This window comes from Pseudoalteromonas sp. P1-11 (assembly GCF_001399995.1).
In the GTDB taxonomy this organism is placed as follows: Bacteria; Pseudomonadota; Gammaproteobacteria; order Enterobacterales; family Alteromonadaceae; genus Pseudoalteromonas; species Pseudoalteromonas atlantica.
The window spans coordinates 495,772-553,442 of record NZ_LJSP01000001.1 but is presented as its reverse complement, the minus strand read 5'-3'; the positions used below and the strand labels follow the sequence as shown (position 1 = coordinate 553,442).

The window sequence follows — 57,671 nt, the reverse complement described above, 5'->3', positions numbered from 1 at the left end:
CATTAAGTTTACTGAAAAAGGCTCTATAAAAGTTGATATAAGCTACCGCTTATTAGATGAAGACCGCGCCTCTATTTTAGTATCAGTAACCGATACCGGTGTGGGTATTCCAATGGATAAGCAAGATGCGTTATTTACTGCATTTGGCCAAGCAGATTCATCCATCACCCGTAAATTTGGCGGCACTGGTTTAGGTCTCATTATTACCAAACACATTGTAGAGGCTATGAATGGCCGAATAACGCTAAATTCAGCCCCGGGAAGCGGCACCTGTTTTACCTTTAATGGTGTGTTTAGGTTGCCTGATCATACCTTTAGTAACGACTTACCTTCTAAATCACTTATTGGTAAACGCATATTATACCTAGAGCCACACGAGCATACGCACCACTCTGTGCTTTCTGTATTAAACGAGTGGGAAGCGGTTGTAACCGCCTGTTTTAATGAAGCAGCGTTTTTAGACGCCATCAAACATAAAATGTTTAAGTACGATATTTGTATTATTGGTGATATGGCATCGGTAGATGATATGCAGCGACTTAAGAGCTATGTGAATATGGTTCGCGAGTCGTGCGATTATTTATACCTTATGCTCAATACTGTTTCGCATAATATGCGCGAAGCGTTTATTGGCAGCGGCGCCGATGCGTGCTTAAGTAAGCCGCTTAATCATCGTAAATTATGTGAAGTACTGGCTGCGCCTTATCGCCTTGATCATCCAACCTTAAATATTGAGCCAAGCGAACAAACATTATTGCCATTAAAAGTACTGGTGGTAGATGACAATGATGCAAACTTAAAACTTATTTGCACCTTGTTAAAAGAGCAAGTTGAATTTATAGACACCGCTTATAATGGCTCGCAAGCCTACAGCTTAAGTAAAAGCCATAAGTACGATGTTATATTTATGGACATACAAATGCCGATTATGGATGGCATTACCGCGTGTAAACTTATTAAGGAGTCTTCTTTAAACGAAGACACACCTATTATTGCGGTAACCGCGCATGCTCTGCACAGTGAAAAAGAGCAGCTATTAAAAGATGGCTTTAAAGGCTATTTAACTAAGCCTATTGATGAGGACATGCTGAGCCAAATTATTTGCGATCATAGTCCGCAATCGCCCGTAAGCCGCGACAAAATTAAAAGTGTAACGTCACAAAGCCCTGCTCCATTTGAAAGTAACTGCTTAGATTGGTCGCTTGCGCTACAACGTGCAGGGGGTAAAGGTGAGCTGGCGCTGGAAATGCTCAATATGCTATTACAAAGTGTGCCAGAGACACTCTCGCAGCTCAACGAGGCTATTGAGCAAAACGATTGCCAAACGGTATTAAGTGTTATCCACAAATTCCATGGCGCGTGCTGTTATACCGGTGTGCCTAAGCTTAAATCACTGGCAGAAACCATAGAAACCTCACTTAAAAGTGATTGCGTGCTAGATAACGTTGAGCCTGAACTATTTGAGCTTCAGGATGAGCTGGAAAACCTCATGGCAGATGCAAGTGCTACCGAGCATCAACGCTAAAAAACACGTAATAAAAAAGCGCAGACAATGCGCTTTTAACAGGTTTTAATACCATTTTACTTAATTAAGTATTTCTATGAAATGGTGCCACCATGGGGTTAAATTTATAACCTTGCCTCAATCATGAGGCGTTTCATGTCGCGTACTGCTTTTTCAAGGCCATCAATAGCTGCGCGCGCAATAATAGCGTGGCCAATGTTAAGCTCATAAATTTCAGGCATTGCAGCAATTGGTTTTACGTTATGATAATGAAGACCATGCCCTGCATTTACAATTAAGCCTAAGCTCGCCGCGTATTTTACACCCTCTCGTATGTGCTCAAGCTCTTTGTGTAAATCTTCATCATTAGTGGCATCTGCATACGCGCCGGTATGAATTTCTACATACGGTGCACCACACGCTTTAGCTGCATCTAACTGTGCTTTATCGGCATCAATAAATAATGATACTTTAATACCCGCATCAGTTAGTGTTTTAGTGGCCGCTTTAATTTTATCTACGTTACCAGCCACATCTAGGCCGCCTTCGGTCGTAAGCTCTTCACGTTTTTCAGGTACTAAACATACGTACTCAGGCTGTACTTCAAGTGCAATGTTAATCATTTCATCTGTAACCGCTGTTTCAAGATTCATACGCGTTTGAATCGTTTTAGCCATTACGTATACATCGCGGTCTTGAATATGGCGGCGGTCTTCACGCAAATGAATAGTAATACCATCTGCACCGGCCTGCTCTGCCACACTGGCCGCATGTGCTGGGTCTGGGTATGATGTACCACGCGCTTGGCGAAGCGTTGCAATATGATCAACGTTTACGCCTAAAAGAATGTCTTTCATTTTGTTACCTGTAAAATATGTTTATTGAGAGGCCATAAATAATTCACGGCTTTTTAATGGTTTATTACCCAGTAAAGGTTTTAGTAAATAACGGCTTAATTGTTTTGCCATATAGAGTACATCGCTTTGGCTAAAATCATGATTAGCAATCGCTTTGAGCTGCGCGCCGCTAAACCCTGAGCGCGTATCTTGTTGCATCAAAAAACCCAACTCAGGAAAGTAACTATACGTTTGTCTTTCATCAATTGGCTCACCACTGGCATCAAAGCTAAAGTCGACGCCATAGCCCAACAACTCTAATAGTTGAAATTCGTATGAGCGCAGCACCGATTGTAAATCGACATCGCTATTTAAGTTCTCTAGGTGAGTTTTGTAGAGCTCAAACACTTGTTCAAGTGGCTCGTTTACCGGCACAATGCGGTTAGTCAGCTCATTTAAATAAAAGCCACAGTAAAGCTTATCCTTTGTTAAATATAAAGGATTACCATGTAGCTCAAATTTATTAATGTATTTTAAATCGTACTTGCCACTGTAATGAACAAGCAGTGCCTGAAAAGGCTGTAATTGTGCTTTGTGTTTAGTGGCCTGGCGACCACTCACTCTGGCTAGCATTCTAAGCTGGCCTACGCCTTCTACCAGCATATCGAGCATTACTTGGGAGTCGCTATAAGGACGCCGATGTAATAGGTACGCTGTGTAGAAGTCGCTATCCATATTAGTTGGTTAAATGCAGGTTAATCTTCGCCATAGCCTAAACTTCTTAAGGCACGTTCATCATCTGCCCAACCCGATTTAACTTTAACCCAAAGCTCTAAAAACACTTTGTTATCGAGCATTTCTTCAAGGTCTTTACGGGCTTCACGGCCAATCACTTTAAGCTTTTCGCCTTTGTTACCTATTACCATGCGTTTTTGGGTTTCACGCTCAACAAGAATTAACCCGTTGATATGCCAAACACCGTTTTCTTGCCATTTAAACTGCTCAATTTCTACAGTAACAGAATACGGCAGCTCTTCGCCCATAAAGCGCATTAGCTTTTCACGAATAACTTCTGCCGCCATAAAACGCATTGAGCGGTCGGTTACATAGTCATCAGGAAAGTAAAATTCGCACGGTGGTAAGCGTTTAGTCACTTCGGCTTTAATTAAATCAACGTTTTTACCTTGCGTTGCCGATACCGGCATAATGCCCACAAAATCAAATTTGTCGCCAAGCATCTTCATATGCGGTAATACTAAATCGCGGTCTTTTACTTGGTCTATTTTATTAATAACAAGTAAAACGGGCTTACCACTTTGCGATACTTTATTAAGTACCATTTCGTCATCGGCATTCCAGTGAGTGCCCTCAACAACAAAAATAATAAGCTCTACATCACCAATTGAACTCGATGCAGCACGGTTCATTAAGCGGTTAATAGCGCGCTTTTCTTCAACGTGTAAGCCCGGCGTATCAATATAAACAGCTTGGTGTTGCCCTTCTGTATGAATACCCATAATACGGTGGCGAGTTGTTTGTGGCTTGCGCGAGGTAATACTTACTTTTTGCTCAATGATTTCATTAAGCAATGTTGATTTACCTACATTAGGGCGGCCAACAATGGCAACCATGCCACAAAACGTATCAATATCACCTTCATGAGGCTGTATTAAGGTATCAAGATTCATTTTTTAGTATCTTCAATGCTTTTTCAGCAGCTTTTTGTTCGGCTTTACGGCGCGAGCTACCAACAGAAATAATGCTATCCATACCTTCAACTATACATTCAACCGTGAACGTTTGATTGTGCGCTTGACCTTTGGTATCAACAACGGTGTAGCCCGGTAAAGATAACTTACGCGCTTGTAGATACTCTTGCAGCAAGGTCTTAGGATCTTTTTGATTAAGCCCTGGTGAAATAGCATCAAGTCGAGATTCGTACCACGCTAAAATCAGCTCGCCACAGCGGTCTATGTTTGAGTCTAAAAACACAGCCCCTATAATGGCTTCTACAGCATCAGCTAATGTTGATTCACGACGAAAACCACCGCTTTTTAATTCACCCGGCCCAAGGCGCAAGTAGTCACCTAAACCAAACTCTAGCCCAAATTCAGCAAGTGTTTGGCCACGCACAAGCGTAGAGCGCATACGGCTTAAATCGCCTTCACGCGCTTTTGGAAATTTGTCGTACAAAGCATTGGCAATAACAAAGCTCAAAATTGAATCGCCTAAAAACTCTAAGCGTTCGTTGTGTTGACCTTTATGACTGCGGTGCGTCATTGCCTGCTCAAGTAAACCTTGATCAGCAAATTCGTAGCCAATTCGTTTATATAATTCTGTTACATTTTTTTTCATTGTTACTGAATATTACCTAGGCGTTCAAAACGAACACCAGTTGGAACCCATCCTGGTAAAACATCATCTGGGCCATTCTCAAATTCAAAACTCATCCATATAAAGACAGCTTTACCCACCAAGTTTTCTTTTGGTACAAAGCCCCAAAAGCGACTATCTTGGCTGTTGTCGCGGTTATCACCCATCATAAAATAATGATCAGCTGGTACAGTCCATTCATCCGAAGGAGTCCCTGGTTGCTGATAGTAACGCCCTTTACGTTCAGGAGCGCGTGGGTTGATTAAAATGTCGTGCTTGAGTGTCGTTAAATCTTCATTTACTCGGGCAAGCGACATTTGGCCTTGTTTAAACTCATTATCGTTAATTAATTTAAAATCAATTTTATTAAACTCATTACAAAGTAGGTCACCCTGCTGGGTCTCGCCTTCTTTACAATTAGGTTGAATATATAAACGCTTATCACGATAAACAATTTTATCGCCTGGTAAACCAATAGCACGTTTTATATAATCTACTCGCTCATCTAACGGGTATTTAAAAACAACAATATCGCCGCGTTCAGGCTCGCCTACATCTACAAGCTGGCTACGCCATACTGGGTCTTTAATCCCGTACGAGTACTTTTGTACTAAAATAAAGTCGCCCACCAACAGGGTTGGCATCATTGAACCTGACGGTATTTGAAAAGGCTCAAAAATAAACGACCTAAAAATAGTAATAGCTGCAATCATCGGAAAAATCGACTTTGCAGTTTCTGTAATTGCCGGCTCAGGTGCTATTAACGCCGCTGTTTCTTCATCAAGCTGGCCACCGGCAGATGTTTGGGCAAGCGCCAAACGCTCTTGCCTTTTTGGCGCATACATTAGGTGGTCAATTAACCATATTAAACCTGAGCCTAACGTTAATAACACCAATAAAACTGAGAAATAACCAGCCATCTATAATCCTTTGTTTTTATTTACCAACTTTCAAAATAGCTAGAAACGCTTCTTGCGGTACTTCTACGTTACCCAATTGCTTCATTCGTTTTTTACCATCTTTTTGCTTTTGCAGTAGCTTTTTCTTACGACTCACATCACCACCGTAACACTTAGCGATTACATTTTTACGTAATTGCTTAACCGTGGTACGCGCAATAACATGTTGTCCTATTGCAGCTTGAATCGCAATATCAAACATTTGACGCGGAATAAGCTCTTTTAACGCATCAGCAAGTTGGCGGCCACGTGATTGTGCACTGTCGCGGTGAACAATTATAGCGAGCGCATCAACACGTTCACCATTAATAAGTATATCAACACGTACCATGTCTGATGTTTGAAAGTGCTTAAAGTTGTAATCAAGCGATGCAAAACCACGACTGGTTGACTTTAATTTATCAAAAAAGTCCATAACCACTTCAGCCATAGGTAGTTCATAAGTTACAGCGACTTGCTTGCCGTGATAACTCATTTTAGTTTGCATACCACGCTTTTCTACACACAGAGTAATAACGCTACCTAAAAACTCTTGCGGTACAAGTATGTTTGCCTCTACTACTGGTTCGCGGATTTCAACAATATCATTAACCGCTGGTAGGTCAGACGGGTTATCAATTTGACTCGTACCTTCTTTGGTTACTACTTCGTAGATTACAGTAGGTGCCGTGGTAATTAAATCAATATCGTATTCACGCTCTAAACGCTCTTGAATAATTTCCATGTGTAGCATACCTAAAAAGCCACAGCGGAAGCCAAAACCCAGTGCTGTTGAATTTTCAGGTTCAAAAAATAACGACGCATCATTTAAGCTTAGTTTATTAAGCGCATCGCGGAACGATTCATAATCATCAGAGGCAATTGGGAACATACCTGCATATACTTGCGGCTTAATTTTTTGAAAGCCTGGTAAACGCACTGGTGCCGCATTTTTTTGATGCGTAATCGTATCGCCCACTGGGGCGCCGTGTATTTCTTTAATACCGGCAATAACAAACCCTACTTCGCCGGTACGTAAAATACCCGTGTTGGTTTGTTTAGGGGTAAAAATACCCACGTGATCAGCTGTATGTACTTGCTCGTTCGACATTATTTTTATTTTGTCGCCGGCACGTAGTTCACCGTGCTTAATACGCACTAGTGATACAACACCTTGGTATGGGTCAAACCACGAGTCAATAATAAGCGCCTGTAAAGGTTGATCTTTTTCACCTACCGGTGGTGGGATATCCTTTACAATCATTTCAAGTACTTCAGCAATACCGACACCTGTTTTTGCACTGCATTGCACAGCGTCTAGGGCATCAATACCAATAATGTCTTCAATTTCTTCTGCTACACGAAGCGGCTCGGCTTGCGGTAAATCTATTTTATTTAAAACAGGGATTACTTCTAAATCCATCTCAATGGCGGTATAACAGTTTGCCAGCGTTTGTGCTTCAACACCTTGTCCGGCATCAACAACTAAAAGCGCACCTTCACATGCCGCTAAAGAGCGAGAAACTTCATAAGTAAAGTCAACGTGCCCTGGTGTATCGATAAAGTTAAGTTGGTAGGTTTCACCATCGTTAGCTGTGTAGTTAAGCGTTACACTTTGCGCTTTAATGGTAATACCACGCTCACGCTCGATGTCCATTGAATCTAACACTTGCTTTTGCATTTCGCGGTCTGTTAAGCCACCACAAACCTGGATCAAACGATCTGAAAGGGTCGATTTACCATGGTCAATATGGGCGATGATCGAAAAATTACGGATATGCTTCATAAACTGGATTCTAAACTTCTATTTTAATAGGCTAAGTACGAACACCTGAGTGACTTGAAAATACTTATTGGGTATAAGTGCTATATAAGTGGCTAAATGCGCTTTAGATAATCAAATTTTGATTGCCTTTTTACCCTGTATTTCCAAGTTACTCTGGTATAAAACAGCAATTTTACATTTAATTGGTCTTAATCACCATCTATTTGCGTTAAAGGAAGGCTAATTGGATGAATTTTTATCACTTTTACATCATGCCTGAGTGTTTTCACTTTGCTTTTAGCTAAAAAGTAACCGCCTACACCGCCCAAAGCGGCGAATAATATTTGCCATCCCTGCGCTAAAAGTAGTAATTCGGCACTAATAAATGCAAGCGTTAATCCTAAAAATAAAGGCAGCATGTATACAGCAAAAGCATGTTTGACTAAATGCGAATCATCTAATGAAAGCGTTACTTTTTGGCCCACTTCTACAGGAGTATCAAATTGATATGGAAAGGTTTTTTTATCGCTACCAAAGAGTTTGGCAAAGACTTGCGAGCCACAGCGGCCATTACACCCTTCGCAGGCTTTTTTTTGCTGGGCTTCTAAGTGGGCAGTGGTGCCATCTAGGGCAACCACTGTAAGTGTTTGTTCAATCATAACAACCCTTACGAATTGTTTATAATGCGCGAGTCACTGACTCAGCAATTGCCTTTGCGGTTTGGCTTGGCACATTACCAACAACGGATACATCAAAGTTTCCGCCATTATGCACATAAATTGTCGTTGCGCCAGAAGTTAATGATCCGCTTAAGCGGCGACCTGGTAAGGGGCGCTGTACAAAAACTGAAATTTCAACAAACCCATCAGAATATAAATAATAGTCAGTAAGTTCGTTATTTAAATCAAGTTTATGGCGGTCTGATTTTAGTAATTTAAAGCCATTAGGTAACCAACCAATGCGCCAGTTTGTGGCATTACTTTTTTCACCTTCCAGTGCGTTACCTGGTAACGGCGTTGGAAAATTACGGTTGAGCACTTCTAAAATCATCGGTGCTGGTTGCTCTGTTACGCTAATATGGGTTAACTGTAGCTGCTCTAATGCTTCACCTTGGTGGTTAACATAAGCGGCTTTTAATAACAGCGATGACTCTGTATCAAGCCATATCCAATAGTTATATTTGTATTCATCTTTTGATTCTATTCTCACCAGTTGCGCCGCTCGCCCTGCAATACGGCCTTTACCACCTAGCACAAAATCATATTGGCTGCTTAGCGCTTCAATATCTTTAAATAATACTTCAGGTATTGGCCCAGCAATGGAGTCTGTATTTATAGAATATGGCTGCGATTGCGGTTCAAAGTAGGTTACTTGGTCGTTAATTCTCACCATTTCTAAGCCCGCGCCATTAAGTAAACTTAAATGCTCAAGCTCTGTTTCACCTTGCTTTGCATGCACCCAACGGTAAGGTTCCATGGCTTTACCCTTTACCACCACAAAAGAGGCGTCAAAATTACGGGTATGCACTGCATTCGCCATGTTTAGTAATAAATCTTTGGCGGGATTTGTGTCGTTAGCAAAAACATTAAAACTTAATACTAACGACAGAACAAAAGTGATTACTTTCATTTAATTAGTTTTTTTCCTCTTGCGCTTTGTCACTATTTTGCGCTGTTTGCAAAGAGTGTGCAACACGTGCTTGACGTTGATGCTCTAAAACTAACGCGCCAATGCGTTGTTGCTGTAATTCGCGTAAACCTTGCTCAGCGTTTTCAAGAGCAGGTTCTGATGAATAACTCACCGGCGACGCCATACCTGTTAATGGGGTAGTTTGTAAAAGCGGAATTTCGCTTTCTTGCTCGCCCGCACCTTGCGGCAAGGTATTTACGCCAACAATGGCAAACATAGCTACGCTTGCAGCAATAGCAAGTTGTGCAACCGGCTTGCGCCAATTAAACGCCACTACTTTGTTATCTTGCTGCGCTTCACTGTGCTCGGTATCAGGCGCTTTGTTTGCTGTCGATTGGGTGAAATCGGCATACACAGGCTCACTTTCAAGTGCTAAGGCGATGTTATCGCTTATATCGATGTGTATGTCGTTGTTATTTTTTTGAGCACGCATCGCATCACCAATTAGCGCATATCGACCAAACGTAGCAACATCCTGATCAGAAATTTTACCCTCTGCAAGGTGTTGTTCGCCGTCAAGTAATGCTGATAACGTTTCGCTATCCAACTTGTTAACGTGTGCTTTTGTCATACTAAGACTCGCCTATTAATGGGTTTAATTTATTATCTATTGCTTCTCGGGCTCTAAAAATACGCGAACGTACTGTCCCAACAGGGCAATCCATTACCACGGCTATTTCTTCATAGCTCATCCCTTCGATTTCTCTTAGGGTAATCGCGGTTTTAAGGTCTTCAGGCAAACTATCAATCGTATTAAAAATAACAGCGCGTACTTCGTCGCTTAACAGTAAGTTTTCAGGCGATGCGTTTGAACGCATCGAATCCGCACCGTCATAAAACTCGGCATCTTCAGCGTCTATATCGTTTGCTGGCGGTTTACGGCCCTGAGCTACTAAATAATTTTTAGCACAATTAACGGCAATACGGTATAACCACGTATAAAAGGCACTATCACCTCTAAAGTTTGGAAGTGCACGGTAGGCCTTAATAAATGCCTCTTGTGCTACATCTGCAATATCGCCTTGGTTAGACACATAACGTGAAATTAACCCTGCAATTTTGTTCTGATACTTCTTTACTAATAGGTTGAAGGCGTTTTTATCTCCTTGCTGGACCCTTTTTACAAGCGCTAAATCTAATTCCTGCTCGCTCATTCGAGCCGGTACTCCTCTGTTTGATTCTTGCTGGTTATTCATAGTGTCGCCATTGTTCACAAATACTCTGACCTCTTTATGAATAAAAAGTTCTGCTTAATATTATTTTTTTATAAAATAGTCGTAAATAACGGCGCTAAGCCATTAAAATCACTACGTAGTAATATGACAAATATGATACAACTACATTATTAAAAACAAATATTGCTCTAATTTGAGCATTGTAACCGCAAAGTACCTCTGACATGAACCAAAATAAACATCATATTGCTGATGTCGCTATTATCGGTAGCGGCGCGGCGGGCTTATCTCTTGCATTGTCTTTAGCTAACTACTGTAATGTTACTGTGATCAGTAAAGGTGCCCTCACCGAAGGCTCTACACTGTATGCACAAGGCGGGATTGCCGCAGTATTTGATAAAAAAAACGACAGCATAGAATCACATGTTGAAGATACCCTTGATGCCGGCGGTGGTTTATGTGACCGAGAAGCTGTGCATTATACTGCAAGTAATGCGCATCAGTGTTTACAATGGCTCATTGAGCAAGGCGTTCCTTTTGATATGGAGTTTGATAGCAAAGGAAAAGAGCGCTTTCATTTAACCCGCGAAGGCGGACACAGCCATCGCCGTATTTTACATGCAGCTGATGCCACTGGTAAGGCCGTACAAACCACGTTAATTAGCCAAGTTAAAGCGCATAAAAACATTACCTTGCTCGAGCAATACAATGCCATCGACTTGATTAGTGATAAAAGCTTAGGTAAGCCGGGTTCGCATATTCATGGCATGTACGTGTGGAATAAAAAAGCAAAAAAAGTAGAAACTATTTCCGCTAAATTTGTAGCGCTCGCAACAGGGGGGGCAAGCAAGGTGTATTTGTACACTTCAAACCCTGATGTATCTAGCGGTGACGGTATTGCCATGGCGTGGCGTGCAGGCTGTAGGGTAGCCAATATGGAATTTAACCAATTTCACCCCACTAGCCTTTATCATCCTGAGCTACAAAACTTCTTAATTACCGAAGCTATGCGCGGTGAAGGAGCGTATTTAAAGCGCCCCGACGGCACTCGCTTTATGAAAGACTTTGATGATAGAGAAGAGCTGGCACCGCGCGACATAGTAGCCCGTGCTATCGATTTTGAAATGAAGCGTTTAGGTGCAAATTGTGTATACCTAGATATTAGCCACAAAGATAAAGACTTTATTATTGAGCACTTCCCTACTATTTACGCAAAGTGTTTAAGTGTAGGGCTTGATATAACCAAAGAAGCCATCCCGGTTGTTCCTGCCGCGCATTATACGTGTGGCGGTGTAATGAGCGACTTTAACGGTAAAACCGATTTAGATAACTTATACGCTGTAGGCGAAGTCGCCTACACAGGTTTGCACGGCGCTAACCGTATGGCGAGCAATTCATTATTAGAGTGCATTGTATTTGCTCACGCTGCCGCAAAAGATATTTTAAGTAAACTTGAGCATGCGCCAGCACCACTTGCGCTGCCAAGTTGGGATGAAAGCCGAGTCAGTAATTCTGATGAAGAAATTGTTATTACCCATAACTGGCACGAACTGCGGTTATTTATGTGGGATTATGTAGGCATTGTGCGCTCAACTAAACGCCTAGAACGAGCACTGCACCGTGTTGAGTTATTACAACAAGAAATACATGATTATTACGCAAACTTTAGAGTAAGTAATAACTTATTGGAGCTTCGTAATTTAGTACAAGTAGCCGAGCTAATAATTAGAAGTGCAATGCAGCGTAAAGAAAGCCGTGGCCTTCACTATACAATTGACTACCCTGAGCAAAATGAAAACCCAACACCCACTATTTTGATTCCACCTCGCCATTAATGGCAATCAATGCTGCGCGCTTTAAACGTGCGTAGCTTTGCTTATTTACGCCATTAGCTGAAATAATAAGCCATTGGCGTTTATTAAAACCTTTAATGTGTAACCACACACTGGTATTTAATATTTTTGTTTTAGGGGTTATTTGCCCCTGAACTTTTAAACTTTCGTTTTCGAAGCGTATTTGCTTAGGCTCTAAAATAATAACGCCACTTTCAGGGTGAATAGCCACTACTTTTTGCCATATCCAGCAAAGCGCAATTGCATTTACAGTTATACAAACAACAATGCTAAAAAAAGAGCTTAAATAAAGCCCTAATATTACACTTAATAAGCAGAAAAACAGCACCACAGGCCGCTGTTCTGCTTTATTATTTACTACCGTAAACCTATACACGAACTCGGTCTAAAATTAGCGATACCATGGTATTAAGCTCAGCATCTTTACATTCTTCATGGCCCATAAACCATGCAAATAAATCAGGGTCTTCTTGGGTTAGCAAACGCTGAAATACAGCCTGCTGCTGTGCATTTAACGAATCATACGCCTGCTCTACAAATGGCATAAACAAAACATCTAACTCTAACATGCCGCGGCGACAAGCCCAGCGTATACGTGCTTTACTATGAATTTCAGTCATTTTAAACCTCATACTTAATTGTCCCGAGTTTAACAAATACCCGCCTAATTAGCAGCTATTAATCTGTGTTCAAATAATAAAAAACTGCCCGCCTTCGTTGCTGTACCCTAGGTTATAACTGCGTTATTATGTCTACTCATTTGTATTGCACAGAAGGTTTTTATGTCGAGCGTTTATGCATGTCCGTTATCTCACCAACTTATTAGCCTAACCGGTGCGGATAAATTGTCTTATCTTCACGGACAAATCACTCAAGATCTCAATAAACTATCTAACAGCAATTATTTATGGGCTGGTCACTGCAGTGCCAAAGGCAAGTTGTGGGGTGTGTTTAAATTATTTTCTCACCAAGATAGCTACTACTTAGCAGGTTCACAGCCTGAGGTAGAGAAGTCGCTCAGTGAGCTAAAAAAATACGCTGTGTTTGCCAAAGTCGATATTGATGTTTCTACGAACAGATTAATCGGGTTGATCAGTGACGATTTAACCCCAGTACTAGAAAAACTTGATATTCGTTTTTCTGATGACCAAACGGCCTGTGATTTCCCAAGTGGTAAAGCCCTTAAGTTAGCGCCAAATCGCGTTTTACTAATGGTTGATAGCCAATTTAGTATGCCAGATGATGTGTCTACATTAGATAACTGCGCACTATGGCAAGAAGCCGCAATAAAAGCGGGCGAGCCACAATTAAATAGTGACGCCATTGGCGAATACGTACCACAAATGGTAAACCTTCAAGCGATTAACGGCATTAGTTTTAAAAAAGGCTGTTACACCGGCCAAGAAACGGTTGCCCGTATGAAGTACCTAGGTAAAAACAAACGCGCTATGTATATTGTTACAGGTAAAAGCGATGGCCTACTTGAAGAGCCAGAGCTTGAAACCCAAGTGGGCGAAAACTGGCGCCGCGCTGGTAAATTAATTGCCCAAAGCTATAACGAAAATAGCCAAACCTTATTTGGCCTTGTTGTGCTGCCAAACGATACACCAAGTACACACGTACTTCGTGCAAAGCACACCCCTCAGGTAGAGCTAAGCATTCTGCCTCTACCTTACTCTCTTGAAGATGAATAAATAGGAATGACTATGATCGTTGCACCAAACACAGTAGTAAAAATGCATTATTCAGTACTGGATAACGATGGCAATACCATTGATAACTCTTTTGATGGCGAGCCACTGGTTTTTATTATTGGCACAGGCTACTTAATCCCAGGGCTTGAAAATGCACTCCAAGGCAAGCAAGCCGGTGATACATTAAATGTAAAAGTAGAACCTGAAGAAGGCTACGGCGAACGTCACGATAACCTAATGCAAGCGGTGCCTAAGTCGATGTTTGATGGCATGGAGATTGAAGTGGGTATGCAATTTAGAGCGTCAACTGATGATGGTGATCAATCTGTGATGATTATCGAGATTCAAGATGAAGACGTTATAGTTGATGGCAACCACCCGCTTTCGGGTATTACCCTTAATTTTGATGTAGAAATTTTAGAGGTGCGCGAAGCAACCGAAGAAGAGCTTGCGCACGGCCACGTGCACGGTGAAGGCGGTTGTGGTCACGATCACTAATCATACCGCCGTTTATAAAAAAAGCGCCTAAGGCGCTTTTTTTATAACATATTGTTGTAGGTCGCGGTTTTTATTGGCGCCGGTTCCTCTAAAGGGGTTTCACTGGGTGTTATTTTACCCTCAAGCGCACGTAATAAGCCTTGCTGATCATTTGTTCCCACTCGGTACTTAGTACCGTCTTTTAAGGTTAACTGTAGCGCACTAAACCCGGATACAGAATACACCCACCCATCATGCGTAATACGAATACCAATACCATGGCGGTAAGAGTTTTGCACCGCTTTAGCCTCCACTATGTCCGCAAGTGCTAATCGTTGCCCCGCAACGCCAGGGCCAAAAGCCCAACTAATTGTTTGCTCGTCAACTTTTACAGTTAAACCATGAAACAAAAAGCCGACTAAAACCAATACACCGGCAAATACCATTAATGGCACATCGGCGCCCATTAAGTTCCAGGCTAAGGCTACAAAGCCGCCTATCCATGCTAAAACAAAAAATATAAACACCGCATATTGTTTATGCTGATACATAACGCTCTCTTTATTATTAAAAACTGTACACCAACGTGGCGCTTAATTCTGAGTCGTATTTAAGGTTATCGTCTTCAGGTTTTGAATTATAACGATACATATAGGCAAACTTTAACGATACCGCACCTATAACTTGGCTAATCAAAGCGGTTTCTGACTTCAAACGCGAATTTAACCCCGACAAAGACTGCTCAATACTCACATCTTGATTAAAGCGCGTGCGCTTTGATACCAAACGCTCCCACTGCATTGCAATACGTACTAAATAACCAGTTTTGTTTTCATCTTCTTCGCTTACCTCTGATTCATCATCAGCGACAGAGCGATATAAGCCTGGGCCAATATCAATATCTACTTTATTTTTTACACCTTGGTAAACTCTGGCACCATAGCCTGTAGCCACCGTACTTTTGTAATCTAGGCCGCTAAATTTATCTTCTTCGTAGTCACCGTAAATAAAAAATGAAGAGTTTTTAACGCCCACTTTGTAGTTACCCTGTGCAGAGACAAAAATACGGTCTGCCGTTACATCGGTTTGCCCTGTATCTTCGTTTTGATCTCGTTTATACAAGGTGTCTAATTTAAATTGGTTACGCCAATTTTCGAAGTCTTGGTATAAATTCCCTCTAAACTTAAAGCTGGTAGAGTTAGTATTACCCTTACTTAAAATCAAGCCAAATTCAGTATCGCCATAGAGCATTTCGCCTTTATGTAGCTCGTGAATTTCTTCATCAGAGAGTTGTCCATATTCATGAAAGTCTTCAAATGGATCAACAGCCCAACACCGGCTGCTCATTATTAAAAACACGAATAGTAAATACTTATGCACGGTAAACTCTCTTGCACATACAAACAAAACTGCTTACTCAGCGTGCTCTGTTTCTTTCCACAAAATATGACAAAACGGCGCGTCTTTATCACGGCTAATTAAAATTTTTGCAAATAACACATCTTCGTTTTCAAACTCTAACCCCACTAGCACTTGCACAAATAACTCCGGCTCTATTTCAAGTGCAACAAAGTTTTGCCATTGCTCATCAGGCTCGCCCTCTTCAATAAACCCAAGCTCTTCTCGGTATTCGTTAAAGTCTTCAACATCTTGTTCGCTAAGATTATTTGGCGCCAGCTCTAAAAAAATATCGTACGCTTGATGGGTAACTTCTTCTTCGCTATATAAACGTGGGCCTGACATGGGTAAAACCTCAATGCATTTTAAGTGCGCACATAATATCAAAACTCATCTGTGTTTTGAGAAAAAACAGCTAAAAATAATGACTTTTTTGTTACCAGCTCATGCGCGGTTAAGCTTAAATAAGATTCAAAGTGCTTTGACTAAAAAAGTTAAAAATAATTCAATTTATTTTTTATTATAAAACAAACCGTTACTTTACTTAGTACGGCGTACATCATAAGCTCAAACACATAATAATAGGAGAGCGCAATGATAAAACTAGAAATACAACAAGGCATTGCTAACGTTATTTTAAGCCGCGCAGAAAAACAAAATGCACTTAGCTTTGGTATGTTCTTGCAATTAAACAGTACTATTAAACGTATAAAAAAAGATAAAAGTGTTCGCGCCGTAGTGATAAAAGGTGATGGTGAGCATTTTTGCTCTGGGCTTGATGTGGCTGCAGTGATGGCTTCACCATTAAACATTGTTAGGCTGTTGCTAAAATGGCTACCTGGCAATCAAAACCTAGCGCAAAAAGTGGTACTGGGCTGGCAATCGTTAAGCGTACCTGTGATTGCGCAAATAAACGGAAATTGTTTAGGGGGTGGGCTACAAATAGCATTGGGCGCCGACTATAGAATTGTTGATACCCACGCAAAACTAGCCATTATGGAAGCGCGTTGGGGGCTATGCCCCGATATGGGCGCTAATGTAGTGCTTGCTGGTTTATTAAAGCGCGACCAAGCGCTGTGGCTGGCAAGCCACGCCAACCCTATTAGTGCTCACACGGCCTACAAGCTGGGGTTAGTCACAGAGCTTACAGACAATACCGAACAGGCCACACAGCGCATGTTAAATATATTACGTGAACGCTCCCCCGATACACTGGCAGCGATAAAGCGCGTTACTCAACAAAGCTACACAACAAACCAACGACAAATTTTAGCTAAAGAAACGTTTAGCCAAATTCGCTTGTTACTCAATCCTAATACTAAAAAAGCAATTGCCAAAGCAAAAGGGAAAACAGATATAAGCTATGCAAATTCAAAGCGCTGGTAAGACTAAATTAGCATTTAATAATAGTGCGTATTTGCTAACGTTAATTTCTTTCTATATTAATGAGCCATTATCATGAAGTACTTGCTTAGCAGTGCAATTATTTTACTGTGCTTAGGGTGTGCTAAATTAATAATGCACTTAATTGGTGGCAGCTTCCCTGCACCGCTCCTTGGCATGGTTATTTTACTGAGTTTATTACTGTTAGGTGTAGTGAAAGAGCACCATATTAAACCCTCGGCCTCCCCTATTTTAAATATTATGCCGATATTTTTTATACCCGCGGGGGTAGGATTTATCGAGCACATTGCACTTATTAAGCTGCATTGGCCCTATTTGGTTTTGGTTATTTTGCTCGTCCCTGCCAGTACGCTTTTACTGGTAAGCAGCGTTGTTGGCTATGTTAAAGGTAAAAATAACAATGACTGAGCTGCACCTTACGCTATGGTACTTAACAACTCCCGCTATTATTTTGCTGTTTTTATTATTAAGAGCGTTTAATAAACACTGGCAGCACAGCATAGTAAAGTCGCTCACCAACCCAGTGTTTTTAAGTATTGCGATTATTGCCTTAGTACTTGTTAATTTAAAATTACCTTATGCTGATTTTTCTAGGCATAGCCAACTACTTAGTTGGCTATTAGAGCCTGCTATAGTGGCACTGGCCTTACCTTTGTATCAGCAGTTTATACATGTCAGAAAAAATCTACTGTTAATAGTAAGCACCTGTAGCTTAGGCATTATTAACGCCACAGTGGTGGCTTTTATTTTAAGTATTTTATTTGATGTACCCGCCAATTTAAGCGCCTCCGTAGCAGCATTAAGTGTAACTACGCCTATTTCGTTAATAGTTACTGAGTCTTTAGGGGGGATTAGCTCCCTTGCCGCAGCATTAGTTATATTTATTGGCTTACTAGGTGCGCTCTTTGGGTTAATGCTCATTAAGTGGATAGGTGTTAAAAACCACCAAGCTCAAGGAATAGCAATGGGAACTGCGTGCCATGCTATAGGCACCGCAGCAGCACTGGACGAGCACCCAAAAATAGGCGCGTTTTCCTCGGTTGCTATGGCTTTAAGCGCATTATTAACCGCCATAATAGTCCCCGTGCTATATCCTTTTTTAGTCAACACTTTGCTATAGTTAGCAAAAAATAATTACGCAATATAAAGAGCCCACTATGATCAGTTCTGAAATAGAACAATTTGAAAAATACTACACCATGCTCACTGAGTATTTAGTTACCTACAGCATGCAAATTGTGGGTGCCGTTTTTATTCTTATACTGGGTTTGTGGGTTGCTAAAAAACTCTCAAATTTAGTCGCTAAATTGATGGCTCGTCATAATGTCGATATCACGCTTACCAGCTTTGTCAGTAACGTGGTAAAAGTATTGCTTATTGTGATGGCTGTAGTGATAGCGCTTGGCAAAATAGGCATTAGTGTTACCCCCTTTGTAGCGGCTATAGGTGCAGCCTCTTTAGGTGCGGGTTTGGCCTTACAAGGGATGCTTTCAAACTATGGCGCTGGCCTTGCTATTATTGCCACGCGCCCTTTTGTGGTAGGCGATACCATTGAAGTAAAAGGGGTCAGCGGCCAAGTAAAAACAATTGAGCTGGGTTACACCATTTTAATTGATGAAGAAAAAGTAGAAATCACTATTCCTAACAAGCACATAGTGGGTGAAATTATTCACAACTCGTTTAGCTACTCGTTAGTTAAAGGAGAAATAGACATAGCCTATACTGCCTGCGCTGATACCGCTGTTAGCCTTATTGAAGAAGTATTAAAGGCTCATGATCAGGTGGCTCAAAACCCTATTTTTCAAGTAGGCATAGAGCGCTTTGCCGATAGCGGCGTAACCATTAGTTATCGCTATTGGGTGCCTACAACCAAAATAATAGAAACCAAACTTGTTATTAACGCAGGCGTTTATAAAGCCATTAATAGCGCTGAGATAGAAATACCCTTTCCGCAGCGGGTGGTTACTATTAAAGAACGCGACCTTTCTTAATAAAAAACAAAGCCGCTTAATGCGGCTTTGTTGTTTTATAGCTTAAAGCAGTAATAAACTGCCTAACCCTAAAAAGGTCACAAACCCAACTATATCGGTAACCGTGGTTAATATTACCGAGCCAGAAAGCGCAGGGTCTATTTTCATTTTGTCTAAAATAGACGGTATAACAACCCCAGCTAACGACGCAGCCACTAAGTTAAGCAATATAGCAACGGTAATTGTAATGCTTAGCATTATGTCGCTAAACCAAACAAAGGTGAGCGCGCCAATCACTAATGCCCACACTAAGCCGTTCACCGCCCCTACCCGTAGCTCCTTTTTTAAAAGTGCATTGCGGTTAGAGTCGGTTACCTGGCCAAGCGCTAAACCGCGCACTATTACCGTTAAAGTTTGACTCCCGGCGATTCCGCCCATAGAGGCCACCACAGGCATAAGTACCGCCAGTGCCACAACCTGCTCTATTGTTGCGCCAAATAAGCCAATAAACCAAGATGCTAAAAACGCAGTGGCTAAATTTATACCCAGCCAAATTCCCCGGTTTTTAGCACTTTTTCTTACACTGGCAAACAGGTCTTCGTCTTCGCGTAAACCACCAGCTTTGGCCGCAGCTTCGTCGGCAATTTCTTGGCGTAGTTCGTATGCCGAGCTAATGGTTAAACGCCCGACTAATTTGTTATCGGTATTAACCACCGGCATGGCCATTTTTTCACTGTGAATAACCACTTCTGCCGCTTCGTATAAATCATCATCAGCATGTAATGATGAAAAATCATAGTTTGCCAGCGCCAATAGGTTATCGCCTTCATCGGCTTTTATTAAATCATTTACTGCAAGTTCACCTATTAGGCTGCCTTGGCGGCTAACTAAATACACAACTTCGCTGTATTGCGGCAAACCTTTGTGCAGTAATTTTTTAACGCCTGCAATTGTTGCTTTTTCAGTTATTTTTAGAAAGTCGAAACCAACCCAGTGACCTAATTGCTCAGGCGGATACTGCTGAGCAAGATCGTATTGTTTCGTTTGTGCTTCATCGAGTTGCTTTTTAGCATAATCAACAAAGCGCTCAGGAATAACCTCTTCAAGCTCAAGTAATTCTTCAACATTCACTTCATCTAATAGCGCGTATGCCTCGCTATCATCTAAGGTTTGTAGTAACCATAAGCAGCTGTCATCGCTCAGGGTGACAAATATTTCATGCTGCGTGTCTTTATCTAATAGCTGCCAAATTTCTAGACGCTGTTCTTTTGGGATGGCTTCAAAAAGTAGCGATAGGTGCTCAGTAGATAAATTAAGCTGTGCATCGGCTAAAAGCTGGCTTTTTTGCGTGTGTGTTTCGCATTGTAATAAATCGTTTATTAGCTGCGGTAGTTGGTCGACTGGATACTCAATCATCTTGAAACCTTAAATTTAAAAATGCACATTGCTTATAGTTTACTTGAACAATAAAAAATTGCAGAAAAAACCTAAACTTATTAAGACGCTTTAAGCTTTGATGGTTGAAACTGCGCTCATTATTTTTGCGCATTGTAGGGGTAAAAACACCAGCGATACTACTGTTTATTTTAAAAATTAAAAAAGAAATTTTTGGCCTTATTTTTAGCCAAAAAAAAGCCCATAACGCTAAGCTGTTATGGGCAAAGTCACACAATGAAAAAAGGGGAATTAAAATCTATCGGTTAAGTTACGTATTAGGTCAGAGTCTACAAACTGCGTGACCATTGCAGCACCCCATGCATATGCACGTTGTATTGGGTAGCCTTTAAATATCCAGCGTTTACGAACATGGTTAAAACGCTGTAAATACTGCTGCTTAGCACGCGGCAAAGGTGTACTACTTAGCTTATCCCACGCTTTATATACGCCCGACATGTCAGAGCCGCGCATAAAACGTTGCAACCAACGCGCAAAGCGCGAAAAGCTAATGGTTGACTGAAAATCAATGATATAAGGCTTGCCATCGCTACCACATAATATATTGCCCATATTACGTAAATCTAAATGCACAATGCCTAGGCGGTGCATTTTTGCAACTTGGCGTTCAAGCTCAATAAAAAATTCAACAGGCAACGTCTCACCCTGGTGTATTAAGCTCCTAAGCGGCGTGCCTTCTATGTAGTCATACGCCACCGCTATCGGCGATAAACGGCTAAACCGATTAGCAACTGCATCAAGCTGTGCTAAGCGGCTCAACCCTTTAAATTCTTGATTTACAGAAAGCTTGGCAAAGGTTTTACGAATAAACCACGGGCTTTGGCTAAAGTCTTTTACTATTAAGTCAAACGTATCATCTTTGTACCTGTATACAATTGCGTTCGCAAAACGCCCTTTATGAACAACACTTAAATACTGTTGCATAAATACATGTTCAGGAAACTGCTGCTGTAATTGTGATAACAACTTATTTTCAATCATAACAAACCTAACAAGATGATAACTTTAATTGCCTAGGCAACTATATTAGCAAAGTTGGATTTGCCGCACAATTAGATCTAGTACTTAGCAGGCTAAGTTTTTATTGAAACAGTATCGCTAAAATGTTGATAATCTTTTTTAGAGATTTAAGAAGGTGTATCTAGGTTGTTTATTGCTCGGTTTAGTAAGTCCATAACGCTGTGTTTTTCATTTTCAGAAAAACCGCTAAGTGCTTTTTCGTACACTTGATTTACTAAGGGCATTATTTGCGGATAAAGCGCTTTGCCTTTATCACTTAAACTTAAAAGTGTAGAGCGTTTATCAAACTCACATTGTGTTTTTTCAATTAAGTCTTTTTCTTCTAAACGCTTTAACAAACGGCTCATCGCCCCTTTATCGTACACCATATGATCGCTCAGTCCGGCTAATGTGTTTACTGAGCCACGCGCTAATAGCACTACCACAATATATTGCGCAGAGGTTAAGTCCATACAATCGAGTTGGGCATCGATGTGTGTGGCAATTTTTGAACGTAAAAACGATATCAACCGGCCTAGGTCTTGCTCTGCTACGAGCGTTTCGGGGTCAGCGTTTTGTACTGAAGGCATACTTTGTTGCATATTAGGGTTACTCTGTTTATTCAAAATGCGTGTAATAGACTACACATAATTAATAAAATTCCCTAGGGTTAGCGAACTTTCAAAAATAAAAATTTGTTCTAGCTAGGGTCTGACATGTTTGGCGTTAATACGCCTATGCCTTTGCAGCAACCTTAAAATATCAGCACAGCTTTACCAAATAAAAGTACGTTGCTAAAAATTCAACTTCAAAAAGTAAACTCCCCCTAAACCATTTTGTATTTAAAATAAAAAGCCGCAACATAAGTTGCGGCTAGTAGTGGTTTATGCAATGCCGTTTTAAATTTTAAACCTTAAACTGCCCTATTAACTGTCCTAAGTTTTCACCGCGCCCTGCTAAATGCTGGCTAACCTCAGAGGTGGCCTTACTTGCTTGGGTTAGTTCATTAACAATTTCTTGAATGGCAAACACATTACGGTTTATCTCTTCTGTCACTGAGCTTTGCTCTGTTGCAGCGGTTGCAATTTGCGTACTCATGTCGTTAATGGTGGTAACCGACGTAGTCACAGCACCTAAACTTTGCGATATATCGCGCGATGACTCAACTGAGCGATTACAACTTGCTTGGCTCGCCTGCATGGCATTTACCGCGGCGCCCACTAAGTTATGTAATTCACTTAGCATTTCACTAATTTCATGGGTACTAAGTTGTGTACGACTCGCTAAGCTCCTTACTTCATCAGCCACCACGGCAAAACCCCTACCCTGCTCGCCGGCACGTGCGGCTTCTATGGCGGCGTTAAGTGCAAGCAAGTTAGTTTGCTCGGCAATGCCACCTATTACACTAAGTACACTGTCTATTTTTTTAGATTGCTCACTTAAAGAATTTACCTGATCAGCAGCTAGGTTAATTTCGCCCATAAGGTTGGAAACTTCACTTAGTGAAATATCTACGCACTCTTGCGCTTTTGCCACTTCTAGCGTTGCCGTATGAGTAGACTCAGCAACTTGCGTGGTATTTTTAGCCACTTCGTGAGAAGTAGCCGACATTTCGGTAATCGCTGTGGCAACTAAATCTGTTTCGTGGTTATGATTAAGCAGTTTATTTTCAAACAGTTTTGTTTGCGAATTAATATCGCTTGAGGCATTTTTTACATCATTAGTAACATCAGCCACATTACTTATAATGCTTTGCAGCTTGCTAACAAACACATTAAACGATTCGCCCAACTGCCCTATTTCATCGTGCGTATGTATAGCTAGGCGTTTTGTTAAGTCGCCTTCACCTTTAGCAATATCATCTAAGCTTTGGCCCATTATTTGGATAGGTTTAACCATAGCGTTAGAAGCTAAAAGTGCGCCCACTACGCTAACCACAACCCAAAATAAGGCAATTAATAACAAGGTGGTTATTTTTTCGCGAGTATGCGATTGCATAGTTTGTTTATAATTTGCAAGCTCTGTTTGTATATCATCCATATAGGCACCCGTACCAATCATCCAATCGGTACCTGGTATCATTACGGCATAGCCTATTTTCTCTACTAACCCGTTGGTATTTGGCTTTTGAAAATGGTAATTAAATGCCCCGCCACCTTTACGTGCTTGCTCTAATAATCCAACAATTATTTTTTTACCATTTGGGTCTGTCATCCCTATTTTATTTTGCCCCTCAATAGCACTTCCTAACAAGGCATGGAACACACTAACGCCGCGTGTGTCGTAAATAAAAAAGTAACCGTCGTCACCAAAAGTAAGCTCCCTAAGGACATTTTTAACACTTTGTGTTGATCCGTTATCCAACTGATGGCGTACCAACTTGCTTGCTATTTCCACTTCAGTGGCAAGTAACGTGTGTTTGTCTTTAATGAGTTTAGATTTAATTGTTTCAAAATTTTGTTGCTGGTTTTGTGATTCTAAATAGTACGAGCTGGCCATTAAGCTAATTAATAACAAGCTCAACGGTAAAATAGCCAGTAATAAAAGTTTATTTCTCAAGCTTAAGTTACTCATTAAATCTCCACAAATAGGTATGCACGTTATCACTGTCTGCTTTGCAGTAATTAACGCAATAAAGTAAGCATTTAATATGTCACTATTTATATCAATTTATAAATAGCGCAGGGGGTTGCCAAGGGCTGGCAAGGTGGGCGCATTATAATTAGATTACAGCGCTTTAGATATACATTATTACTCGACATTAGTCGCAATTTTTTATCGAAAACACTGTGCAGTAAGGCGTTTTCATTACCTTTTACTTAGTTAACACTCAAGCAATTCCACCACTATTCACCTCACATTAAGGTAGCCAGGCATTTTTATTTAACATATAATCATCACAATTCTAATAATAAATACTTATACAAAAAGCGGGACAATGTTCAACGTTAACTTAGGCTGTGGTTTTTAAAAATAATAATGAAGTACTTCTTATGTCTAACGTTGTTGATTTGTTTAAACGTGTGCGCTCAACCTGCTAACAAGAGCATTGCCTTTTATTACTCATCCCCCATGCCGCTGGCTGAAATGACCTTTTATTCACGGGTTGTTGTGCAGCCGCAAAGCATCACTCCACACGAACTTAATTGGCTTAAAGAGCGCAACATTAGCGTATTCGCTTATTTAAGTGTGGGAGAATCGTTTACTGAAAATGAATCCTCAGTAGCAAAAAATCCACACTGGAATAGCCATATTGCTGATTTAACCGCTGAGCATTGGCAACAACACCTGCAAAAACAAGCACGTGAATTACAAAAACGAGGCTTTAACGGTTTATTTTTAGATACGCTCGACAGCTACCAATTATTAAAACCCGATTACGATAAAGCGGCTCAACAAGTGGGGCTTGTGAATATAATTAAAGGTTTGTCGAGCACATTTAACAAACATTTAATTTTAAACAGAGGGTTTGAGCTACTGCCACAGCTTAATGATTACGCCTCTGATTTAGTTGCAGAGGGGCTATTTAGCCACTTTAATCCAGTAAATAACAGCTACAAACTTACCACTGAGAACGATCAAGCTTGGTTAAATGAAAAGCTCCATAAAGCACAATCACTGGGCTTTAACGTACAGGTAATTGATTACGCTAAACCACAGCAGCGCCTTGCGATGGCTAAGCAGATTATTGCCCAAGGTTATGCTCCTTGGGTTACTGATGGGCACCTTCAAACTTGGGGGACATCAAATATACAGCCTGTGCCTAGGCGCATACTTATTCCATACAACAGTAATGTAAAGCCACTTATATACACCACGGTTCACTTAAAGCTTGCCACAATGATTGAGTATTTAGGCTACATACCTGATTACATAGACATGGCTAACACGCCTTTACCTAAAGTAGATACCAGCCTTCATGCTGGCATTATCTCTTGGACGACGAGCGATCAATTTTATAATGCACAGGTTATTGAGTGGCTCGAAAGTAACTTAGGCGTGGTACCGCAACTGGTACTTGGCGAGCTCCCTCCTTCTAATAAGTTACTTAAAAGCTTAGGAGTAGAGCCTTTTAATTTGCCTTCAAATGGGCCTTATAAACTCGCGGCTATGGCATCTTGGCTCAAAGGTGAGTCAACCACTGCGCCCGCTATTGTAAAGCCCTATTTATTAACACTTGCAGAGAATGCGCAATCATTAATATCAATACACGCTGAAGATGGCACCACCCTAACCCAAGGAAGTAAAACTAAGTACGGCGCACTTATCGCTGCACCTTGGCTTATAGATACATTGCCTATGGAGGGCAGTAACTGGGTTGTAGACCCCAAAGCCGTGTTAACTAAGGCAATGGGGCTTGCGCCTATACTTGCCCCAGATACAACTACATTAAGCGGTCGGCGTATGCTAACCCTTCATATTGATGGCGACGGCTTTACGAGCATTGCGCACTTTGCAGGTAAACCTTACGCAGCAGAAGTTGTGCGCGATGAAGTTATAAAAAAATACAAGCTACCACTGACCTCCTCAATTATCCAAGCCGATATTGAGCCTAACGGATTGCATGGCGCTGACAGCCCAAAACTTGAAAAAATAGCCAAAGAAATTTTTGCGCTTCCTTATGTCGAAGTGGCATCACACACGTACAGCCACCCCTATTTTTGGACAGCCTTATCAGGTAGAAAAGAAATAAATAAAGACGACACCGACTACGGGTTTCATTTAGATGTACCCGGATATGACGCCATCGATTTAAATAAAGAAATAACGGGGTCAATAAATTACATTAATGAGCGACTCGCACCAAAAAATAAAAAAACCGTGATGATGCTATGGTCAGGTGATGCAACCCCAGGCCCAAAAGCCCTCGAACTTGCGCGAGATGCCGGTGTAATTAACGTTAATGGAGGAAATACCAATGTAAATGCCGACAATCCAAGCTTGTCGCATATATCACCTATTGGCCGTCCTGAGCGAGATTTGCTGTATCAAATATACGCGCCCATTTTAAACGAAAATGTTTACACCAATTTATGGCACGGCCCTTACTATGGTTTTAAACGCTTAGTAGAAACATTTGAAATAACCGAAAAACCATACAGGTTAAAGCCTTACACAATTTACTTTCATTTTTACTCTGGCGAAGTGCCAGCAGGGCTTGATGCGCTGCATTACAATATTGATTACGTATTAGCCAAAGAAAATACCCCGGTGCATTTAAGTCAATATGCACGCATTGCCAAAGACTTTTATTTTTCTGCGCTTGCTAAAAATACGCGTGGCGAATGGCTATTTAGTTCTAAATATATAAAAACGCTGCGCTTGCCTGCTATTTTTGATGTGCCCAATATGACTAACAGCCAGGGTATTTTAGGGGTAACCGCGCAAGGAAACTATATTCACGTAGGCGATGAAATAGCCACAATTAACTTTGATCATACAACGCCAGATAACCAACCTTATTTGCTCTCTGCTAATGTCGCGTTTAGTAATTGGCAGGTAAACGGCCCTGTCAGCTTTAAAGCGTGGATTGAGGCTAAAATTGAGCTTAAAAATGCTCGCAATTGTCAATTCATTTCGCATATGGGAAAGCGCTTTAGCGGAAAAACCTTTGGCAATACAGCGCAGTTTACATTACCTGCTGGCGAATTTTATGGCTATTTAAACTGCGCAACAAGGGCTCAATAATGAATAACAAAAAGCGCCCTCACTTAGTATCAGTTAAAACCATTTTAATTATATTAGCGGTTAGTTGTTTTTCACTTTACGCGCTGTTTCCGCACACCTTATTTTTTGAAGACGACTCGCTATCGCAAGATTATACCTTTGAAAAAACCTACTTAAATGCCGCATTAAGTAGCGACCCTAATAATGAAAAACTACGCGCCAAAAAAATAGCCATTCACCTGGGCTTAAATGAGTATTCGCAAGCGACTAACGAGCTTGAAAAACTCCCTAAGAGCGATACAAAAACTGAATTAGAAATAAAACTTTTATACGCATTGTGGGTTGATAGTGGCGCAAATAAAGATGACCGTTTTGAAGAACTAACACTTAAACTTGCGGCATTTAAACACTGGGATAACCAGTTATTAAATATAGCTAAAGCCACGGGGCTCAATGCAAACGTAGCGCAATATTATGAGCAACACGCACAGCCATTATTAGCCGCTGATTTTTGGTTAGGCGCAGGTGAGCCTGGCAAAGCGCTCGCTATTTATAAAACCCACATTAATGCCGATGTAGCCCAAAAAGCCATTGAAACCGCACTGGGTGCTAACAATCCAAAACAAGCTTACACATGGTGGAAAAAATACGGTGATACCGCTAATACCGAGCGTACATTATATTTTGCAAGCTTAGCGGGTGATAATAAAGAAGCCTTAAAAGCAGTAGAAACATTATTAAAAACTCAGCCTAATAACAGCGAATATTTAACCAAAGCCATGCATTTAAACTTAGCCAATGGCAATGCAAACGCAGCTGAACAATTAATCGCAAAGTTATTACTTAAAACACCCAATGATAAAGCGCTGAGGCTTTTAAATTGGAAAATTATGCGCTGGCAAAATAAGCCTAAACAGGCGCTTAAAGAATTTAAATGGTTAATGGCCCATAAAGCCGTTGATGTAGCTATGCTGACCGACAGCATTAATGATGCGAATGCCTTGTACTTATATCAAGATGCCAACGACATTTACGAATATAAAGCGCAAAACCGACAGCTTAAAGGCAACGGATTTGCAAATTGGATGCAAACCAACGAATTTATTGGTAACGCAAAACAAGAGCTTAATCATATTGAGCGCTATGAGCGAATAAATGGAAAAACACCTCTTTCACAATATTGGAAAGCCAAGGTGTTACACGATACCGGTAATTTAGCTGGACTGAGAGCTTTGTGGCCTCACTACGCAGGGCCAAAAAACGAAGAAGACTTACTTTGGCTTGCAAGAGCGCATTGGTTAAACGATGACTTTACAACCGCTTTGGCCATTTTAAAGCAAAAAGCACATAGTAACGATGATGAGTTTTGGGGTGCCCGCGTTGATATGGCTTTGCGTGTAAATGATAAAAAAGAAGAGCTGTACGCTTTAGAGCAATTAAAAAACATTAGCCCACTGAGTGTAGGTGATATGCTGCATTATCAGCAGCTAAAATTTGCCGACAACCCACAAGGGTTATTAAATTACCTATGGCAACAAACCGCACTCACTGATAGACAGTTAATCCAAATTACCTTATTAAGCACGCAAATTGGCGATGAAGAACACGTTACTCGTGCTCATCAGGCTCTTGAAAAACAACGTTATAATAAAGCGCTTTACCCTGCATGGTTAATATTATCAAACTGGTACCAAAATCAAAGTGACTTAAATTACGCATACACAACACTTAACCGCGCAGCAAAACTAAGTGAATACAATCCCGATGTGGTACTAGCGCAAGGCTGGCTTGCATTGCAAATGCACGACACCATTATGATTAAGCGTATTTTAGCCAACTACTCAAGCAATGAACCCAGCCGAGAGTGGGCACAATTACTGGCGAGTTTATCTATTCATCAAAAAGCCTTTAATAGTGCTTATTTTTATCTGCGCCAATTAGCCATTAGTAACCCTCGAGATTTAACTACTTTAGTAAATTTAGCCGATGTTATGAACCAGTTAGGCTACTACGCTAATGCCAGCGAACTTAAACATTATTTATTAAACCATTTACCAAAAGACAAATACGCATACCGAGGTTTAATGATCCAATGGGCCGGCGCAATGGCCGTGCCCCACTTACGCCAATTTAGCAGCTTAGATGACATAGCGCCTGAGGCTATAAACAACGCAACCGCCAACTGGTGGTTAGCCAGACGCGCAGCACAAAAGCTTGAGCCATGGCAAAAGCTACAATTGGCTATGGGCAACGGCGAGTTTAATAAAGTAAAGGCACTGGTAAATACGCAAACGTTAGGCAAAATAGATGAGCTAAGTGCTTTGCTCTATTTAAGGCAGCCTTATGCAACTATGCAGCGTTGGTATGAGGAATTAATACAAGAGCCAACACAAGCCGAAACGTCTTTATTACGTAATGCCCGCACCAGCTACTTTAGAGCATTAGAGATTAACCTATCTCCCGAGGCCGGTTTAAACACTAGCCAGTACGATGTAAATGTTTATTTTCCGTATGCTAAAGGGCAATGGAAACTTAGCATTAGCAATCAACAAAACTTAAATAACAACGGGTTACTGTTTGCCATAGAAGATAAAATGACATGGGGTCGTTGGTACTTTGATGCAAAAGTAGACTCTCATCAGGGCAATTTAATGAGCCGCCAAGGCTTGAGCCTAGATGCGCGTTACCAGTGGGACTCGCGCACGCAGGTAGGTGTAAAACTTGAGCACAACGTTGAAAACCGCCAATCAGAAACCTTACTTAGCTTTGCCAAATTAAATAAAACCACGGCTTATATAAATTACGCTATTGATGGGCGTCAAAACGTGCAGTTCTCGGCAGCCGCCATGGCATTTAAGCGCCGCAGTGATAGCTCAACGCTTGTCAGCGGGCAAGAATATAACGCCCGTTATCAATACACTATTTTAAAAGACCGCCCTATTTGGAGTACTTATTTTAGTGCTCAATGGCAAGACTTTGAACGCACATTAGCCCCTTTAGGCATAGATCAAAGAGCGCGACCGCTGCTTATTGATATACAACCTTTTAGGCGCTTTGCTCTGGGCACTTCGCTTTCGTCAAACTCAAACTTAGCCCCCCCATATTTAGGCGAAAGCCCCTCGTGGTTATTCGACATAAGTACGGGTTATCAAACGTTAAACGATACCCTCGACATTTCAGTATCAAGTGGTGCGGGCTGGTCAGTGCTAGGGGATGATTTATTTAAATTACAGCTGGGTTATCAAAGTAGTAATAAAGTGGGTAACTCAGATACACAATTACAATTAGGCTATTACGTACATTTTTAATGTTAGGAGAGAATATGTTTCGTTTAATCATACCGTGTTTGGTATTAGTGCTCAGTGCATGTACCACCAGCCGTGTGGCTGATGATGTAGAGCTAGGTCCATCAACTACCGTGGCCTTAATGCCTTTGGTAAATCATGCGCAAACCCCCTTAGCTGGTGAACGTGCAGAAGATATACTGGCAAGTATTTGGCAGCAAAATAAGCTTCCTACGTTATTACGTGCACCGCGCAGTAACACTAAAGACCTTCCGCCACTTGACGATCAATACCGTCTTGATAACGCCATGCAGTGGTTAAGCACACAGCAAACAGACTATGTGTTATCAGGTAGCATAGAAGAATGGCGTTATAAAGCGGGCCTAGATGGCGAGCCGGTAGTCGCACTTACACTTAGCTTAACGGCTAAAGGTCAAACAACCCCACTTTGGACGGGCACTATCGCAAAAAGTGGCTGGGGGCGCGACAGTATTGCCGCGACTGCACAAGATGTCATCGCCGATTTAATTTCGTACATTGAGGTTAGTGAGTGAAAACACATTTTTTTCGACCAAGAGAGGTCCCTGAGCTACAAATTTGGGCTGAGGTAATTGTATTTACCGCGCTTGCAATTGTGCTGCCGGTTATATTTAACGCCGAAGACCCCTTTTGGACGGAAAATGGGTTTTCGTGGCCGGTACTTGGGCCGCTGTTAGTGGCTTTGCGCTATGGTTTTTCAAAAGGCTTTATAAGCATATTATGTTTATTAGCCGGGCAATTACTGTTAAGCAAAAGCGAAGTATTAGCGCAACCTAACGAATTTAATATTAACACCATGATTGGTTATTTAATTGTAATTATGATTGCTGGCGAATTCAGAGATGTATGGGAGCGCACTAATCAACAGCAAAGTATTGAGCTTGAATATGTAACTAACCGATTAGAAACCTTTACCCGCCAATACCATTTAATAAACTCATCCCACGACCGGATTGAGCAAATGTTAGCAGGTCATACTCTTAGCCTGCGCGAATCGCTCCAAGCGGTACGGGCCGTTATAGGGCAACTAACACAAAGACGCTTAGACAGTGCGGCAAATAGCATTTTAAACTTATTTGTTGAATATGGTTCCCTTGAAAAAGCAGCGCTTTATAAAGTAGAAAACAACACCATAATAGAGCAACCATTAGCAAGCATAGGTGCTATGGGCGAGCTAAATAGGGAAGATCCCCTTATTAAAGCCATGTTTGAAGAGCGCGAGCTGGTTTCTATAAAAGAGGTTAAAAATAAATTTAGCCAATACCATATTGCTATCCCACTGGTTGATATTAATAACACTATTTACGGGGTAATTTTAGTACAAAGCATTCAATTTTTTGCCCTTAAAAACACCACGCTTACTTTGCTAGCCGTTATGGCCGGTAACATTGGCGATTTGCTGCGTCATGAAATTACCAACCCGGTAATGACCCCACAAGAAACCCCTTATTTTGTAAGGCAACTACGCAGGGCGAATAAAGAAGCTAAACGCTATAATATTCCCTCGCAGCTGCTTAAACTCAAAGCAATGCAAACAAGTGAAGAGTCGCGCCAATTATTAGAGTATTTAAGTGAAGCTCGCAGAGGTTTAGATATTTATCTTTACGATAGTCAAAACCACACACTTTTACTGCTTATGCCAATGGCAAGTGAACTGGACAAAAGTGGCTTTATATCGCGAATTAATACTTGGTGTATCGAGCACTTTGGTAAAACCGTTGAGCAACTGCAAATTAAAATAGAAGAACAAATGGCATTGCCTATAAGCAGCGAACACATCGCTAAGTTAGTTGCATCCCATGATTAAAATTATCGTTGCCGCTTTTATTGGCTGTTTATGTGAATACTTTGCTTTTGCGCATATTTTAGATGCGCCTAACTGGCTGTTAATTGTTTTATTACATGGCATTGCTAGCCTGTGCTTTACCTTTGTAAGCCATGCGTTTATTCCTAACAAATACAAAACCACCTTAAAAAGTGGCTCAGCGCTGTTATTTTTACTGCTATTTACCTTGCCTGTATTTGGTATTTTAGGGGTGGTATTTGCCATTACTTTTGCCCTTAGTAAACCGCTTAAAAACAACGATATTGATATTGTAGAGCACAAGGTTCCTGCCCTGCCCTTTGAAGCAAGAAGTGTCTCAGCAACGCCTATTTACTCAATGGGTGGACTAAAGGCTATTTTAAAACACGCCAGTGAGCCAAATAAACGCCTAAGTGCAGTAATGGCTGCACGGCACATGAGCGATGCCCAAGCTATTCCTATACTCAAACTGGCATTAAAAGACTTAGAAGATGATATTCGCTTACTTGCCTATTCAACTCTTGATAGCAAAGAAACTAAACTGAACGAAAAAATAAGCCAATGCCAGCACACTATAGCCAATACCACGCAACAACCTAAATTGAGCAATCTGCAACGCCAACAAGCCGAGCTTTATTGGGAGCTGAGTTACTTAGGCTTAGCACAAGGCGCACTAAAAAAGTACGTACTAGAAAAAGCAGAAGCACTAACCTTAACAAGTATAAAGTTTAACCCGCAGCCAGCTAGCTATGTGTTTTTAGGGCGAATTCAACTTGCGCTCGGTAAATTAAATGAGGCGCAGCAAAGCTTAAATTTAGCCACGCAATTAGGCATGGCTAGGCGCCACGTATTACCTTATAAAGCCGAAGTCGCCTTTGGATTACACAATTACACAGACTGTCAGCGCTATCTTGAAGAGCTAGCACTACAGCCTAAAGGCTCTGAGTTACGCCATTTACAGGAGTATTGGCATGAGTGAAAAAAAAGCCGACATTTTACTCTTACTTGAAGGCACTTACCCTTATGTACGGGGCGGCGTATCGAGCTGGGTACACCAAATTATAGAAGGCCTGCCTCACTATAACTTTGAATTAGTGTTTGTCGGTGGCGCACCCGAACACTATGGCGACATTCAGTACACGTTACCGAGTAATGTAACTAAGCTGCATGTGCATTATTTAGTTACGCAACACAGTACAAAAATAAAAGCGAAACATGGCGTTAAATATAAAAAAGAACTGTTTGATTTTTGGCAGCAATTGCAAGGGTATTTCCGTGACTGTAAAGACCCAATACCGACGGAGCTTTTAAAGTTTGCCTTTGAAAATCTAGCTAAAAAAAACGGTATCAACGAAGCCGATTTTTTATACAGCGAGTCGTCGTGGCAGGTGCTGGCAAACTATTATTTAACCTATTGCGATGAATCGTCATTTATCGACTTTTTTTGGTCGTACAGAAATTTGTATAAACCACTGTTTAAAATAGCCGAAATAGCCCGTTCACTCCCCGATGTTAAACTTATTCATTCTATTTCGACAGGCTATGCTGGCATATTGGGCGCAGGTGCAAGCGTTATACACAACACGCCATTTTTGCTTACCGAGCACGGTATTTATACTAAAGAGCGTAAAATAGATTTAATACAGGCCAGCTGGATAAAAGAGTCTGAACAAAGCCTAGGTAAAAACCTAAATACTGAAATGGGCTTTATTCGCCGAATGTGGATCAGCTTTTTTGAGCAAATTGGCCGCACTACTTATCATCAAGCCGACAAAATCATCTCGCTTTATGAAGGGAATAGACAAAGGCAAATTAAAGATGGTGCCAGCGAAAGTAAAGCCTCGGTAGTGCCTAATGGTATAAAAACAAAGCGCTTTGTGGATGCGCTTAACGCGAGACCTAAATCGGTCCCTATGGTGGTTGGGTTAATTGGCCGTGTAGTGCCAATTAAAGATATTAAAACCTTTATTCGTGCCATTAAAGAGGCCCAAGCCGAGCTGCCAGACATAGAAGGCTGGATCATAGGCCCTTTTGAGGAAGACCCACAGTATTACAAAGAGTGCCAGCTACTAGTAAGCAGCCTAGATTTAGACAAAAACATTACGTTTACCGGCATGAAAAACATCGTCGAAATACTCCCAAAGCTAGGTATTATTGCGTTGACTTCAATTTCTGAAGCTCAACCATTAGTGCTGCTTGAAGCAATGGCAGCAGGCGTACCTGTACTTGCAAGTGACGTGGGCTCGTGCCGAGAAATAATAGAAGGGGCAAGCGAGGAAGATAGGGCCCTTGGTAAAGCTGGCGAAGTAGTTTCTATTGCCTCACCCAGCGAAACCGCACAGCAAATAATCACCCTATTGGAAAATGAGCAAACATGGTATCAGTACCAACAAAACGGCCTCAACCGTGTTAAAACATACTACGACGAGAGCCATATGTTTGCCCGCTACGATAAACTTTACAAGGATACAATCGCATGGCCGGAATAGGTTTTGAGATACGTAAAATTCTCAAAAAAAACACCCTACTCTCTGTTTTTGAAGCATACGGTTATGCGGGATTAATAGGCTCAGGCCCTTGGCTGCTTTCTATCATTGCGCTCATGCTAATTGGTATTTTAAGCCTAGGTGTCGTGCTGCCAAAAGTATTAATTATTCAGTTTTTAACGCTTATTACGTATATGATGGCAGCGTCCCTTATATTGACCGGCGGTCTGCAGCTATTATTAACGCGTTTTGTTGCCGATCTGTTTTTTCAAAAAAAGGACGAGCAGGTACTGCCTAATTTACTTGGCGCGCAGCTTGTTACCACCCTTGCCGCATTACTGATTGGCTTAGCTGTATGGCCAATACTACCGCTACCTGTTGTGACTAAAATAATAATATTAGGGGCGTTTGTAAGCTTATGTAACCAATGGCTTGGCGCTATATTTTTGTCGGGAATGAAGGAGTACCGGCTTATTTTAGTAACCATGTTAAGCGGTTACAGCTTTATGGTGTTACTGGCATTTTTACTGCGCGACTGGCAAATAGACGGGTTGTTTTTTGCTTTTTTTGCCGGTGAAGCACTGCTCTTTTTTAGCTTTTTGTTTATGATTATTCGTCGCTACCCTGGCGGTAAACTCATTAGTTTTGATTTTTTAAACAATAAAAAAGTGTATTACAGCCTATTTTTTTGTGGGCTTTTTTACAACATAGGCGTGTGGGCCGATAAAATTATTTTTTGGTACTCCCCCGCTACCTCTATTCAAATTATAGGCACATTAAGAGCAAGCCCTATTTACGACTTACCTATATTTTTAGCCTATTTAACCATTATTCCTGGAATGGCGGTATTTTTAGTCAGAATGGAAACCGACTTTGTAGAACAATACGACCGTTTTTATACCGCCATTAGAGGCGGCTCATCGCTCGAAGAAATTTTTTACCTAAAAGATAAAATGGTGCAAACAGCGCAAGGCGGCCTTTACGATATATTTAAAATCCAAGGTATAACCGTTGCGTGCTTATTACTGTGGGGCGAGCAAATACTGACCTTTATAGGCATAGACCCTAACTATAAAACACTGCTGTTTATTGATGTGGTGGGTGTAGGTGTACAGGTTATATTTTTGTCTATCTTAAATATTTTATTTTACTTAGATAAGCGTGCCACCGTATTATTTTTATCTGGGCTGTTTTTGTTTATCAATATCGTATTTACGATTGCCTCAATTGCATTAGGGCCACAGTTTTATGGTTACGGTTTTGCGCTCTCGACCATAATTACATCTGTAATTGGTCTTTATTGGCTATCAAAACAATTTGAAGAGCTTGAGTACGAAACTTTTATGCTGCAGTAGCACCGCCGTACCATTAATGGTAACTTACAAAAGTAAAGCTAACTTTAATTAAAAAGGACTTATCTTTAATGAAAAAAGGAATAACCACGCGCTTTAATATCTTTGCAACCATAGCTTTGTGGGCTATTAGCTTGTTGTATACGTTAATGACGTTTGATGTAGGGAATGCATATCAAAGGAATAGCCTTATTGATATTTATATACAAACATTCACAGTAAAAATGGTGCTACTGCTAGCAATGTGGATTATAAGCGCCTGTATTTTGTCGGCACTATTTAAAGAAGTTTGGAACCGTTTAATTTCAGACATCTTCAACCTTCGCTTAATTGGTTTGAACGAGTCTTATACCTTATGTGTTTTAATAACATGGCTGTTATTGAGTTAAATCTTTGCTCTTAAATTTTGAGTAAAAGGTAAAAAAAGGTAAAAGGTAAAAGGTAAAAGGTAAAAGGTAAAAGGTAATCAATATTTAACAATGACCTGCTTAGTATTGGCAAAAAAATTGCCAATACTTTTTATGCTAACGTGATTACTAACCATGAAACATATATTACTTACTCACCCAGCGCGCTTTAAAACCACGCGTATCAACATGTATAAATGCACCGCGATGCGATTTTGGCTCGTAAACACCTAAACCGCCAAGTAAGCCTTTAAATGATTCTCGCTTAGCGAGCGACTCCACTATACTAGCCATAGCTTGTGCATCACCAATAGAGTGCTTGCCGTCTTTGTTTATATCATCCATACGGTAGTCGCCGTCGTTATCTATAAATATATCGGCAGCGTCGCCAAACACATGGCGGCTAAGCTTTACGTTACCAATGGCTTTGTTGTAATAAGGGGTGCGGTAACCGCTCATTACCACCATATTTTTAACCGGTATGTTTTCTAAAATCAGCTCTTTGCGTATTTTTTCAAGTTTAAGTAACAACTTGTTTTGTAAGAATAAGTATTTAGGGTGCTTACTTCGTTGCTTACTCACAAATTCTTTAAGAGAAAAATGCGGTGATATTTTTATATTTTCGTTCTCTGGGGTCACCTTTACAAAACCATCGGGCACTATGTAATGCTTACTATCTTTAATTTGTGAGGGCGTTGGGTAATGGCCAATGTGGTAATATTTAAGCTTTCCACCTTGTACTTCATCTGCAGGTACTTTAACAAACACATTAATTGTCATACGTTGCTTTTTGTCGGGGGATTCAATAATTACCCGTGTTAAGCCAGGCTTTTTAGGCGCCTGCCACTGCCAGCGGTTTGTATCCGTTAAGGTGGCGTTGCTATGGTTATTAAGTAATGAATAGGGTCGTTTTGATTGTGCGTAAAGCACTTCAAATTCAACGGCCTCATTAGGCATCACAAATACAGAAAACACCGAATACGGCATTACTATGTCGTTAATTTTTAGGCTAAACTCTGCATCTTCAAAATTTGCTTTATTTTGAATATCAACGCTTGGGTGTGCTTTTTTCACGGGCTCGGCGGCATAACTACCTACGCTTACGCAAAGCGCTAATACGCCCCCTAAAATACTCGGTATAAACGGCATAAATCCTCTCATAGTCTATTTTATCAATGCAGCAATGACTGACTGATCTTCGTTTTTAAGTAATGCTTTTGCGTCATGTTGATAAATATCGTCTCTAAAATTAACGAGCATGTCTTCATCAACCCACGCCGTCCAATACACTAAATGAATAGGTAAGGGCTCATTTAAATAAAAAGTTTGAGTGGTATCGGTATCTCTGGCTTTATCCACTTGCTTAAGAGTGCGCTCTTCACCTTGGTGCTTAATTATTTCACGCGCCAATGAAAATGGCTCTTCAACCCTTATACAACCATGTGATAACGCACGCTGCGCTTGGTTAAAACGCTGCTTTGCTGGCGTATCGTGAACATAAATGGCTTCAGGATTTGGAAACAGATATTTCACTTCGCCAAGTGGGTTTTCATCCCCTGCACGCTTAACTAAAAAGTGATCAAACTGATAGGGCTTAATAGCCTGCCAATCAATATTACTGGGGTTAACTGTTTTAGAATCTAGGTAGCTGTTTTTTCTAACTTCGATATTATTTTTAGCAAGGTACTGAGGATCTTTTGCCACCTTTGGTGCTATTTCTTTGGTTGCAATAGAGGTTGGTATGCGCCACTCAGGGTTTACTACAAATTTTTCGATTTCGTCACTAAAGGCAGGTGTTTCCCAACTCGGCTTACCCACAATAACGTTATTTTGTAGTTTTACTTCGCCTGCTTTTACATAACGCAATGTGTACTCAGGTATGTTTACATACACATACTGCGAATCACTTGAGCCTGCGAAGTTAGTTATGCGGTAAAAGTTAAGCTTTAATTTAGCCAATTTTTTCTTAGCGGGTACATTAAGCTTAGCTAAGGTGCGCTTTCCTACTCGCCCATCAACCTTTAAACCGTGGCGACGCTGAAACTGTTGCACAGCCTGCTCAATGGTTTTATCAAATGTGCACATTGCGGTGTCACATACATTGCTGGTTAAGTCACGCTCTTGATACAAACGCAGCGCCAACTGACTCACCGCTTTACTAGTGCTGCCAAGTTCAAGCAACTCATTAGTGTATAAAGGGGTAAACCCGCCACTGTTAACTATTTCTGTGTACCAGTTAATTGCTTTTTCGGTGCGCGCGATTAACTGTGCTGCATTTTGATCAAAATAATAATCGCCATTTTGCAATTGTTGTTGCGAGTTGTAAGTGGTTAATGAAGAGTTGGCAAGTGCCACACTTTCAAGATCTGCACTGCCTAGCGCTTGCCCTGTTAGCATGGCGCTAACGCAGCCTGCAAGCGTAGCGTGTAACGTAATGTGCTTTACCTTTGTAGACAATGCCTTTGAAAATAACCCCTTCACTTTGTACCTCCTCGCTAAATATCATTGATAAATGCTTTTGTACTTACTGCTTAACAGTAATTTGAAGGTGCAATGCAGGTGCCAAAATAAAATAAAAATACAACACACTGAAATTTAATAACTTTTTAAACTTTTACATGGTAATTAAAAAACACTTCAACTACGCAATTATGTAATTTGGTTGCTGTAGTGTGTAAAGTTGCTATAGCAATTAGTCTTTTAAAAAGGCCAAAAAGCCACGCTCATAACGACTCAAGTATTTTGTTTTTCGCGGTAAAGAAAGCGACTCTCGCCACGCTGTTTGGGTTTGTTCATCCTCTTTACACAAGGCAATTAAATCCGGGTGAACATACGATTTACGGGCAATAGCGGGCGTATTACCTAGCTGCTCAGACACGCTCTCGAGCATACTTTTTAAACTAAGTGCGCCTTTTGCTTTTACAAGTTGCTTAAAGGCAATAACACTGGCTCGCCAGGTTCTAAAGTGCTTAGCGCTAAAGTCCTCACCCATTATTTGTTTAATATAATGGTTAATTTCACTAGAGGTTACGTTTGTGCGCTCTCCATCGCTTATATATTGAAACAAATGCTGACCGGGTAAATCTTGTAGGTCTTTAATTACATGGCTAAGCACTCTGTCGGTTATGTTTACCTCGCGCTCTTTGCCCGATTTAGCCCGATACCGTAGCTGTATATTTTTACCCGTAAGCTTAGCATGGCGATTGCGCAGGGTTGTGGCGCCAAAACTTTTGTTTTGCTTTACATTTCGCTCGTTACCTACCCGCAATGCACCTAAGTCCATAAGCCTAACTACCGCAGCTAATGTGTGCTCTACGCTGAGCTCATCCCCTTGTAAATCGTTTTCTAAACGGGCACGCAGTAATGGCAGCTTATTGCCAAACACCCCACAGGCTTGGTATTTTTTCGCCTCTTGTTGGGCTCTAAAATCTTCATGGTAACGGTATTGCTTACGGCCTTTACTATCAATCCCCGTTGCTAAAATATGGCCATTTTCTTCAGGGCAAAACCAAGCATTTTTGTAGGCGGGCGGAAACGCTAACGCATTTAAACGATCAATCACTTTTTGATCGGTAATCTGCTTTCCTATTGGGTCAAAGTACAGCCACGTTTTGTTTTTACGCTTACGGGTTATACCGGGTAAATTATCATCGACGTAGATTAGTTTCATTTATGCTCCTAGCAACTTAAACCATCATCAATAAAGGTATCACTGTAAAATAACCTTAAACTGAACAACGTTATTGATATATAATCAAAAATTGAACAATAATATAAAAATCCGTTTAGTTTAATTACCTGCTTAAGTATATAAACTGCACCTTTTGGTACCGTTTAGCTATGCTCATTTTGGCCAAAATATACACGGATAATAATACCAACTCGCTTAATTAATTAGTCTATTTGAGCCCGGAAAAACATAGCTAACACTAGGTTTGCCCCCGCAAATGATTAAGTATTATTGCAAAACTGGTAACCCCCCTTAAATAATGTGCTGTTTACAAGGAGCATACAATGGCATTTGATTATGGTTCTATTGATCTTGGGTTAAAAAACCCCTTTAAGTTGGAAGGTAAAGTAACCGCGCTAAGAGGTATTATTGAGTCGGTAGCAGGCGTAAGTTTACTTGTTATAGCTGCAAGCTCGGTGAAAGAAAGTACCACCGCAGGCTGGATTTTAATGCTATTTGGCATGTTTATTTTAGCGCTGGGTATTCGCTCTTTATCGTCAGGTATTTATGCCACCTTAAAGTACTTTGTAGGCAGAAACCACCCCACGTCGCTTGCGTATAATTTTAGTAAGTCTGAGAGCTCTACCGCGCAAGAAGAAAAAAAAGAAGTAGCCTATAACGCCCAATCACTCGAAGAAATGCTGGTTGGTCGTAAAAACAGTACCTTTAAAGAGCCTAACGGATTTTTATCTCGTTTGTTACACAGCTTAATTCCCAAACTGTTATTTTTACCTTACCCAATTCGAAATGTTGCGCAGCGATTATTTGGCTCATGGGTGAGCACGCTTGTTGCCTTAATTGCTTATGGGCTTGTAGCGTTTGTTTCGCTGTCGGGCTTTACTGGGGAAGCTGGCGAATTAGCCTTTCCGGTTTACAGTGCTATTTTAATGTTTTATGTGCTTTTTTCTTGGCGCTCCAGCAGCAAACCTATCTCTCGCAATGCTGAAAGAAACATTGAATCGCTGGGAGGCGGTACATTAGCTAAAATTATTTCGTTGTCATTTATTTTGCCTATTGTTATTGGCCTTTCTATGTCGTGGCTAATGCAAGAGCAACATATCAGCAAACAAGAAATAGACGCGTGGATGGCACAACTGCCAAACTTGCATGCTGGCATATACCTCATTGCCATTATTATATTAGCAACGTTAAGCTGCGCATTAGTATTTACAATGATCAAAGCACGCTTAAACGCAGTGACCCCTACCGCCGAAGTGTCAGAATTACGTGAAAACTGGCAAGAGTCTGTTCACCCTGATGAAGTATTTATAAACCTTGATAATCTTGTCATGGCAAATAGACGCTACAAAGAAGTGCCTAATAGAGTTTACCGCGAGCTAGACCCAAAACTGCAAGAGCAAATAGAGGGTAAAGGCGGTTTTAAGGGCGAAATGATTCAAGAGGTTCAGCCTAAACTACACGCTATGGAGCTAGGTAAAAACTTTACCCTAGCCAGATTAGTTGCGCTAATAAGTGCTAATTTACTTTATATTGTGGCATTAGTATTAACGGTGTTGTTAGCCTATTCATTAATAGATATTTATTACTACATAGATAGTACTAATATTAATAATTTACAACAAGCGTTTAATAATCAAAACGTTATACAGTTTAGTAGTTTACTAATGAGCAGTTTTCATATTTTAATAATAGCAGTGATTATTAAAGCCTTTGCTCGTTTACTGGCTAACTGTGCTCATTTATTTTTTGCCGAAATGCAGTTTGAATCATTACTTGTGTACTTTAAGTGCGAAGGTACATTTACCGAATCTAAAATTTCAACGGGTACAGGTATTCACGACAGCACTCGCTCAGAAAACACCTTAGTGCGCAGCAGTATCACGCCATGGGTCATTGTCTCTCGTGTTATTACGAGCACGTTTGCTGCCACCGGTATGAAAAACCTTGAGCATCCTCGCCATATAATGGAAATGCACAAAGATGAAGGTCAATTACAAGCCATTAAAAATGATGTAATTGCCTTTCTAAAAGACCGCGAATCGATTGCCTCAATTACCAGTGAGCGCGATTTAGGCAATGCATCGCAAATACATCAATTAAACCAACAAACCCGTGCAATACCTACTCAGCAAGCAATAACAAAAGAGGATGAAGAGGCCGCTGGTTACCTAAGGCAAGAAGAGAACTTAACACCAGAGCCTAAAGCTTAATAATCGCTTTGCTATATTTGTAAAAGCTAAACTGCGCCGCGGTTTGTAATCTAGGCAACTAGGTTACAAACCGTGCGCGCACTAAATACTTACCGCTAAACCTTTTTTAAATACCAGCTTGTTAAAATTTATGGTGTTTATCTGCCTTATTATTAACGTATTTTTAACTGCCCTTCACTTTATTGAATCATTTATACCTATTTGACCGATTAATTCTAAATTTACGCATAAACCCCTTGCTTTATGCGTTAAAAACCAAATAATGAAGCAATTATAAACTGGGTAAGAATGAGGAAAATGAGCTATATACTAACCACCCAATGTGCCGACGATGTAGGCCTAATTGCCAAAATTACAGGGCTTTGCCACGCGCACAATTTAAATATTACACGTAATAACGAATTTGTAGATAAAGACGCCAAGCGCTTTTTTATGCGCACTGAACTAACCGGCGAGCCACAAAGTGACTTTTTATCGCAATTACGCGCTTTATTACCTGAGGGTGCACAACTTGCTCTACATGATGATACAAAAACTAAAGTGGTACTACTTGCAACAAAAGAAGCACATTGCTTAGGGTCTGTATTACTTAAACAGTTTGAGCAAGCGTTAAATATTGAAGTATTAGCTGTGATTGCCAACTACCCAGATTTAGAGCCATTAGCAAAAGGCTTTGATGTGCCTTTTCATGTTGTCTCGCACGTAGGCCTAAGTCGCGCCGAGCATGATGAAAAAGTAGGTGATTTAATTGCCTCTTATAACCCTGACATTATTGGCTTAGCAAAATACATGCGCATACTAAGTCCTGAGTTTGTGGGTCGCTTTGAGAACAAAATTATTAATATTCACCACTCGTTTTTACCGGCCTTTATTGGCGCTAAACCGTATCATCAAGCATTTGAGCGCGGCGTAAAAATTATTGGTGCTACGGCTCACTTTGTAAATAATGAGCTAGATGAAGGCCCTATTATTTTACAAGACGTCACCAGCGTAACACACGCTAATACCGCTGAAATGATGGCAAAAATGGGTAAAGACGTAGAAAAAACCGTGTTTAGTAAAGCCTTACAACTAGCTTCTGAACACAAACTATTTATTAACGGTAATAAAACCGTGGTATTTAGCTAAGACCCCTTTTTACATACTATAAAGCCAGCAATAGGGTGTACCCCTTTTGCTGGCTTTTTTATGCCTCACAGCTTAATTAGAGTCAGATATTAGCTGTAGCTGTGTTTTATCCGACACCGTATTTAATTGTAAATTGGCATCCACCATTAAGGTGTGTAATAAATAGGTGACTCAGGCCCTACTGGCAAGCCTAAAGCAAACACCCATACGTAAAATAAAATGACCCAACCGATAAAAAACACAATACTGTATGGCAGCATGGTGGCCACTAACGTTCCTATACCCATGTCTTTTTTATATTTAACTGCCACCGCTAAAATTAAGCCAAAATAGCTCATCATTGGGGTGATTAAGTTAGTCACAGAGTCACCAATACGATACGCCGCTTGAATGGTTTCTGGCGCGTAACCAATAAGCATAAGCATAGGCACAAAAATAGGGGCTGTAATCGCCCACTGCGCCGATGACGATCCTAAACTCAAGTTAACCATTGCACACATTAATATAAACAATACAAATACTTCTGGGCCAGTAAGGTTTAACGCTTGTAATAGTGCTGCACCATTAATTGCCAAAATAGTGCCTAAATTAGTCCATTTAAAAAAGGCCACAAACTGGGCTGCAAAAAATACTAATACTATATATAAACCCATTGAGCTCATGCTTTTGCTCATTGCGTTAATAATGTCTTTATCGTTTTTCATGCTGCCAACAACACGCCCGTAAACAAAGCCTGGCACACTAAAAGTTACAAATATAATTGCGACTATTCCTTTTAAAAAAGGCGAGCCTGCCACTTGGCCTGTTTCTGGGTGGCGTAAAATACCATCGGCAGGAATAATCGTCCAAGCAAATAACGACAGCACCACTAATAGAGCAACACCCGCCCATTTTAGACCGGTTTTTTCTAACGCGGTAAGTGTATCAATATTGTTTTGTGACAAGTCGATACTGGCTTCATCGGGGTTATATTTACCTAAACGCGGCTCTACTATTTTTTCGGTTACGAGTGTACCCAGTGCGGCAATAAGTAATACTGATATCATCATGAAATACCAGTTAGCCTCGGCGCCAACCTCGTACGTTGGGTCAATCATTTGTGCTGCAGGCGTAGTTATACCTGCTAATAATGGGTCTATTGTGCCAAGTAGTAAATTAGCGCTATAGCCGCCAGAAACACCGGCAAAGGCAGCCGCTAAGCCAGCTAAAGGGTGGCGCCCCAAACTATGAAATATCATGGCTGCAAGCGGAATTAACACCACATAGCCAAGCTCAGAAGCTGTGTTAGACATTATGGCCGCAAATACCACCATAAAGGTAACTAAACGCTTTGACGCGCCCATAACCATGCCACGCATAGCAGCAGAGAGTAACCCTGAATGCTCTGCAACACTTACCCCAAGTAGTGCCACTAAAACAGTGCCTAAAGGCGCAAAACCGGTAAAGTTAGTAACCAAGCCAGCCATAATACGCTGTAGCCCCTCAGCACTGAGTAAACTAACAACTTCAATTACTCCATCAGGCGCACGCCCTGCTGCCCCAATCGGTCTTGGGTCAATTGCGCTTAGCCCAAACCAATCGGCAATACCACTTATTAGCACAATTGAAACCGCAAATATCGCAAATAAAGTAATGGGATGAGGAAGCATATTTCCTAAAAACTCAACGGTTGCTAAAAAGCGATTAAATAAGCCGTTATTGTCTTTAGGTTGATTATTAGGTGAGTGTGTGGAGTCTGTCATACTTGGCTCTATAAATTACAAAATTGCGCTAACCTAGCATTGTTTGCAAAAGAGATCATGTATAAAAGGTAAATGACGTGTAGGTTTTAAGTTTAAAAAGCGCTGCTTGAGTGTATTGGCTTTTGTGGATTGAAGTTTTTTCAGTCTTGCCATATCACCCAGAGCAGCGCATATCTGGTATTTGTAAGCGCTTATCACCTATTAACAGGCAATAAGCACATTAGCTAGGCACGGCTTTGCCTAAACACCAAACATACGGCTGTAAATTTATTTTTAAACGATAAACAGATTTTAGCGCTTTTAATATTTTAAGCTTGCTCTATTGGTTCTAGCTGTAATTTAGCTGCAATAAGAACGGCTTGGGTACGGTTATAAACGCCAAGTTTTCTAAAAATTGCGGTAATGTGTGCTTTGACTGTTGCCTCAGAAATATGTAGTTCGTACGCTATTTGTTTGTTTAGTAACCCTTCATGAAGGTATTGCAATACACGATATTGCTGCGGCGTTAACGATGCAACCTGCGCGGCAATTTCTCTGTCTTCTCCTTCTATTTCGGCTACTTTATTCTTTAACTCTTTTGGAAGCCACGTATCGCCTTCTAGTATTTGGTTTATAGCATTAGCAATATCATCTGAAGATGATGACTTAGGAATAAAGCCCATTGCGCCATAACCCATTACCTTAGACACTATGTTTATGTCTTCACTTCCTGAGACAACCGCTATGGGTAAGCTTGGGTAGTCTTCGCGAATGCGGATCAGGCCATATAAATCGCCATTACCTGGCATGTGTAAATCTAGCAGTAATATATCAAGATCTTCTTGTTCGCTAAGTACTTGCAGTGTGCTGTCAAAATCTGATGATTCAAATACCTCTAAATCGTCAAACTTAGCACTTAATGCTCCTTTTAGTGCCTCGCGAAATAACGGATGATCATCCGCTATTAAAAACTGACTCATGGTTCGCTCCTAATAAATTCGGCTGCCAATAAGGTATAAAGTACTTACTGACAGCCGATATACTACGTTTAGAATCAACTTGTAATCAAGTTTTTAACGCGCATTTAACGATTTAATCGGTTTTCTATGAGCTCATCTACCACGGTTGGGTCTGCAAGTGTTGATGTGTCCCCTAGCTGTTGGTGTTCATTTGCGGCTATTTTACGTAAAATTCGACGCATAATCTTACCTGAACGCGTTTTTGGTAGGCCAGGCGACCATTGAATCATATCAGGGGAAGCTATTGGACTTAGTTCTTTACGTACCCAATTACGGACTTGAGTTGTCAGCTCATCACTTACAGTAACGCCTTCATTTGGCGTAATGTAAACATAAATACCTTGGCCTTTAATATCATGCGGATAACCTACTACGGCGGCCTCTGCTACAGCTTCGTGAGCAACCAGCGCGCTTTCTATTTCAGCGGTACCTAAGCGATGCCCTGATACATTAAGCACGTCATCAACACGCCCTGTGATCCAGTAATAGCCATCTTCATCACGACGACAGCCGTCACCTGTAAAGTAAACACCGGGATAAGCACTAAAATAGGTTTGTTCAAAACGTTCGTGGTCGCCATAAACAGTACGCGCTTGTGAAGGCCAGCTATCTAATATCACTAAATTACCGTCAACGGCACCTTCTAGTGTATTACCCTCTGCATCAAATAGAGCCGGCGCAATACCAAAAAACGGATGCGTTGCTGAACCTGGCTTAGTTTGGGTGGCACCAGGCAGTGGGGTGATCATAATGCCGCCCGTTTCGGTTTGCCACCACGTATCTACGATTGGGCAATTAGCATTACCAATATTTTCGTAATACCACGTCCATGCTTCAGGGTTGATGGGTTCTCCCACCGAACCTAAAATGCGTAAACTTTGACGATTAGATGACGCGGTTGGCTCATCGCCTTTAGCCATTAACGCTCGAATAGCGGTTGGTGCAGTATATAAAATGGTTACGCCGTGCTTATCAATCACCTCACCCATGCGCCCTGCGGTTGGGTAGGTAGGCACACCTTCAAATACCACTTGCGTACAGCCATTAACCAGTGGGCCATAAGCAATATAGCTGTGGCCGGTGATCCAACCTACATCGGCGCTACACCAATATACGTCGTCCTCTTGTAAATCAAATACGTATTCGTGGGTCATTGATGAGTAAACTAAGTAACCCCCTGTAGTATGCACAACCCCTTTTGGTTGGCCAGTAGAGCCCGAAGTATATAAAATAAAGAGTGGATCTTCTGCATTCATTGGCTCCGGTTCGCACTGCGCCGGTTGGTCGGCTACAAGCTCATGCCACCAAATATCGTGCTCGTTCCAATCAACTTCGCCACCGGTTAGCTGATGTACAATAACGTGTTCAATGCTTGTCACCGACTCTTGTGCTACGGCTTCATCAACATTCGCTTTTAAAGGAACACAATTACCAGCTCGGCGGCCTTCATCGGATGTGATCACCACTTTAGCGCCTGAATCTTTAATTCGATCTGCAATGGCTGAGGGAGAAAAACCACCAAATACAACCGAGTGAATAGCACCTATACGTGCACAGGCCTGCATGGCGTAAATGGCTTGCGGCGTCATCGGCATATAAATAGCAACTCGGTCACCTTTTTGTACGCCCAGTTTTTTTAAACCATTAGCAAAGCGCGCCACTTCATCATGTAATTGTTGGTAGGTAATGTTTTCACTTTGGTTTGGGTTGTCTCCTTCCCAAATAAGCGCAACTTTATCGGCTTTGGTTTTTAAATGGCGGTCAATACAGTTATAAGAGGCATTTAAAACGCCATCTTCGTACCATTTTATATCAATATGGCCTTTATCAAATGAGGTGTTTTTTACTTTAGTATACGGAGTAAACCAATCTAAGCGCTGGCCATGTTCACGCCAAAACCCTTGTGGGTCATCAATCGACTGTTTGTAGAGTGTATTATATTTTTCGTTATCAACTAACGTCGTTTTTTCAATATGTGCAGGAACAGGATAGATACTTTGTGACATCTCAGTCTCCATTTTAATAACTTGCCATGATTAAAGGATTACTCAGCAGTACTTTATTAAGTATTAGACCTTAGTTGTACAACCCTTCTAATTAACATTTTGTGGTTTATAATCTCGCCGCTCATGACTTTTTTACATAGAAATACAGTATGTTAAATATAAGTAAGTGGCCATTGAATTACTCTTAAACCTTCGTCTTATAGACCAATAGGTAATTGAGTAAATTTTGCACATATTTAAAAGTGGTTTTCGGACATTAAAATAATGATGCAGCCATGCAAGTTAAACACTTATTTAACGAACTCGTAGCGTGATGCAAGATAAATAAATTTTTATTCGTAAGTAATACCTGTAGCAAGTAATACATTTGACGTTTAAAAAGCAACAAACAACAAGTAGCCTTTAAAGGACACCACAATGAAATTTACCCCATTAAAAACTCTTGCAGCGAGTGCTGTATTATGTGCTTTAACAAGCACGGCTTATGCGGCAACTGCAGCTAAAGTAGGTAACACCGAATTTACTTACGGCGGATACATTAAGCTAGATACAATGTGGAGTGATTACTCTGCAGGCGCTCCTGATGGCTCAAATGTAGGGCGTGATTTTTACGTACCAAGTACACTGCCAGTAGGCAATGACGATGATTCGGATGCCGTATTTGATATGCATGCACGTGAGTCACGTTTTAACTTTGGTACGTCAACGTTAATGGATAACGGTAAAACAGTTAAAACTAAAATTGAGTTAGACTTTTTAGCATCGGCCCCTGGCGGTAACGAGCGCGTATCAAACTCTTATGCACCACGTATTCGCCATGCATTTGTAACTTACGATGGCTGGTTATTTGGTCAAACATGGTCAAACTTTCAAAACGTGGGTGCACTTGCAGAAACACTTGATTTTGTAGGCCCTGCTGAAGGCACTGTTTTTGTTCGCCAAACGCAAATTAAGTACACAACCGGTGCTTGGTCGTTCTCACTAGAAAACCCAGAAAGCACAATTACCACACAAGGTGGCGCTCGTGTAGAAACAGATGATGCGTCACTTCCTGATTTTACTGCGCGCTACACACACAATGCCGATTGGGGTAACTTTGTAGTTGCAGCACTTGCTCGCCAACTGACTTATAAAGTAGGCGATGTTGACGCTGATGAAACCTCGTTTGGTATTAGCGCTTCGGGCCGTGTAAATTTTGGCGAAGATTACCTTAAATTTATGCTTACTCAAGGTAAAGGCCTTGGTCGTTACGTGGGCTTAAATGTTGCCCATGGTGCAGTGCTTAATGGCGATGAGCTTGATGCAATAGACTCAACATCAGGTTTTGTTGCTTATCAGCATAAATGGACAAGCCAGTGGCGCTCAACCTTCTTATATTCTTTCTTTAGTGCTGACAACAACACCGATCTATTAACAATATCAGGCGACCCTGTTGAATCAAGCCAAAGCTTTAGTGCAAACATTTTATACTCACCGGTTAAGCGTTTAACATTTGGTGCAGAGTTTAAACATGCCGAGCGCGAAACAGAAAGTGGTATTGACGGTGATTTAGAGCGCTTACAATTTTCTGTAAAATACAATTTTTAATTAAACATAGTGATCACAATAAAGCGGCTCAGGCCGCTTTTTTTAGCTATACAACTTGAACTCTGTTTAAAAGGTTTAATAGTACTATGATAGTAATGGTATTTAAGAATGCTTTTTTGTCTGAGATTTTCAATAAATTAAACACGGTTAGCGTTTAAACAAGCTTAAATAGCAGCATTTGGAAGAGCTCAGATAAAAGTTTGCACAGAAATAGCACCCTCTTTGCGATTAAGGGATATTACCTTAGCGCTAAACTAAGTGGCTATTTAGTTGCTAAAATCCACTAAATTCCCACAATTTCGGATAACTATTAATTATTTTGCACAAACAACAAACATGTTATTGAAAATCACTCTCATTTAGATTATGTTATGCACTTCTTTTTTGAACCTATTGGAAAAACACATGTCGTCCCAACAAATTTTGCGTTTATCTAAGCTAAGCCTTATTACTTCACTTGTTTTATCTGGTCATGCATTTGCACAAGAAACTACAACAAATACAGATGACTCATTAGAAAAAATAGCAGTGTATGGCCAGCATCATAAAAACTACATCACAGAAGATGCGCAATCTGCTACAAAATTAGGCCTAACAATCAAAGAAACCCCACAAAGTATTTCTGTTGTTTCTCGCGCTTTAATGGATGATTTTTCACTAGATGATATTAACTCAGTGCTAGAGAGCACCCCCGGTGTAACTGTAGAACAAATAGAAACTGACCGTACTTATTTTAAAGCCCGTGGCTTTGAAATAACAAACTTTCAGGTTGATGGTTTAGGCATCCCACAAAGCTCAGGCTCTATTCAGGGCACTTTAGATACGTCTATTTACGACCGTGTAGAAATTGTACGTGGTGCAAACGGCCTTATGACTGGCGCAGGTAACCCATCTGCAACCGTAAATATGGTATTAAAAAAACCAACTTACATTACTCAAGCGCATGCATCTGCATCGTATGGTTCATGGAACAACAAGCGTTTAGAAGTAGATGTTTCAACGCCAATTAACGACGACCACGCTGTGCGCGCCGTATTTACCAAGCAAAAAGCGGAGTCATACCTAGATCGTTACGAAACAGATAAAACAATTGCTTATCTTGCTTACGAAGGCAAGCTAACTGATGACACGACATTAAGCATCAACTATGTTAACCAACAAAAAGATGCCGATAGCCCACTTTGGGGCGCACTCCCTCTTTATTACACCGATGGCACAGCAACAAACTACGACGCCTCTACAAGTACGGCATCTGATTGGTCTTACTGGGATAACAGCGCTGAGCAAGTATATGTAACACTTGAGCAAAACCTATCGGCTACGTGGGTTGCAACAGCGCGTTACGCACACATAGAAAACGAGCAAGACTCAGAACTATTTTACGTATATGGCACACCAGATAGCGAAACTGGCCTTGGTTTAACCGGTTACGCAAGCCGTTACGACTACGAAGATAAGCACGATTTATTTGATTTATACGCCAGCGGTAAATTTGATTTATTTGGCCAAGAACACGACCTGTCATTTGGTGTTAGCCAAGCAAAAATGGATTACAACGAGCAGTCGCTTTACGATTACACCACGGGCAACGGCTTCCCAGCCATGCCTTCGCTTGATACGTGGGATGGCGTAGTACCTGAAGCAACCCTTGCTGATGGCTTAAATGGCAGTGACATAGAAAACAAACAGCAATCAGCTTATATGTCTACTCGCATTAAATTAAGCGCTCCGCTAAGCGTATTAGCAGGTGTACGTTACACTGATTGGGAAACTTCTGGTAGTGCTTATGGTGTAGAACAAACACGTAACGACAGTGAAGTTATTCCGTATGTTGGGGCTGTGTATGACTTTAATGAATCGCTTTCAGCCTACGCAAGTTACACTGAAACGTTTGTGCCGCAAAAAGAACTAGATATCAACAATGAGCAGCTTGCACCAATAACAGGTAAAAGTAGCGAAATTGGTTTAAAAGCACAGCTTTTAGACGATCAAGTATTTGTCACCTTTGCATACTTTGATGCAAAACAGGAAGGACTTGCCGTTGAAATAGCAAACACAGCACCAAATTCTCGTTACTACGCCGCTGATGGTATTAACAGTGACGGTTTTGAAATTGAGCTAAGTGGTAAAGTAACCGACGATTTAAGTGCAAGCATCAGCTTTAGTAATTTAAGTATTGATGGTGATGATTTAGTTGAAGATTACACACCAGAGAATCAGCTAAAACTGGCTGCAACTTACCAAGTACCATTTGTTGAAGGCTTAACTTTTGGTGCAAATTATCGTTGGCAAGACTCGGTTAGCCGCGTACAAGTTGAAGATGCAACCGGCGCTGCACTTGTAACCACGAACCAAGATGCTTACGGTATTCTTGATTTAATGGCTAACTACAAAATTACAGAAAACGTTGGGGTTACTTTTAACGTCAATAACACCACAGATGAAAAATACCTACACAGCCTATACTGGGCTCAAGGTTATTACGGTGCGCCGCGTAACTACGCGCTATCTGTAAACTGGCAGCTATAAGTCGCTTTTTTAAAGTACGGCTTTTAAAATTAAACGGCACTTTTTAGTGCCGTTTTTGTTTTAAGCCCCTTTAAGTTAAAGCGCATATCCCCCCTCCTTGCGCTATCTACCTTATGCAAAGTACTAGCAATACCATCTTTTATTACGCGCCTCAATTAAAACGCGAACTTGTTAGCCAGCCTCACTATAAATATGGCTAAGCGCTATATAAACTGCATCTGTTAAAGCCTGTAAGGTTATCGTTTTAGCGTGCTTTAAACACAAAAAGGCGCTAACCATTGCTGGTTAGCGCCTTTTAAAGCTCGGGTCAAATCAAGCTTAGAGAACGTTTACACTTAAAGGTCAGACTCAGCGCCTAATACGTCTTCGCCATCTTCTGGCTCAACCGTTGCTTTTAATAGCAACATATCACGTAACTTACCTTCAATTTCATCTGCAATTTCTACGTTTTCTTTCAAAAACTTAATAGAGTTTGATTTACCTTGGCCTACTTTATTGCCGTTGTAGCTGTACCAAGCACCTGCTTTTTCAACAATTTTGTGCTTAACACCTAAATCTATTAACTCACCTTGTTTAGAAATACCTTCACCATACATAATGATGAATTCAGCTTGTTTAAACGGTGGTGCAACTTTGTTTTTAACTACTTTAACGCGGGTTTCGTTACCGACTACCTCATCGCCTTCTTTAACAGAGCCAATACGACGAATATCAATACGCACTGATGCGTAAAACTTAAGTGCATTACCACCTGTTGTTGTTTCAGGGTTACCAAACATTACACCAATTTTCATACGAATTTGGTTAATGAAAATACATAGCGTATTTGAGCGTTTAATATTACCTGTAAGCTTACGTAGTGCTTGCGACATTAAACGTGCTTGTAAGCCCATGTGCGAGTCGCCCATGTCGCCTTCAATTTCAGCTTTTGGTGTAAGCGCTGCAACAGAATCGACAATAACAACATCTACAGCACTTGAACGTACTAACATGTCACAAATTTCTAGCGCTTGCTCACCGGTATCTGGCTGAGACACTAACAGCTCATCAATGTTAACACCTAACTTTTGTGCGTATACCGGATCAAGAGCATGCTCAGCATCAACAAAGGCACATGTTTTGCCTTCTTTTTGAGCCTGCGCGATAACTTGCAAAGTAAGCGTTGTTTTACCTGAAGACTCAGGGCCATACACTTCAACAATACGCCCCATAGGCAAACCACCTATGCCTAAAGCAATATCAATTCCAAGTGAGCCTGTAGATACAGCATCAATGTTTAGGGCTTTGTTATCGCCCAGTTTCATAATTGATCCTTTACCAAATTGACGCTCAATTTGTGATAGTGCAGCGTCCAGCGCTTTTTGTTTATTATCGTTCATTCTGTTCTCCAAATCCGGCTAATGCGAACAAGTATACTGTATGAAATCACAGTATCAAGTGAAATTTATAATTTTATCTTCTCGATAGTGCTTTTCAATGCAAATTCAATAGCTTGCATTCGAACTTGTGCTCTATCGCCGTTAAATATTTGCTTAAACGTAAATTGTTCATTGGCAATTTGTATGCAAAACCACACAAAGCCAACTGGTTTATCGGACGTAGCGCCACCTGGCCCTGCAATGCCCGAAATCGCCACTGCAACATCAGCTTTGGCAACGCTTGCGGCACCAAAAGCCATCTCTTTTACTGTTTGCTCACTCACCGCACCAAATTGCTCTAGCGTAGTATTGGCCACATTAAGCAGTTCATGCTTAGCTTCATTACTATAAGTAACAAATGCGCGGCCCAAATAACCTGAGCTACCTGGCGTATCTGTAAGCGCATAACTCACTCCGCCACCAGTACATGATTCAGCGGTAGTGATCCATAAGCGTTTATCCGTTAAAATAACGCCCAATTGCGCAGCAAGTGTTTTAATCTCTTGATGTAATTCCATATTCAGCCTTTGGGTAAATACATGTCGTTTGATCTTTATGCACCGCACACTATAAAACAACAAACCCCTATGATGCAGCAGTATCTAAAAATAAAATCAGAGCATCGCGATATTTTATTGTTTTATCGTATGGGGGATTTTTATGAACTCTTTTTTGACGACGCTAAACGCGCGGCCCAACTACTCGATATTTCGCAAACGCATCGCGGTAAAGCCGGCGGCGATCCTATCCCTATGGCGGGTGTCCCTTATCATGCAGTAGAAAACTATTTAGCTCGTTTAGTGCAAATGGGCGAATCGGTTGCTATATGTGAGCAAGTTGGCGATCCTGCAACCAGTAAAGGGCCAGTAGAGCGCAAAGTCGTACGTATCGTTACACCGGGTACTATTTCAGATGAAGCGCTATTGCAAGAACGCCAAGATAACTTACTCACTAGCGTATGGCAAAATAAAAAAGGGCTATACGGTATTGCCTACCTTGATATAAATTCAGGGCGTTTCAACGTAGTTGAAGTTAACACCGACGAAGCATTTACTTCAACCCTACAGCGCTTAGCACCCGCTGAGCTTTTATACTGTGAAAGCTTTGAAAACACACACTTAATTGAGCATATAAAAGGGGCACGGCGACGCCCTGAGTGGGAGTTTGACCTAGACACCGCGCAACACTTACTGTGCGAGCAGTTTGGCACCAAAGATTTAGTTGGTTTTGGTGTAGATAAAGCCCATGCTGCTTTGGTCGCTGCGGGTTGTTTAATGCAATACGTAAAAGATACACAGCGTATTGCCCTACCTCACATTCGCGCTATTACGCTTGAGCATAATGAGCACGCAGTTATATTAGATGCGGCAACGCGCAAAAATTTAGAACTAACCGTTAATTTATCGGGCGGCTTTGAAAACACCTTAGCGCAGGTACTTGATAAAACCGCCACGGCCATGGGGTCGCGTTTACTTAAACGCCGCATTCATACACCTGTGCGTAATAAAAATGAGCTTAACTCACGTTTAAATGCCATTAGCGCTATTTTAGATGTGCAGTTATATGGCGAGTTACACGATTCATTAAAAGAAATTGGTGACATAGAACGCGTAATAGCACGACTTGCTTTATGCACCGCACGCCCGCGCGATTTGACCCGACTGCGCAGTGCCCTACAAGCACTCGCACCACTGCATGCTTTATTAAACGATGCTAATGATGAGCGTATCGCTAGCATTGTTCGCCATTCTCCAGAGCTGCCTGAACTACAAGCTTTACTTGAGCGTGCTGTTATTGATAACCCACCGGTACTAATTCGCGATGGGGGCGTTATTGCACCAGGCTACAACAGCGAACTCGATGAATGGCGAAACTTGAGTAAAGGCGCTACCGATATACTTGAGCAACTAGAGCTTAGAGAGCGCGAGCGCACCGGGATCAACACATTAAAAATTGGCTATAACAAGGTGCATGGCTTTTTTATCGAGGTAAGTCGTGCAAATTCACACTTAGTACCTGCTGATTATATTCGCCGCCAAACGCTTAAAAATAATGAACGCTACATAATACCTGAACTAAAAGAGCACGAAGATAAAGTGCTTGGCAGCCAATCAAAAGCTCTTGCGCTTGAAAAACAATTATATGAAGAGCTATTTGAGTTTATAGCCCCGCATATTGAACAGCTTCAAATGATGGCTGGCGCATTAGCTGATTTAGATGTATTGAATAACTTAGCAGAGCGAGCCCAAACGCTTAACTATGCTAAACCACAGCTATGCGATGATGACAATATAAGTATTAAACAAGGTCGCCACCCTGTGGTAGAGCAAGTAATGAAAGAACCTTTTATTGCCAACCCTGTGGAGCTAAATAGCCAGCGTAAAATGTTGATTATCACCGGTCCAAACATGGGTGGTAAATCAACCTATATGCGCCAAACAGCACTTATCGTATTGATGGCGCATATTGGCTGTTATGTCCCTGCTGATAGTGCAAAAATTGGTAATATTGACCGTATATTTACACGCATTGGTGCAAGCGACGATTTAGCCTCTGGTCGCTCTACTTTTATGGTAGAAATGACCGAAACTGCCACAATTTTAAATAATGCAACTGCGCAATCTTTGGTATTAATGGATGAAATAGGCAGAGGCACCAGTACCTACGATGGCTTGTCACTTGCCTATGCAACGGCTGATCATCTGGCACAAAAAATATCTGCTAAAACATTATTTGCTACGCACTACTTTGAATTAACGGAACTTGCCGAGCAAAAAACTGGGCTGGTGAATGTGCACTTAGATGCCATAGAGCACAACGACACCATTGCATTTATGCATACTGTGCTTGATGGTGCAGCAAGTAAAAGCTTTGGCTTACAGGTCGCAGCGCTTGCCGGCGTGCCTAAAGCCGTGATAGCCCAAGCAAAACAAAAGCTTAAACTGCTCGAAAACCACCAAAGTGTAACAGCGCCTAATGCTGAGCAACAGGCGTTTTCATTTGCTAATGAGTTACCTGCGCCTGAGCCTTCAGAGGTTGAGGAGCAGCTCAGTGCCATTGACCCTGATAATCTATCGCCGCGTCAAGCACACGAACTTCTTTATAAATTAAAAGCACTACTTTGAATATAGGTAACTTGAGCGGTGGTTAAGAGGCTGATAACACTGTAAATAGTATTTCTTGGGGGTCGTAAGACATAAAAAAAGCTGAAGGTTTTATCCTTCAGCTTTTAAACACATAGACAGTATAAAAGGGAGTTAAGAGAACTGGTCAAACAAACTTTCTGTGCTTAACCCTTCTTGTTGTAAAATATCTTTTAAACGACGTAATGCTTCTACCTGAATTTGTCTTACGCGCTCTCGCGTTAAACCAATTTCACGGCCAACATCTTCAAGTGTTGATGGCTCATAGCCAAGTAAACCAAAGCGACGCGCTAATACTTCACGTTGTTTAGGGTTTAACTCACCTAACCAATCAACAATATGTTTGTTAATATCGTTGTTTTGAACTTCGCCCTCAGGGCCTGCGCTTTTTTCATCGGCAATAATGTCTAACAGTGCGCTGTCGTTCTCACCGCCAATTGGCATATCAACTGAGGCAATTTTCTCGTTTAAGCGTAGCATTTTAGTTACGTCTTCTACGGGTCTACCTAGGCTTTCAGCAATTTCTTCAGCAGTTGGCTCATGGTCTAGCTTTTGTGTCAGCTCGCGTGCTGTACGCAAGTAAACATTTAATTCTTTAACTACATGTATTGGCAGGCGAATTGTACGCGTTTGATTCATAATGGCGCGTT

At 41.1% G+C, this 57,671-nt stretch carries 49 protein-coding genes (2 of these 49 only partly in view); 21 read left to right on the top strand and 28 right to left on the bottom strand.

Translation table 11 applies throughout. The annotated features are described in order from the left end of the window. Positions 1 to 1,525: the 3' portion of a two-component sensor histidine kinase BarA gene (gene barA / locus AN390_RS02515; RefSeq protein WP_055252871.1), read on the top strand. Its footprint begins 1,250 nt before the window's first position; 1,525 of the gene's 2,775 nt are visible here — the last part of the coding sequence; the start codon falls outside the window, past its left edge; it ends in the stop codon at positions 1,523 to 1,525. Positions 1,526 to 1,629: 104 nt separating this feature from the next. Here barA and pdxJ read toward each other — a convergent pair whose 3' ends face one another. The 10 genes from pdxJ to rpoE all read right to left on the bottom strand — a co-directional run bounded on the left by pdxJ (position 1,630) and on the right by rpoE (position 10,259). Next, complete coding sequence (gene pdxJ, locus AN390_RS02510) at positions 1,630 to 2,361, bottom strand: pyridoxine 5'-phosphate synthase (RefSeq protein ID WP_055252870.1); 732 nt, start codon at positions 2,359 to 2,361, stop codon at positions 1,630 to 1,632. Between the two features lie 21 nt (positions 2,362 to 2,382). Further along, positions 2,383 to 3,075: a DNA repair protein RecO gene (gene recO, locus AN390_RS02505; RefSeq protein ID WP_024033080.1), complete on the bottom strand. Its 693-nt coding sequence runs from the start codon at positions 3,073 to 3,075 to the stop codon at positions 2,383 to 2,385. A gap of 20 nt (positions 3,076 to 3,095) precedes the next feature. Then, on the bottom strand, positions 3,096 to 4,028 hold the full coding sequence (gene era, locus AN390_RS02500) for a GTPase Era (RefSeq protein WP_004586229.1): 933 nt from the start codon (positions 4,026 to 4,028) through the stop codon (positions 3,096 to 3,098). Continuing rightward, the gene (gene rnc / locus AN390_RS02495; RefSeq protein ID WP_004586228.1) at positions 4,018 to 4,695 is read right to left on the bottom strand and encodes a ribonuclease III; all 678 of its coding nucleotides are present in this window, start codon (positions 4,693 to 4,695) and stop codon (positions 4,018 to 4,020) included. The genes era and rnc overlap by 11 nt, the downstream gene beginning before the upstream one ends. Positions 4,696 to 4,697: 2 nt before the next feature. Continuing rightward, positions 4,698 to 5,633 carry a signal peptidase I gene (gene lepB, locus AN390_RS02490; RefSeq protein WP_004586227.1) on the bottom strand — a complete coding sequence of 312 codons (936 nt, stop codon included), beginning with the start codon at positions 5,631 to 5,633 and terminating at the stop codon, positions 4,698 to 4,700. A 16-nt stretch (positions 5,634 to 5,649) separates the two neighbouring features. Further along, a complete protein-coding gene (lepA, locus tag AN390_RS02485; protein ID WP_055252869.1) occupies positions 5,650 to 7,437 on the bottom strand; it encodes a translation elongation factor 4 in 1,788 nt (595 codons plus the stop codon). 188 nt (positions 7,438 to 7,625) lie between these two features. After that, the gene (locus tag AN390_RS02480; RefSeq protein WP_004586225.1) at positions 7,626 to 8,075 is read right to left on the bottom strand and encodes a SoxR reducing system RseC family protein; all 450 of its coding nucleotides are present in this window, start codon (positions 8,073 to 8,075) and stop codon (positions 7,626 to 7,628) included. A 19-nt stretch (positions 8,076 to 8,094) separates the two neighbouring features. Then, the gene (locus AN390_RS02475; RefSeq protein ID WP_054982697.1) at positions 8,095 to 9,045 is read right to left on the bottom strand and encodes a MucB/RseB C-terminal domain-containing protein; all 951 of its coding nucleotides are present in this window, start codon (positions 9,043 to 9,045) and stop codon (positions 8,095 to 8,097) included. Between the two features lie 4 nt (positions 9,046 to 9,049). After that, positions 9,050 to 9,676 carry a sigma-E factor negative regulatory protein gene (locus tag AN390_RS02470; protein ID WP_024033083.1) on the bottom strand — a complete coding sequence of 209 codons (627 nt, stop codon included), beginning with the start codon at positions 9,674 to 9,676 and terminating at the stop codon, positions 9,050 to 9,052. 1 nt (position 9,677) lies between these two features. Then, positions 9,678 to 10,259 (bottom strand): RNA polymerase sigma factor RpoE, encoded by a 582-nt coding sequence (gene rpoE, locus AN390_RS02465; protein WP_004586222.1) that lies wholly within the window; start codon positions 10,257 to 10,259, stop codon positions 9,678 to 9,680. Positions 10,260 to 10,504: 245 nt separating this feature from the next. Here rpoE and nadB point away from each other — a divergent pair, with 245 nt between their 5' ends. After that, positions 10,505 to 12,115, top strand: a complete 1,611-nt coding sequence (gene nadB / locus AN390_RS02460) for an L-aspartate oxidase (RefSeq protein ID WP_024033085.1) — start codon at positions 10,505 to 10,507, stop codon at positions 12,113 to 12,115. Here nadB and AN390_RS02455 read toward each other — a convergent pair. Together AN390_RS02455 and AN390_RS02450 are read right to left on the bottom strand one after the other, a co-directional pair. Next, positions 12,090 to 12,344, bottom strand: coding sequence for a hypothetical protein (locus AN390_RS02455; protein WP_330218708.1), 255 nt, complete (start codon positions 12,342 to 12,344; stop codon positions 12,090 to 12,092). The two genes, nadB and AN390_RS02455, sit on opposite strands and share 26 nt — an antisense overlap. A 157-nt stretch (positions 12,345 to 12,501) precedes the next feature. After that, positions 12,502 to 12,753, bottom strand: coding sequence for a succinate dehydrogenase assembly factor 2 (locus tag AN390_RS02450; RefSeq protein WP_004586219.1), 252 nt, complete (start codon positions 12,751 to 12,753; stop codon positions 12,502 to 12,504). Between the two features lie 162 nt (positions 12,754 to 12,915). Here AN390_RS02450 and AN390_RS02445 point away from each other — a divergent pair, with 162 nt between their 5' ends. Both AN390_RS02445 and AN390_RS02440 read left to right on the top strand, forming a co-directional pair. Beyond that, on the top strand, positions 12,916 to 13,827 hold the full coding sequence (locus AN390_RS02445) for a folate-binding protein YgfZ (RefSeq protein ID WP_004586218.1): 912 nt from the start codon (positions 12,916 to 12,918) through the stop codon (positions 13,825 to 13,827). 12 nt (positions 13,828 to 13,839) lie between these two features. Beyond that, positions 13,840 to 14,325 (top strand): peptidylprolyl isomerase, encoded by a 486-nt coding sequence (locus tag AN390_RS02440; protein WP_004586217.1) that lies wholly within the window; start codon positions 13,840 to 13,842, stop codon positions 14,323 to 14,325. A gap of 41 nt (positions 14,326 to 14,366) precedes the next feature. Here the strand turns inward: AN390_RS02440 and AN390_RS02435 are convergent, their stop codons facing one another. The 3 genes from AN390_RS02435 to AN390_RS02425 form a co-directional block, all read right to left on the bottom strand. Beyond that, positions 14,367 to 14,855, bottom strand: a complete 489-nt coding sequence (locus tag AN390_RS02435; protein WP_004586216.1) for a hypothetical protein — start codon at positions 14,853 to 14,855, stop codon at positions 14,367 to 14,369. Positions 14,856 to 14,871: 16 nt separating this feature from the next. Next, a complete protein-coding gene (locus AN390_RS02430; protein WP_276537847.1) occupies positions 14,872 to 15,651 on the bottom strand; it encodes a DUF481 domain-containing protein in 780 nt (259 codons plus the stop codon). 66 nt (positions 15,652 to 15,717) lie between these two features. Continuing rightward, a complete protein-coding gene (locus AN390_RS02425; protein WP_029771932.1) occupies positions 15,718 to 16,047 on the bottom strand; it encodes an HI1450 family dsDNA-mimic protein in 330 nt (109 codons plus the stop codon). Between the two features lie 249 nt (positions 16,048 to 16,296). Between AN390_RS02425 and AN390_RS02415 the strand changes: the two genes are divergently transcribed. From AN390_RS02415 to AN390_RS02400, 4 genes are all read left to right on the top strand, one after another. Further along, positions 16,297 to 17,088 carry a crotonase/enoyl-CoA hydratase family protein gene (locus AN390_RS02415; protein WP_055252868.1) on the top strand — a complete coding sequence of 264 codons (792 nt, stop codon included), beginning with the start codon at positions 16,297 to 16,299 and terminating at the stop codon, positions 17,086 to 17,088. A gap of 72 nt (positions 17,089 to 17,160) precedes the next feature. Beyond that, a complete protein-coding gene (locus tag AN390_RS02410) occupies positions 17,161 to 17,514 on the top strand; it encodes a CidA/LrgA family protein (protein WP_004586211.1) in 354 nt (117 codons plus the stop codon). Then, positions 17,507 to 18,226, top strand: coding sequence for an LrgB family protein (locus AN390_RS02405; RefSeq protein WP_095206717.1), 720 nt, complete (start codon positions 17,507 to 17,509; stop codon positions 18,224 to 18,226). Before AN390_RS02410 ends, AN390_RS02405 begins: the two co-directional genes overlap by 8 nt. Positions 18,227 to 18,263: 37 nt before the next feature. Then, positions 18,264 to 19,097 carry a mechanosensitive ion channel family protein gene (locus AN390_RS02400; RefSeq protein ID WP_055252866.1) on the top strand — a complete coding sequence of 278 codons (834 nt, stop codon included), beginning with the start codon at positions 18,264 to 18,266 and terminating at the stop codon, positions 19,095 to 19,097. Between the two features lie 42 nt (positions 19,098 to 19,139). Here AN390_RS02400 and AN390_RS02395 read toward each other — a convergent pair whose 3' ends face one another. From AN390_RS02395 to AN390_RS02375, 4 genes are all read right to left on the bottom strand, one after another. Further along, the gene (locus tag AN390_RS02395; protein ID WP_024033089.1) at positions 19,140 to 20,492 is read right to left on the bottom strand and encodes a magnesium transporter; all 1,353 of its coding nucleotides are present in this window, start codon (positions 20,490 to 20,492) and stop codon (positions 19,140 to 19,142) included. A 270-nt stretch (positions 20,493 to 20,762) separates the two neighbouring features. Beyond that, complete coding sequence (locus tag AN390_RS02385) at positions 20,763 to 21,512, bottom strand: serine/threonine protein kinase (protein WP_024033091.1); 750 nt, start codon at positions 21,510 to 21,512, stop codon at positions 20,763 to 20,765. A 146-nt stretch (positions 21,513 to 21,658) separates the two neighbouring features. Beyond that, positions 21,659 to 22,132 carry a MarR family winged helix-turn-helix transcriptional regulator gene (locus tag AN390_RS02380; RefSeq protein ID WP_052026274.1) on the bottom strand — a complete coding sequence of 158 codons (474 nt, stop codon included), beginning with the start codon at positions 22,130 to 22,132 and terminating at the stop codon, positions 21,659 to 21,661. Positions 22,133 to 22,436: 304 nt separating this feature from the next. Continuing rightward, positions 22,437 to 24,104 (bottom strand): methyl-accepting chemotaxis protein, encoded by a 1,668-nt coding sequence (locus AN390_RS02375; protein WP_029774564.1) that lies wholly within the window; start codon positions 24,102 to 24,104, stop codon positions 22,437 to 22,439. A 405-nt stretch (positions 24,105 to 24,509) separates the two neighbouring features. On the opposite strand from AN390_RS02375, the gene AN390_RS02370 reads away from it, so the two are divergent. From AN390_RS02370 to AN390_RS02335, 8 genes are all read left to right on the top strand, one after another. Continuing rightward, complete coding sequence (locus AN390_RS02370; RefSeq protein WP_055252864.1) at positions 24,510 to 27,218, top strand: endo alpha-1,4 polygalactosaminidase; 2,709 nt, start codon at positions 24,510 to 24,512, stop codon at positions 27,216 to 27,218. After that, complete coding sequence (locus AN390_RS02365; RefSeq protein ID WP_055252863.1) at positions 27,218 to 30,505, top strand: tetratricopeptide repeat protein; 3,288 nt, start codon at positions 27,218 to 27,220, stop codon at positions 30,503 to 30,505. Before AN390_RS02370 ends, AN390_RS02365 begins: the two co-directional genes overlap by 1 nt. Before the next feature lie 14 nt (positions 30,506 to 30,519). Then, the gene (locus tag AN390_RS02360) at positions 30,520 to 31,035 is read left to right on the top strand and encodes a hypothetical protein (RefSeq protein ID WP_055252862.1); all 516 of its coding nucleotides are present in this window, start codon (positions 30,520 to 30,522) and stop codon (positions 31,033 to 31,035) included. Next, on the top strand, positions 31,032 to 32,327 hold the full coding sequence (locus tag AN390_RS02355; protein WP_055252861.1) for a PelD GGDEF domain-containing protein: 1,296 nt from the start codon (positions 31,032 to 31,034) through the stop codon (positions 32,325 to 32,327). Before AN390_RS02360 ends, AN390_RS02355 begins: the two co-directional genes overlap by 4 nt. After that, on the top strand, positions 32,320 to 33,303 hold the full coding sequence (locus tag AN390_RS02350) for a HEAT repeat domain-containing protein (RefSeq protein ID WP_055252860.1): 984 nt from the start codon (positions 32,320 to 32,322) through the stop codon (positions 33,301 to 33,303). The genes AN390_RS02355 and AN390_RS02350 overlap by 8 nt, the downstream gene beginning before the upstream one ends. Then, positions 33,296 to 34,813: a GT4 family glycosyltransferase PelF gene (pelF, locus tag AN390_RS02345; RefSeq protein ID WP_055252859.1), complete on the top strand. Its 1,518-nt coding sequence runs from the start codon at positions 33,296 to 33,298 to the stop codon at positions 34,811 to 34,813. The genes AN390_RS02350 and pelF overlap by 8 nt, the downstream gene beginning before the upstream one ends. Further along, positions 34,801 to 36,165 (top strand): exopolysaccharide Pel transporter PelG, encoded by a 1,365-nt coding sequence (gene pelG / locus AN390_RS02340; RefSeq protein WP_024033100.1) that lies wholly within the window; start codon positions 34,801 to 34,803, stop codon positions 36,163 to 36,165. The genes pelF and pelG overlap by 13 nt, the downstream gene beginning before the upstream one ends. A 68-nt stretch (positions 36,166 to 36,233) precedes the next feature. After that, positions 36,234 to 36,551, top strand: coding sequence for a hypothetical protein (locus AN390_RS02335; RefSeq protein ID WP_024033101.1), 318 nt, complete (start codon positions 36,234 to 36,236; stop codon positions 36,549 to 36,551). Between the two features lie 165 nt (positions 36,552 to 36,716). Here AN390_RS02335 and AN390_RS02330 read toward each other — a convergent pair whose 3' ends face one another. The 3 genes from AN390_RS02330 to AN390_RS02320 all read right to left on the bottom strand — a co-directional run bounded on the left by AN390_RS02330 (position 36,717) and on the right by AN390_RS02320 (position 40,239). Next, positions 36,717 to 37,718, bottom strand: coding sequence for a D-Ala-D-Ala carboxypeptidase family metallohydrolase (locus AN390_RS02330; protein ID WP_055252858.1), 1,002 nt, complete (start codon positions 37,716 to 37,718; stop codon positions 36,717 to 36,719). Positions 37,719 to 37,733: 15 nt separating this feature from the next. Further along, a complete protein-coding gene (locus AN390_RS02325; protein ID WP_055252857.1) occupies positions 37,734 to 39,050 on the bottom strand; it encodes a murein L,D-transpeptidase in 1,317 nt (438 codons plus the stop codon). 211 nt (positions 39,051 to 39,261) lie between these two features. Further along, positions 39,262 to 40,239, bottom strand: a complete 978-nt coding sequence (locus AN390_RS02320; RefSeq protein WP_055252856.1) for a DNA topoisomerase IB — start codon at positions 40,237 to 40,239, stop codon at positions 39,262 to 39,264. Between the two features lie 344 nt (positions 40,240 to 40,583). Between AN390_RS02320 and AN390_RS02315 the strand changes: the two genes are divergently transcribed. Together AN390_RS02315 and purU are read left to right on the top strand one after the other, a co-directional pair. Then, entirely contained in the window at positions 40,584 to 42,470 is a 1,887-nt protein-coding gene (locus tag AN390_RS02315) for a hypothetical protein (protein WP_055252855.1), read from the top strand. A 297-nt stretch (positions 42,471 to 42,767) separates the two neighbouring features. Then, positions 42,768 to 43,598, top strand: a complete 831-nt coding sequence (gene purU / locus AN390_RS02310; RefSeq protein WP_024033106.1) for a formyltetrahydrofolate deformylase — start codon at positions 42,768 to 42,770, stop codon at positions 43,596 to 43,598. A gap of 146 nt (positions 43,599 to 43,744) precedes the next feature. On the opposite strand, the gene AN390_RS02305 is transcribed toward purU, so the two are convergent. The 3 genes from AN390_RS02305 to acs all read right to left on the bottom strand — a co-directional run bounded on the left by AN390_RS02305 (position 43,745) and on the right by acs (position 48,344). Then, positions 43,745 to 45,340 carry an AbgT family transporter gene (locus tag AN390_RS02305; RefSeq protein WP_054982716.1) on the bottom strand — a complete coding sequence of 532 codons (1,596 nt, stop codon included), beginning with the start codon at positions 45,338 to 45,340 and terminating at the stop codon, positions 43,745 to 43,747. Positions 45,341 to 45,648: 308 nt separating this feature from the next. Next, entirely contained in the window at positions 45,649 to 46,299 is a 651-nt protein-coding gene (locus AN390_RS02300; RefSeq protein WP_004586197.1) for a response regulator transcription factor, read from the bottom strand. A gap of 104 nt (positions 46,300 to 46,403) precedes the next feature. After that, positions 46,404 to 48,344, bottom strand: coding sequence for an acetate--CoA ligase (acs, locus tag AN390_RS02295; protein WP_024033109.1), 1,941 nt, complete (start codon positions 48,342 to 48,344; stop codon positions 46,404 to 46,406). A gap of 417 nt (positions 48,345 to 48,761) precedes the next feature. Between acs and AN390_RS02290 the strand changes: the two genes are divergently transcribed. Both AN390_RS02290 and AN390_RS02285 read left to right on the top strand, forming a co-directional pair. After that, entirely contained in the window at positions 48,762 to 49,931 is a 1,170-nt protein-coding gene (locus AN390_RS02290; protein ID WP_055252854.1) for a DcaP family trimeric outer membrane transporter, read from the top strand. Positions 49,932 to 50,336: 405 nt separating this feature from the next. Further along, complete coding sequence (locus AN390_RS02285) at positions 50,337 to 52,460, top strand: TonB-dependent siderophore receptor (RefSeq protein ID WP_055252853.1); 2,124 nt, start codon at positions 50,337 to 50,339, stop codon at positions 52,458 to 52,460. A 335-nt stretch (positions 52,461 to 52,795) separates the two neighbouring features. Here the strand turns inward: AN390_RS02285 and recA are convergent, their stop codons facing one another. Beyond that, positions 52,796 to 53,839 (bottom strand): recombinase RecA, encoded by a 1,044-nt coding sequence (gene recA, locus AN390_RS02280; RefSeq protein WP_004586193.1) that lies wholly within the window; start codon positions 53,837 to 53,839, stop codon positions 52,796 to 52,798. A 65-nt stretch (positions 53,840 to 53,904) separates the two neighbouring features. Further along, a complete protein-coding gene (locus tag AN390_RS02275) occupies positions 53,905 to 54,396 on the bottom strand; it encodes a CinA family protein (protein ID WP_004586192.1) in 492 nt (163 codons plus the stop codon). Positions 54,397 to 54,417: 21 nt separating this feature from the next. Between AN390_RS02275 and mutS the strand changes: the two genes are divergently transcribed. Continuing rightward, a complete protein-coding gene (mutS, locus tag AN390_RS02270) occupies positions 54,418 to 57,003 on the top strand; it encodes a DNA mismatch repair protein MutS (protein WP_055252852.1) in 2,586 nt (861 codons plus the stop codon). 132 nt (positions 57,004 to 57,135) lie between these two features. Here mutS and rpoS read toward each other — a convergent pair whose 3' ends face one another. Next, a protein-coding gene (gene rpoS, locus AN390_RS02265; protein ID WP_055252851.1) for an RNA polymerase sigma factor RpoS crosses the window boundary here: on the bottom strand, positions 57,136 to 57,671 show its 3' portion. It continues 439 nt past the right edge of the window; 536 of the gene's 975 nt are visible here — the last part of the coding sequence; its start codon lies off the right edge, out of view; the stop codon is at positions 57,136 to 57,138.

Excerpts from the sequence above, each read along its gene's own strand:
- pdxJ (WP_055252870.1), bottom strand. The coding sequence starts at position 2,361 with ATGAAAGACATTCTTTTAGGCGTAAACGTTGATCATATTGCAACGCTT.
- recO (WP_024033080.1), bottom strand. The coding sequence starts at position 3,075 with ATGGATAGCGACTTCTACACAGCGTACCTATTACATCGGCGTCCTTAT.
- era (WP_004586229.1), bottom strand. The coding sequence starts at position 4,028 with ATGAATCTTGATACCTTAATACAGCCTCATGAAGGTGATATTGATACG.
- rnc (WP_004586228.1), bottom strand. The coding sequence starts at position 4,695 with ATGAAAAAAAATGTAACAGAATTATATAAACGAATTGGCTACGAATTT.
- lepB (WP_004586227.1), bottom strand. The coding sequence starts at position 5,633 with ATGGCTGGTTATTTCTCAGTTTTATTGGTGTTATTAACGTTAGGCTCA.
- lepA (WP_055252869.1), bottom strand. The coding sequence starts at position 7,437 with ATGAAGCATATCCGTAATTTTTCGATCATCGCCCATATTGACCATGGT.
- AN390_RS02480 (WP_004586225.1), bottom strand. The coding sequence starts at position 8,075 with ATGATTGAACAAACACTTACAGTGGTTGCCCTAGATGGCACCACTGCC.
- AN390_RS02475 (WP_054982697.1), bottom strand. The coding sequence starts at position 9,045 with ATGAAAGTAATCACTTTTGTTCTGTCGTTAGTATTAAGTTTTAATGTT.
- AN390_RS02470 (WP_024033083.1), bottom strand. The coding sequence starts at position 9,676 with ATGACAAAAGCACACGTTAACAAGTTGGATAGCGAAACGTTATCAGCA.
- rpoE (WP_004586222.1), bottom strand. The coding sequence starts at position 10,259 with ATGAGCGAGCAGGAATTAGATTTAGCGCTTGTAAAAAGGGTCCAGCAA.
- nadB (WP_024033085.1), top strand. The coding sequence starts at position 10,505 with ATGAACCAAAATAAACATCATATTGCTGATGTCGCTATTATCGGTAGC.
- AN390_RS02450 (WP_004586219.1), bottom strand. The coding sequence starts at position 12,753 with ATGACTGAAATTCATAGTAAAGCACGTATACGCTGGGCTTGTCGCCGC.
- AN390_RS02445 (WP_004586218.1), top strand. The coding sequence starts at position 12,916 with ATGTCGAGCGTTTATGCATGTCCGTTATCTCACCAACTTATTAGCCTA.
- AN390_RS02440 (WP_004586217.1), top strand. The coding sequence starts at position 13,840 with ATGATCGTTGCACCAAACACAGTAGTAAAAATGCATTATTCAGTACTG.
- AN390_RS02435 (WP_004586216.1), bottom strand. The coding sequence starts at position 14,855 with ATGTATCAGCATAAACAATATGCGGTGTTTATATTTTTTGTTTTAGCA.
- AN390_RS02430 (WP_276537847.1), bottom strand. The coding sequence starts at position 15,651 with ATGAGCAGCCGGTGTTGGGCTGTTGATCCATTTGAAGACTTTCATGAA.
- AN390_RS02425 (WP_029771932.1), bottom strand. The coding sequence starts at position 16,047 with ATGTCAGGCCCACGTTTATATAGCGAAGAAGAAGTTACCCATCAAGCG.
- AN390_RS02415 (WP_055252868.1), top strand. The coding sequence starts at position 16,297 with ATGATAAAACTAGAAATACAACAAGGCATTGCTAACGTTATTTTAAGC.
- AN390_RS02410 (WP_004586211.1), top strand. The coding sequence starts at position 17,161 with ATGAAGTACTTGCTTAGCAGTGCAATTATTTTACTGTGCTTAGGGTGT.
- AN390_RS02405 (WP_095206717.1), top strand. The coding sequence starts at position 17,507 with ATGACTGAGCTGCACCTTACGCTATGGTACTTAACAACTCCCGCTATT.
- AN390_RS02400 (WP_055252866.1), top strand. The coding sequence starts at position 18,264 with ATGATCAGTTCTGAAATAGAACAATTTGAAAAATACTACACCATGCTC.
- AN390_RS02395 (WP_024033089.1), bottom strand. The coding sequence starts at position 20,492 with ATGATTGAGTATCCAGTCGACCAACTACCGCAGCTAATAAACGATTTA.
- AN390_RS02385 (WP_024033091.1), bottom strand. The coding sequence starts at position 21,512 with ATGATTGAAAATAAGTTGTTATCACAATTACAGCAGCAGTTTCCTGAA.
- AN390_RS02380 (WP_052026274.1), bottom strand. The coding sequence starts at position 22,132 with ATGCAACAAAGTATGCCTTCAGTACAAAACGCTGACCCCGAAACGCTC.
- AN390_RS02375 (WP_029774564.1), bottom strand. The coding sequence starts at position 24,104 with ATGAGTAACTTAAGCTTGAGAAATAAACTTTTATTACTGGCTATTTTA.
- AN390_RS02370 (WP_055252864.1), top strand. The coding sequence starts at position 24,510 with ATGAAGTACTTCTTATGTCTAACGTTGTTGATTTGTTTAAACGTGTGC.
- AN390_RS02365 (WP_055252863.1), top strand. The coding sequence starts at position 27,218 with ATGAATAACAAAAAGCGCCCTCACTTAGTATCAGTTAAAACCATTTTA.
- AN390_RS02360 (WP_055252862.1), top strand. The coding sequence starts at position 30,520 with ATGTTTCGTTTAATCATACCGTGTTTGGTATTAGTGCTCAGTGCATGT.
- AN390_RS02350 (WP_055252860.1), top strand. The coding sequence starts at position 32,320 with ATGATTAAAATTATCGTTGCCGCTTTTATTGGCTGTTTATGTGAATAC.
- pelF (WP_055252859.1), top strand. The coding sequence starts at position 33,296 with ATGAGTGAAAAAAAAGCCGACATTTTACTCTTACTTGAAGGCACTTAC.
- pelG (WP_024033100.1), top strand. The coding sequence starts at position 34,801 with ATGGCCGGAATAGGTTTTGAGATACGTAAAATTCTCAAAAAAAACACC.
- AN390_RS02335 (WP_024033101.1), top strand. The coding sequence starts at position 36,234 with ATGAAAAAAGGAATAACCACGCGCTTTAATATCTTTGCAACCATAGCT.
- AN390_RS02330 (WP_055252858.1), bottom strand. The coding sequence starts at position 37,718 with ATGCCGTTTATACCGAGTATTTTAGGGGGCGTATTAGCGCTTTGCGTA.
- AN390_RS02320 (WP_055252856.1), bottom strand. The coding sequence starts at position 40,239 with ATGAAACTAATCTACGTCGATGATAATTTACCCGGTATAACCCGTAAG.
- AN390_RS02315 (WP_055252855.1), top strand. The coding sequence starts at position 40,584 with ATGGCATTTGATTATGGTTCTATTGATCTTGGGTTAAAAAACCCCTTT.
- purU (WP_024033106.1), top strand. The coding sequence starts at position 42,768 with ATGAGCTATATACTAACCACCCAATGTGCCGACGATGTAGGCCTAATT.
- AN390_RS02305 (WP_054982716.1), bottom strand. The coding sequence starts at position 45,340 with ATGACAGACTCCACACACTCACCTAATAATCAACCTAAAGACAATAAC.
- AN390_RS02300 (WP_004586197.1), bottom strand. The coding sequence starts at position 46,299 with ATGAGTCAGTTTTTAATAGCGGATGATCATCCGTTATTTCGCGAGGCA.
- acs (WP_024033109.1), bottom strand. The coding sequence starts at position 48,344 with ATGTCACAAAGTATCTATCCTGTTCCTGCACATATTGAAAAAACGACG.
- AN390_RS02290 (WP_055252854.1), top strand. The coding sequence starts at position 48,762 with ATGAAATTTACCCCATTAAAAACTCTTGCAGCGAGTGCTGTATTATGT.
- AN390_RS02285 (WP_055252853.1), top strand. The coding sequence starts at position 50,337 with ATGTCGTCCCAACAAATTTTGCGTTTATCTAAGCTAAGCCTTATTACT.
- recA (WP_004586193.1), bottom strand. The coding sequence starts at position 53,839 with ATGAACGATAATAAACAAAAAGCGCTGGACGCTGCACTATCACAAATT.
- AN390_RS02275 (WP_004586192.1), bottom strand. The coding sequence starts at position 54,396 with ATGGAATTACATCAAGAGATTAAAACACTTGCTGCGCAATTGGGCGTT.
- mutS (WP_055252852.1), top strand. The coding sequence starts at position 54,418 with ATGTCGTTTGATCTTTATGCACCGCACACTATAAAACAACAAACCCCT.